The sequence below is a fragment of the Arthrobacter sp. Leaf337 genome, from assembly GCF_001423745.1.
GTDB lineage: Bacteria > Actinomycetota > Actinomycetes > Actinomycetales > Micrococcaceae > Arthrobacter.
This window is the reverse complement of the sequence record NZ_LMPC01000030.1, coordinates 110,166-167,836: the sequence shown is the minus strand read 5'-3', so window position 1 is coordinate 167,836 and position 57,671 is coordinate 110,166. Positions and strand designations below refer to the sequence as shown.

47 protein-coding genes and 1 tRNA gene (2 of these 48 cut by a window edge) are annotated in these 57,671 nt (G+C 66.3%); 30 read left to right on the top strand and 18 right to left on the bottom strand.

Features of this window, described 5'->3' with window-relative positions; genetic code table 11:
- On the top strand, window positions 1-904 hold the final stretch of the coding sequence (locus tag ASF98_RS22545; protein ID WP_055807139.1) for an NHL domain-containing thioredoxin family protein. Its footprint begins 1,115 nt before the window's first position; 904 of the gene's 2,019 nt are visible here — the last part of the coding sequence; the start codon falls outside the window, past its left edge; it ends in the stop codon at window positions 902-904.
- A 233-nt stretch (window positions 905-1,137) separates the two neighbouring features.
- Window positions 1,138-1,965 (top strand): endonuclease domain-containing protein, encoded by an 828-nt coding sequence (locus ASF98_RS22540; protein ID WP_055807136.1) that lies wholly within the window; start codon window positions 1,138-1,140, stop codon window positions 1,963-1,965.
- Window positions 1,966-2,117: 152 nt separating this feature from the next.
- Here the strand turns inward: ASF98_RS22540 and ASF98_RS22535 are convergent, their stop codons facing one another.
- The 4 genes from ASF98_RS22535 to ASF98_RS22520 form a co-directional block, all read right to left on the bottom strand.
- Complete coding sequence (locus ASF98_RS22535; protein ID WP_200939440.1) at window positions 2,118-3,110, bottom strand: hypothetical protein; 993 nt, start codon at window positions 3,108-3,110, stop codon at window positions 2,118-2,120.
- Window positions 3,111-3,254: 144 nt separating this feature from the next.
- A complete protein-coding gene (locus tag ASF98_RS22530) occupies window positions 3,255-4,976 on the bottom strand; it encodes a helicase HerA-like domain-containing protein (protein WP_055807133.1) in 1,722 nt (573 codons plus the stop codon).
- Between the two features lie 9 nt (window positions 4,977-4,985).
- Window positions 4,986-5,516 carry a GNAT family N-acetyltransferase gene (locus ASF98_RS22525; protein ID WP_055807131.1) on the bottom strand — a complete coding sequence of 177 codons (531 nt, stop codon included), beginning with the start codon at window positions 5,514-5,516 and terminating at the stop codon, window positions 4,986-4,988.
- Window positions 5,504-7,456, bottom strand: a complete 1,953-nt coding sequence (locus ASF98_RS22520; protein WP_055807128.1) for an FAD/NAD(P)-binding protein — start codon at window positions 7,454-7,456, stop codon at window positions 5,504-5,506. Before ASF98_RS22520 ends, ASF98_RS22525 begins: the two co-directional genes overlap by 13 nt.
- A gap of 269 nt (window positions 7,457-7,725) precedes the next feature.
- On the opposite strand from ASF98_RS22520, the gene ASF98_RS22515 reads away from it, so the two are divergent.
- The 7 genes from ASF98_RS22515 to ASF98_RS22485 are packed head-to-tail and all read left to right on the top strand — an operon-like array spanning window position 7,726 to window position 15,120.
- Window positions 7,726-8,793 (top strand): amino acid ABC transporter permease, encoded by a 1,068-nt coding sequence (locus tag ASF98_RS22515; protein ID WP_055807125.1) that lies wholly within the window; start codon window positions 7,726-7,728, stop codon window positions 8,791-8,793.
- Window positions 8,790-9,632, top strand: a complete 843-nt coding sequence (locus ASF98_RS22510) for an amino acid ABC transporter ATP-binding protein (RefSeq protein WP_055807122.1) — start codon at window positions 8,790-8,792, stop codon at window positions 9,630-9,632. Before ASF98_RS22515 ends, ASF98_RS22510 begins: the two co-directional genes overlap by 4 nt.
- 11 nt (window positions 9,633-9,643) lie before the next feature.
- A complete protein-coding gene (locus tag ASF98_RS22505) occupies window positions 9,644-10,681 on the top strand; it encodes a transporter substrate-binding domain-containing protein (RefSeq protein ID WP_055807119.1) in 1,038 nt (345 codons plus the stop codon).
- Window positions 10,678-11,844 (top strand): LLM class flavin-dependent oxidoreductase, encoded by a 1,167-nt coding sequence (locus ASF98_RS22500; protein WP_055807116.1) that lies wholly within the window; start codon window positions 10,678-10,680, stop codon window positions 11,842-11,844. Before ASF98_RS22505 ends, ASF98_RS22500 begins: the two co-directional genes overlap by 4 nt.
- Window positions 11,822-12,652, top strand: coding sequence for a DUF1684 domain-containing protein (locus ASF98_RS22495; RefSeq protein ID WP_055807113.1), 831 nt, complete (start codon window positions 11,822-11,824; stop codon window positions 12,650-12,652). Before ASF98_RS22500 ends, ASF98_RS22495 begins: the two co-directional genes overlap by 23 nt.
- Window positions 12,652-13,737: an LLM class flavin-dependent oxidoreductase gene (locus ASF98_RS22490; RefSeq protein ID WP_055807110.1), complete on the top strand. Its 1,086-nt coding sequence runs from the start codon at window positions 12,652-12,654 to the stop codon at window positions 13,735-13,737. The genes ASF98_RS22495 and ASF98_RS22490 overlap by 1 nt, the downstream gene beginning before the upstream one ends.
- A gap of 9 nt (window positions 13,738-13,746) precedes the next feature.
- On the top strand, window positions 13,747-15,120 hold the full coding sequence (locus ASF98_RS22485; RefSeq protein WP_055807107.1) for an NtaA/DmoA family FMN-dependent monooxygenase: 1,374 nt from the start codon (window positions 13,747-13,749) through the stop codon (window positions 15,118-15,120).
- Between the two features lie 201 nt (window positions 15,121-15,321).
- Here ASF98_RS22485 and ASF98_RS22480 read toward each other — a convergent pair whose 3' ends face one another.
- The 4 genes from ASF98_RS22480 to ASF98_RS22465 form a co-directional block, all read right to left on the bottom strand.
- Window positions 15,322-15,732, bottom strand: a complete 411-nt coding sequence (locus ASF98_RS22480) for a VOC family protein (RefSeq protein ID WP_055807104.1) — start codon at window positions 15,730-15,732, stop codon at window positions 15,322-15,324.
- Window positions 15,733-15,741: 9 nt separating this feature from the next.
- A complete protein-coding gene (locus ASF98_RS22475; RefSeq protein ID WP_055807103.1) occupies window positions 15,742-16,221 on the bottom strand; it encodes a helix-turn-helix transcriptional regulator in 480 nt (159 codons plus the stop codon).
- A gap of 134 nt (window positions 16,222-16,355) precedes the next feature.
- Window positions 16,356-17,336 (bottom strand): ABC transporter substrate-binding protein, encoded by a 981-nt coding sequence (locus ASF98_RS22470; RefSeq protein WP_055807100.1) that lies wholly within the window; start codon window positions 17,334-17,336, stop codon window positions 16,356-16,358.
- A gap of 207 nt (window positions 17,337-17,543) precedes the next feature.
- The gene (locus ASF98_RS22465; protein WP_055807097.1) at window positions 17,544-18,245 is read right to left on the bottom strand and encodes a type 1 glutamine amidotransferase domain-containing protein; all 702 of its coding nucleotides are present in this window, start codon (window positions 18,243-18,245) and stop codon (window positions 17,544-17,546) included.
- A 109-nt stretch (window positions 18,246-18,354) separates the two neighbouring features.
- On the opposite strand from ASF98_RS22465, the gene ASF98_RS22460 reads away from it, so the two are divergent.
- The 16 genes from ASF98_RS22460 to ASF98_RS22385 all read left to right on the top strand — a co-directional run bounded on the left by ASF98_RS22460 (window position 18,355) and on the right by ASF98_RS22385 (window position 40,793).
- Window positions 18,355-19,161: a hypothetical protein gene (locus ASF98_RS22460; RefSeq protein WP_055807094.1), complete on the top strand. Its 807-nt coding sequence runs from the start codon at window positions 18,355-18,357 to the stop codon at window positions 19,159-19,161.
- A 315-nt stretch (window positions 19,162-19,476) separates the two neighbouring features.
- Window positions 19,477-21,690 (top strand): PxKF domain-containing protein, encoded by a 2,214-nt coding sequence (locus tag ASF98_RS22455; RefSeq protein WP_055807091.1) that lies wholly within the window; start codon window positions 19,477-19,479, stop codon window positions 21,688-21,690.
- 193 nt (window positions 21,691-21,883) lie between these two features.
- Window positions 21,884-22,873 (top strand): LLM class flavin-dependent oxidoreductase, encoded by a 990-nt coding sequence (locus ASF98_RS22450; protein ID WP_055807194.1) that lies wholly within the window; start codon window positions 21,884-21,886, stop codon window positions 22,871-22,873.
- A 46-nt stretch (window positions 22,874-22,919) separates the two neighbouring features.
- Window positions 22,920-23,714, top strand: a complete 795-nt coding sequence (locus ASF98_RS22445) for a FadR/GntR family transcriptional regulator (RefSeq protein WP_156372509.1) — start codon at window positions 22,920-22,922, stop codon at window positions 23,712-23,714.
- Window positions 23,711-24,460, top strand: coding sequence for a PDC sensor domain-containing protein (locus tag ASF98_RS22440; RefSeq protein WP_055807086.1), 750 nt, complete (start codon window positions 23,711-23,713; stop codon window positions 24,458-24,460). Before ASF98_RS22445 ends, ASF98_RS22440 begins: the two co-directional genes overlap by 4 nt.
- A gap of 144 nt (window positions 24,461-24,604) precedes the next feature.
- Window positions 24,605-26,110, top strand: coding sequence for an aminobutyraldehyde dehydrogenase (locus ASF98_RS22435; protein ID WP_200939439.1), 1,506 nt, complete (start codon window positions 24,605-24,607; stop codon window positions 26,108-26,110).
- Between the two features lie 71 nt (window positions 26,111-26,181).
- Window positions 26,182-27,456, top strand: a complete 1,275-nt coding sequence (locus ASF98_RS22430; RefSeq protein WP_055807083.1) for a D-arabinono-1,4-lactone oxidase — start codon at window positions 26,182-26,184, stop codon at window positions 27,454-27,456.
- Window positions 27,457-27,481: 25 nt separating this feature from the next.
- The gene (locus ASF98_RS22425) at window positions 27,482-28,813 is read left to right on the top strand and encodes an ethanolamine utilization protein EutH (RefSeq protein WP_055807080.1); all 1,332 of its coding nucleotides are present in this window, start codon (window positions 27,482-27,484) and stop codon (window positions 28,811-28,813) included.
- Between the two features lie 300 nt (window positions 28,814-29,113).
- Window positions 29,114-30,133 carry a LacI family DNA-binding transcriptional regulator gene (locus ASF98_RS22420; protein WP_055807077.1) on the top strand — a complete coding sequence of 340 codons (1,020 nt, stop codon included), beginning with the start codon at window positions 29,114-29,116 and terminating at the stop codon, window positions 30,131-30,133.
- Window positions 30,134-30,238: 105 nt separating this feature from the next.
- Entirely contained in the window at window positions 30,239-31,540 is a 1,302-nt protein-coding gene (locus ASF98_RS22415; protein WP_200939438.1) for an ABC transporter substrate-binding protein, read from the top strand.
- A 13-nt stretch (window positions 31,541-31,553) separates the two neighbouring features.
- Window positions 31,554-32,564 (top strand): carbohydrate ABC transporter permease, encoded by a 1,011-nt coding sequence (locus ASF98_RS22410; protein WP_055807074.1) that lies wholly within the window; start codon window positions 31,554-31,556, stop codon window positions 32,562-32,564.
- Window position 32,565: 1 nt separating this feature from the next.
- Window positions 32,566-33,522, top strand: a complete 957-nt coding sequence (locus ASF98_RS22405; protein WP_235506132.1) for a carbohydrate ABC transporter permease — start codon at window positions 32,566-32,568, stop codon at window positions 33,520-33,522.
- 3 nt (window positions 33,523-33,525) lie between these two features.
- Window positions 33,526-34,617: a glycoside hydrolase family 130 protein gene (locus tag ASF98_RS22400; protein ID WP_055807071.1), complete on the top strand. Its 1,092-nt coding sequence runs from the start codon at window positions 33,526-33,528 to the stop codon at window positions 34,615-34,617.
- A 63-nt stretch (window positions 34,618-34,680) separates the two neighbouring features.
- The gene (locus tag ASF98_RS22395) at window positions 34,681-36,789 is read left to right on the top strand and encodes a hypothetical protein (RefSeq protein ID WP_055807068.1); all 2,109 of its coding nucleotides are present in this window, start codon (window positions 34,681-34,683) and stop codon (window positions 36,787-36,789) included.
- A gap of 121 nt (window positions 36,790-36,910) precedes the next feature.
- On the top strand, window positions 36,911-38,014 hold the full coding sequence (locus tag ASF98_RS22390) for a PP2C family protein-serine/threonine phosphatase (protein WP_055807065.1): 1,104 nt from the start codon (window positions 36,911-36,913) through the stop codon (window positions 38,012-38,014).
- A 151-nt stretch (window positions 38,015-38,165) separates the two neighbouring features.
- A complete protein-coding gene (locus ASF98_RS22385; protein WP_055807063.1) occupies window positions 38,166-40,793 on the top strand; it encodes a trehalase-like domain-containing protein in 2,628 nt (875 codons plus the stop codon).
- Here ASF98_RS22385 and ASF98_RS22380 read toward each other — a convergent pair.
- The 3 genes from ASF98_RS22380 to ASF98_RS22370 form a co-directional block, all read right to left on the bottom strand.
- Window positions 40,790-41,713 (bottom strand): AEC family transporter, encoded by a 924-nt coding sequence (locus tag ASF98_RS22380; protein ID WP_055807060.1) that lies wholly within the window; start codon window positions 41,711-41,713, stop codon window positions 40,790-40,792. The genes ASF98_RS22385 and ASF98_RS22380 overlap by 4 nt on opposite strands.
- A gap of 143 nt (window positions 41,714-41,856) precedes the next feature.
- Window positions 41,857-42,285, bottom strand: a complete 429-nt coding sequence (gene panD / locus ASF98_RS22375; RefSeq protein WP_011693710.1) for an aspartate 1-decarboxylase — start codon at window positions 42,283-42,285, stop codon at window positions 41,857-41,859.
- A 98-nt stretch (window positions 42,286-42,383) separates the two neighbouring features.
- Entirely contained in the window at window positions 42,384-43,319 is a 936-nt protein-coding gene (locus ASF98_RS22370) for a LysR family transcriptional regulator (RefSeq protein WP_055807058.1), read from the bottom strand.
- Between the two features lie 141 nt (window positions 43,320-43,460).
- Here ASF98_RS22370 and ASF98_RS22365 point away from each other — a divergent pair, with 141 nt between their 5' ends.
- Together ASF98_RS22365 and ASF98_RS22360 are read left to right on the top strand one after the other, a co-directional pair.
- Window positions 43,461-44,924, top strand: a complete 1,464-nt coding sequence (locus ASF98_RS22365; protein WP_055807055.1) for an amino acid permease — start codon at window positions 43,461-43,463, stop codon at window positions 44,922-44,924.
- A 343-nt stretch (window positions 44,925-45,267) separates the two neighbouring features.
- A complete protein-coding gene (locus ASF98_RS22360; protein WP_055807178.1) occupies window positions 45,268-48,819 on the top strand; it encodes a bifunctional proline dehydrogenase/L-glutamate gamma-semialdehyde dehydrogenase in 3,552 nt (1,183 codons plus the stop codon).
- Between the two features lie 151 nt (window positions 48,820-48,970).
- Here ASF98_RS22360 and ASF98_RS22355 read toward each other — a convergent pair whose 3' ends face one another.
- Both ASF98_RS22355 and ASF98_RS22350 read right to left on the bottom strand, forming a co-directional pair.
- Entirely contained in the window at window positions 48,971-49,279 is a 309-nt protein-coding gene (locus ASF98_RS22355) for a hypothetical protein (protein ID WP_235506131.1), read from the bottom strand.
- 317 nt (window positions 49,280-49,596) lie between these two features.
- The gene (locus ASF98_RS22350; protein ID WP_055807049.1) at window positions 49,597-50,451 is read right to left on the bottom strand and encodes a LysR substrate-binding domain-containing protein; all 855 of its coding nucleotides are present in this window, start codon (window positions 50,449-50,451) and stop codon (window positions 49,597-49,599) included.
- 136 nt (window positions 50,452-50,587) lie between these two features.
- On the opposite strand from ASF98_RS22350, the gene ASF98_RS22345 reads away from it, so the two are divergent.
- Entirely contained in the window at window positions 50,588-52,078 is a 1,491-nt protein-coding gene (locus ASF98_RS22345; protein WP_055807046.1) for an MFS transporter, read from the top strand.
- Here ASF98_RS22345 and ASF98_RS22340 read toward each other — a convergent pair.
- The 3 genes from ASF98_RS22340 to ASF98_RS22335 form a co-directional block, all read right to left on the bottom strand.
- The gene (locus ASF98_RS22340) at window positions 52,011-53,159 is read right to left on the bottom strand and encodes a N(5)-(carboxyethyl)ornithine synthase (RefSeq protein ID WP_055807175.1); all 1,149 of its coding nucleotides are present in this window, start codon (window positions 53,157-53,159) and stop codon (window positions 52,011-52,013) included. The two genes, ASF98_RS22345 and ASF98_RS22340, sit on opposite strands and share 68 nt — an antisense overlap.
- Window positions 53,160-53,167: 8 nt before the next feature.
- Window positions 53,168-53,317, bottom strand: coding sequence for a hypothetical protein (locus tag ASF98_RS24590; protein WP_197024936.1), 150 nt, complete (start codon window positions 53,315-53,317; stop codon window positions 53,168-53,170).
- A gap of 105 nt (window positions 53,318-53,422) precedes the next feature.
- Window positions 53,423-53,496 (bottom strand) — tRNA-Gly (locus ASF98_RS22335).
- Window positions 53,497-53,763: 267 nt separating this feature from the next.
- Here ASF98_RS22335 and ASF98_RS22330 point away from each other — a divergent pair.
- Window positions 53,764-54,210 (top strand): SRPBCC family protein, encoded by a 447-nt coding sequence (locus ASF98_RS22330; RefSeq protein WP_055807045.1) that lies wholly within the window; start codon window positions 53,764-53,766, stop codon window positions 54,208-54,210.
- 48 nt (window positions 54,211-54,258) lie between these two features.
- Here ASF98_RS22330 and ASF98_RS22325 read toward each other — a convergent pair whose 3' ends face one another.
- Window positions 54,259-56,052 carry a CAP domain-containing protein gene (locus tag ASF98_RS22325; protein ID WP_235506130.1) on the bottom strand — a complete coding sequence of 598 codons (1,794 nt, stop codon included), beginning with the start codon at window positions 56,050-56,052 and terminating at the stop codon, window positions 54,259-54,261.
- 155 nt (window positions 56,053-56,207) lie between these two features.
- Between ASF98_RS22325 and dcd the strand changes: the two genes are divergently transcribed.
- Window positions 56,208-56,783, top strand: a complete 576-nt coding sequence (dcd, locus tag ASF98_RS22320) for a dCTP deaminase (RefSeq protein ID WP_028270970.1) — start codon at window positions 56,208-56,210, stop codon at window positions 56,781-56,783.
- Window positions 56,784-56,822: 39 nt separating this feature from the next.
- Here the strand turns inward: dcd and ASF98_RS22315 are convergent, their stop codons facing one another.
- On the bottom strand, window positions 56,823-57,671 hold the 3' portion of the coding sequence (locus ASF98_RS22315; RefSeq protein WP_055807042.1) for a cation:proton antiporter. It continues 342 nt past the right edge of the window; 849 of the gene's 1,191 nt are visible here — the last part of the coding sequence; its start codon lies beyond the right edge, outside the window; the stop codon is at window positions 56,823-56,825.

The following is a 57,671-nucleotide window of genomic DNA, read 5'->3' as shown; positions in this document are numbered from 1 at the left end:
CTCCGGTGCCGTGTCCATCCTGGCCGGAAACGGGCTCGAAGGCCTGCTTGACGGTCCCGCCCACGAAGCCTGGTTCGCGCAGTCGTCCGGCCTGGCCGAGGACTCCGACGGCAACATCTGGGTGGCTGACTCGGAAACCTCCGCGCTCCGCAAACTGGTAATCGACGACGACGGTACAGTCACCGTGGAATCCGCCGTCGGCAAGGGCCTGTTCGACTTCGGCTTCCGTGACGGGCCGGCCGCCGACGCACGGCTGCAGCACCCGCTCGGCGTCACGGTGCTGCCGGACGGCTCAGTGGCCATCGCCGACACGTACAACGGTGCCGTGCGCCGCTACGATCCGGCCACCGGTACCGTGTCGACGCTCGCCCGCGGGCTCTCCGAGCCGTCCGACGTGATTGTGGACCACACGCACACGGCCGGCTCCGAGCCGCTGCTGGTGGTGGTGGAAGCCAACAAGCACCAGCTGATCTACGTGCCCATCCCCAAGGAAGCGCAGCAGGTGGACGAGGGTGCGGTGCAGACCCACCGGCCCAAGAGCCCCGTAGCCCCAGGAACGCTGGAACTGACCGTGCGCTTCACGGCGCCCACCGGGCAGAAGCTGGACGACCGCTGGGGCGACCCCACGCAGCTGAAGATCTCCTCCACCCCGCCCGAGCTGCTGGTTGCGGGCGGCGGGACATCAGTGGGCCTGCAGCGGACGCTGGAGCTCTCATCCCACGTTCCGGAGGGCGTCCTGCACATCACTGCCCGCGCTGCCGCTTGCGACGGCCCGGAAACGGCCGACGGCGAGATCCCCGACCACGCTGCTTGCCACCTGTACCAGCAGGACTGGGGCATCCCGGTGGTGCTGCAGGCCGACGGCGACACCGAGCTGGTCCTGGACCTCCGCGGCATGGACTGAGGTCCTACCCAAAGCACTACTGAAGGCTGCGGCCCGTGACCAAGCGTCACGCGCCGCAGCCTTTTGGCGTCCACGGGCAATTGGTCGCCGCGATTCCGGGACGAAACCGGCACGGGACGGAGGCGCCGGCCGCAAGAGCTTGCACGGGGTGACGCCGGATGTGGGCGGCGGAGATTTCCACATAACCTTGCCCGCGGATGCTTGGTGACTCCGGCCTTGTGCAGGATGGCGGCATGGATGTGGAGACAGCGCTGGCCGCTTGCGGGGGAGCGGCGCGGCGGCCCGTACTCGCCCGGCTCGGCGTTGACGATGCTGCACTGCGTCGGGCCGTGAGGGCTGGCGTGCGACAGCCTGCCCGCGGGCTCTATGCGCTCCAGACGGCCAACCCGGACACCGTGGGCCTGCTCCTGCGCCGCCAGCTCCTTACCTGTATCAGTGCCGCGCCCTTCTATGGTCTGTGGGTGCTGGACTCGTCAGGCCCGGCCCATGTGTATCACCGACGGGGCGATGCGTTCGACGGAGATGTGCCGCACGGCGGCCTGCTGCTGCCACCACACGCCAACATGCCTGTAGCGTCCCTTGGAGACGTCCTGATCCATGCCTTACGGTGTTTGCCGCTGCGGGAGTCGCTGATCATGGTCGAATGTGCCGTGGGGCGGGGAGACATGACGGTGGAGTTCCTGCGGCACAGGCTGCCAGGGCGCAGGAACGGGCGTGCCCGCGAGGTCCTGCAGTGGGTGGACCGCGGAGCGGACTCGATGTTGGAAACCCTGGCAAGGACGTGCTTCCGGCAGGCCGGGATCCAAGTCGAAGCCCAGGTCTATATCGACGGCGTCGGTTACGTGGACCTGTTGCTGGAAGGCTGGCTGGTGATCGAGTTGGATGGGCGCCAGCACGGCGAATGGACCCAGGTGAAAAAGGACCAGCGCCGAAACAACCGGTCTGTGGTGCAGGGCTACACAGTGCTTCGTTACTACTACGCGGACGTGGTCCACAGCCCGGGGCGAATGCTGGCCGAAGTTCTCGCCGTTCTTGCCGGGCGCCCTGGCGGCCGGCTCTGAGCTGCAGTCACTGGACGCATGCTTTTGAGCCGCTAAGGGATGAAGTTCCGCTGGATTTAGGGCAAGTATGCTGGGCGGCGGCGTGAAAGTCTGCATGGCGTGACGCACACACTGCGACAGAGCACGGCATCAGCCCGGCAGCCGCCGGGAGCCTAGTAGCTGAGGAGCGGGGTGACCCTGATGGTGTCGCCGTCGACGTCCAGACGGGTGGTGAAGCTGAAGTCGTGCTCGACGTCGAGGTCGGTCACGGCGCCGGTGAACAGGTCGGTCTGCTGCGCCTTCAACCGGGCTTTCCCGTCCAGCGGGGCCACCACCCAGCGGCCGCCGAAGGGTTCGATGGATACCTTCGGGTACTCGCTGATGCTCCAGTTGATGGTTCCCAGCGTGACCCGGTTGAACGTGGCGTGGTAGAACGGGCAGTCCGGCTGCAGCTTCTGCTCCTTAACGGCCTCCGCGGCGCAGGTGTCCAGGAATTCCTTGACCTTCGCGCCCACTGCGTCCTTCAGCGCGGAGGTTGCCTGGGTCAGGAGGCTCAGCGGCGCCGTGGGTACGTCCCGTCCGGACACCGTGGCGTGGCTGGCCGGAGCCGAGAAGTATTCACCGTTCAGGCTGGCCTCGTACTCGCCGGGATAAAAGACGGCGAAGGAATTGCGGCCGTTAGGCATGTTCACCGGAATACCGTTGAGGGTGGCCTGGTTGGAGTTGACCACCGTGACTTCCAGAACGGGCAATGTGGCCGGCACGAATGCCCACTTGTTGAAGAAGAGCCATTCGGTGCCGGTTCGCTCCAGCAGGAACTCGGTGCTGAGCCGGCTGCCGTCAATGGTGTATTCCATCGGAACCATGACCTGGTTCCCCGTGCGGTCCTGCGTCTCGCCGAACTTCACGTTCGTCACCCGGGAAGCGGCCGTCTGCAGCGCTGTTCCGTCCAGCATGGCGGCGTCGCTTTCCGGAACGGAGGCACGCAGGAGGCCCAGCGCTTTTTCGCCTTCGCCCTTCTGCAGTGCGTCCAAATATTCACGTACGGGCTGCTCGGGACTCGCTACCGAGGCGTTGACCAGATTCACCGCAACAACGGCTCCGGCGATGGCAAGCATCAGGCCCAGCAGCCACCCGGCTGCGATCCTCACCAACGCTTGACTCATCTGCACGCACCTTACGTTACCGGTAAGGCACGGGAAAGCAGGTGATGAGGCCTCCCCGCATGACGCTGCAGAGCGGCTGTCAGACAGTCCGACGGCGGCTGGCTGGCTCCCGCTGGGGCCCCTGCAGGCACCCCTGCGGAGGTGCTAGCGGCGGCGCCTCGAGGAGGTGCCGAAGACGCCCCGCAGCAACTCCCGGCCCAGCTGCGTACCGAGCGAACGGGCCATGCTCTTGAGACCGCCGCCGAGTGCGCCACCCAGGGCTCCGGCGAGGTCGCCCATCATTCCACCGCCTTGTTCCTGCTGTGCCGGGGGTGCCTGGCGCTCGCTGCTGCGGGGTCGTTCGGGTGCCGGGGCAGGCCTGCTGCTGGGGCGGCCGAGGATTTCCTCCTCGATGCGGCGGGCATCGGCGTCGACCGCTGCCTGGTCCATTCCCGGAACAGGGCTGCCGGGAACAAAGACGTCCCTGGCCGGAGTGGGCGGCTGGCCGGGGGCAGCCGCGCCGGTGGACGCAGCCTTCGTTCCGGAGATCTTCTCGTAAGCGGACACGTTGTCCACGGCTGTGCCGTATTTGACGAGCAGTGCGGACCCGGCCACGCTGCTCTTGACCAGCTCCTCCGTGCTGGGGCCCATGACCGATTCCGGTGCCCGTAGCCGGGTCAAGGCCACCGGGGTGGGAGCGCCCTTCTCGTTCATCACTGTCACGACGGCTTCGCCGATGCCGGCCGAGGTGAGTGTTTCTTCGAGGTCGTAGTCACTCACCGGGAACGTGGACACGGTGGCTTTCAGGGCCTTGGCGTCTTCCGGGGTGAATGCGCGGAGGGCGTGCTGGATGCGGTTGGCCAGCTGCCCCAGGACATCAGCCGGAACGTCCTTCGGCGTCTGGGTGACGAAGAAGATTCCCACGCCCTTGGACCGGATGAGCCGGACGGTGGTGGTGATGGCCTCCAGGAACGCTTTGGACGCGTCGTTGAACAGCAGGTGGGCTTCGTCGAGGAAGAAGACGAGTTTGGGTTTGTCCAGGTCTCCGGCTTCGGGAAGGTCCTCGAAGAGGTCCGCGAGCAACCACATGAGGAAGGTGGAGAACACCATGGGCTTGGTCTGCAGCGTGGGCAGTTCCAGGCAGGTGACGACGCCGCGTCCGTCCGGGGCTGTGCGCAGCAGCTCGGCGGTGTCGAATTCGGGCTCACCAAAGAAAGCCTCCATGCCCTGGGCCTCGAGGGTCACCAGTTCGCGGAGGATGACGCCGGCGGTCGCCTTGGAAAGGCCGCCCAGCGCTTCAAGTTCGTCCTTGCCCTCGTCCGAAGTGAGGAACTGGATGACCGCCCGGAGGTCCTTCAGGTCGATCAGTTCCAGGTTGTTCTTGTCCGCAAAGTGGAAGACCAGCTGCAGGCTGGATTCCTGGGTGTCGTTGAGTTCCAGGATGCGGGAAAGCAGGATCGGGCCGAAGGAAGTGATGGTGGCCCGGACCGGGATGCCGTTGCCGTCACCGCCGAGCGCCAGGAACTCCACCGGAAAAGTCTTGCCCGCCCAGGCCTGGCCTATGCCGTCCGTGCGGGCCTTCAGTTTCTCGCTGCCCGCTGCGGCGGTTGCGAGGCCCGAGAGATCACCTTTGATATCGGCAAGGAACACGGGTACGCCGGCGTTGGAGAGCTGCTCCGCCATCATGTGGAGCGTGACGGTCTTGCCGGTGCCCGTTGCGCCTGCCACCAGGCCGTGCCGGTTCATCATGGAAAGCGGCAGCCGGACGGGGGCATCCATGTGGACTTCACCGTCCACAATCGCGGCTCCCAGCTCGATGGTGGCGCCCTCCAGGGTGTAGCCCTTCTGGATGGTGGCGACTTTATCTGCAGTGGATTTGATGGCCATGCCGACAGCTTAGCCGCGCGGCTCCAAATCTTTGCTGAATGCCAAGAACTTGATGGTTTCGGGATCGGCCGCCAGGTCGAACAGCGGCTCATACCCGGAGTTGAGGTAGAGGTGTTTCGCCTCGGGCTGCCGTGGTCCCGTGGTCAGGTACACCCGGCTGTAGCCACGGCGGGCGGCGAGGGCTTCAAGCTCGGACAGCACAAACCGGGCCAGTCCGCGGCGGCGGTGGGCCGAGTGTGTCCAGATCCGTTTGAGCTCCGCAGTGTCCGGCCCGTGCCGCCGGAACGCTCCGCCGGCTACGGATTCGCCGTTTTCCTGGACGATCAGCAGGGCACCGCCCGGCGCGGTGAATTCCGCCGCAGGGTAACGGTTGAGTTCTTCGGCGGCCGCTCCCCGGCCGAACAGGTTCCCGTAGCGGGTGTCGTACTCGTGGGCGAGCTCGTCCAGCAGCGGCCGTACCCGGGCGTCGTGCATGGGCAGGCTGAGCACCGTCAGTTCGGACGCCTGCAAAGACGCCGGCGGCTCGGTTAGTTGTTCCATGGCTGAGCCTTTCCCGATACGGCCGGTACAGCCGATGCTTCATCTTCCGCCAGCACGCTAAGGATCCGCCGCGCCAGTGCATCATTCTCACGGAACGGCGCAGCGTTGGTTCCGGGGCGGGCAAAGGCGCCGGCGCCCCAGCCGGAGGTGTTGGGCCCGACGGCGAACAACCTGCGGTTCGGTTCGCCCACCGGGCTGACGAGCTCGCTGGCCGCGGACACCAGCAGCCGGCCGGTTGCATGGAGCCCGTCGGCGGTGAGGACCGTCTGCTCGCTGCCGAATCCGGAGCCGTGCAGGTACCGCAGCAGTGGATTCGCGGAGCCTGCCACTGCCGGGGCGGGCAGCCTAGCCTCGATCAGGGCCTTGGCGGATATCCGCACCCCGCCCCTGACGGACACGGCCACAAACTGCCCCGAGGCCTCATCGGCGCCGACTTCCAGCCCCGGCCCGAGGAACTGCAGCAGCCCGGCCCGGTGGAGTGCCAGCAGCTCCCGCAGCCGCTGTGGCGGAGGGCCGGAGTCCACGAAACTGAAGAATCCGTGCCACCAGCCGTGTACTTCCCGCTGTGACCGCGCGTTCAACCGTTCGGGCGGCACCAGCCGGCCCAGGTCCATGTAGACCTTGAGCAGGGCGATGAACAGCGCCAGCGTCTCCGAGTGGTCAGGGCTGGTGCGCAGCCGGAGGTCGTGCTCGATGTAGGCTGCCACGGCCTCCTGTACGTCATGGCGGCCAGCGAAGTCACGTCCGGCGAGCGGCTGGTCCAGCTTCTCGAAGTCCAGGTGGAACTCCGTGTCCGGCACCGACTCGAGCACCAGCCGCTTGCGTTCGGGGCTGTACCAGTCCAGTGCGGCGAAACGGACCGAAAATTCGTCCCAGCCGATGACCACGCGTTCCGGGTAGCCCGTGAAGAGCTCCCGGTAGTAGCCGTAGCCCGCGTCCTTGGCGATCAACGGCCAGAGGTGCGCGCGGAAATCCAGCTCCCCGTGCTGCGCCAGCAATTCCTGCACGGCGGCGGCGGTAAAGAACTGTGGGGCATCTGCCGGCTCGCCGCGGAGGGCCGAGGAAATCTTGGAATGGTACGGAACCCCGCGCCGCGAACCCGCCCAAAGCCGCGGCTCCGCGCCGGATGCAACGTACGCCAGACCGCCGTCGGGCGTTTCCTCGAACCGGCCGCCCCGGTTTTCGGTCAGCAGGACCACCAGGTCCACGAACGCCAGCCCCATGCCCGAGACGATCACGTCCTGGCCGGGGGCCAGCGCTGAATAGTCGACGTCGGTGGTGTAGCTGGGTGCGGCGTGGAACCCGCCGTGCCGGGCCGCGAAGCCGGCGAAACCCGCGGACGCATCGTCCGGCAGTGAATCGGTGTGGCCAAGGGCGGAAACCACGACGTCGGCGTCAACAGTCCCGCCGCCGGCGAGCCTGACACGGTACGCGCCGGTGCCGTCGTCGCCGTCGGAATCGATCCGTACCGCAGTGTCCCGGTGGACAGTGACTGCGACGTCGGGGCCCAGCGCGGAAACCGCCCGGCGGAAGAACCACTCAAGGTAGACGCTCTGCAGCTGGCGCGTGGGAAACGTGGCGCCGGTCAGGACGCGCAGCTGGCGTTGAAGTTCCGCGGGGAGCGGGGGAACGTCGGTGATGCTGCCGTCCAGGACGCCGGCAGCCCACCCGTCGAGTCCGGGGCCGTCGGCGGCGGGACCCTCGCACGTTACGGAGGCATCGGTGAACATGGTGATGTCCGCTGCCGCGGAGTTGAGCAGCAGGCCGGGGTGCTGGTCATAGCGCCAGATCCGGCCGGAGCCGGGAACGTGGGGCTCGATGACATGGACGGCCAGCGGGCGGGCAAACAGCTCCGGCCGGTTGGCCGCGAGGCGTTCCAGGACGCCGGCCGTCCGGGGACCGCCGCCCACAAAGGCCACGGTAGGGATGTTCGCTGGCACGGCTGGGCTCCTGTTCAGGCGGGGTGGTCCGGGACCGGGGTTTTCGCCTCATGCTAGGCAGCCCGGCAGACCGCGGTCGAGGCTCGGGTCATGGCCGTTCACGCCGCGTAACAGCGCGTAAATCCGTGCAAGAAAACGACTCATGACGCCGTGAGAACCTCCGTGAAGCAATGCAACATGCCGCCTTGCTGCCGCTTTCCGGCGTCCCTAGATTTGCAGCAATCCGAACGCGATAAACCAATCCAGCAAGACAAGAAGCGAGGTGGCGCATGAGTTCAACAGCAACCCGGGCAGCGCAGTCCGCAGCAGGGCCGGCGTCCGCCGGACCTGACGCAGGTGTTTCCAATCCCGGCCCGTCCGCGGAGCCGGGCGGACCCCAGGGACCCGAGAACCCGCAGTCCCGCGGACCCGCCACCGACTACGCCGACTACCGGCTGGTCCCGTCCCGCCACCCGTGGCGCTGGGTGGGCACTGCAGTAGTGGCGCTCGGCGTGGCCGCGGTGGCGTGGTCCCTGGCCACGAACCCGCGCTGGGAATGGGGGGTGGTGGCGCAGTGGTTCACCGCGCAGTCGGTGGTGAACGGGCTGGTGGAGACGCTCAAGCTCACCGCCATCTCCGGCGCCCTCGGGTTCGTCCTGGGCTTCATCCTCGCCCTGATGCGCCTTTCCGCCTCGCCGCTGCTGGTCTCGGTGTCCTGGACCTTCTCCTGGATCTTCCGCTCCACCCCGCTCCTGGTGCAGATGCTCCTTTGGTACAACCTGGGCTACCTCTACGAGAAGATCAGCCTGGGCATTCCCTTCACGGACGTCCGCTTCTTCGAAGTCCAGACCACCACCCTGATCAGCCAGTTCGCGGCTGCAGTCCTGGGCTTGACGCTGAACCAGGCGGCCTACTCTGCGGAGATCATCCGCGGCGGCATCCTCTCGGTGGACCAGGGCCAGCTGGAAGCAGCAGCCGCCCTCGGCATTCCGGCCTGGCGCCGCTCCACCAGGATCGTCCTGCCGCAGGCCATGCGGGCCATCCTGCCCACCGCCTTCAACGAGATCATCGGCCTGGTCAAGGGCACCTCCATCGTTTACGTCCTGGCGTACTCGGAGCTGTTCTACACCGTGCAGGTCATCTACAACCGCACCCAGCAGGTGTTGCCGCTGCTCCTCGTGGCCACGCTCTGGTACGTGGTGATCACCTCGGTGCTCAGCGTTTTCCAGTACTACATCGAACGGCACTATTCGAAGGGCGCTGTGCGGACCCTCCCGCTGACGCCGCTCCAGAAGGCCCGCAGGTTCTTCGCAACCCACGCCGCCGCTTCCGACAACCGAGCAAGGAGCACCCGATGAGCACCGCCGTCGCTGCACCAGAACATCCAACGGCACCCGCAGCAACACGCGGGCTCGTGGAAATCACCAAGGTCCGGAAATCCTTCGGTGCCACTGAAGTCCTCAAGGGCATCACGCTGACCGTTGAACCGGGCGGAGTGGCCGTCATCGTGGGCCCGTCCGGGTCCGGCAAGTCCACCCTGCTGCGCACCATCAACCACCTGGAAAAAGTGGACGGCGGCTTCATCGCCATCGACGGCGAACTGGTGGGCTACGAGGTCCGCGGAAAGCGGCTCCATGAACTGCGCGAGAAGGACATCCTTAAGCAGCGCACCGAAATCGGCATGGTGTTCCAGAACTTCAACCTGTTCCCGCACCTCACTGCGCTGGAAAATGTCACCGAGGCGCCCGTGGTGGCACCGCGTTCCGGCAAGCCGCGCCTCACCAAGGCCGAAGCCCGTGAACGAGGACTGGAACTGTTGGACAGGGTTGGCCTCAAAGACCGCGCCGGCGCCTATCCGCGCCAGCTGTCCGGCGGCCAGCAGCAGCGTGTGGCCATCGCCAGGGCCCTTGCACTGGACCCGAAGATCCTCCTGTTCGATGAGCCCACCTCCGCACTGGACCCCGAACTCGTCAACGAAGTCCTGGATGTCATCCGCGAGCTTGCCACATCCGGCACAACGCTGATCATCGTCACCCACGAAATGGGGTTCGCCCGCGACGTGGCGGACACCGTGGTCTTTATGGACCAGGGGCAGATCGTGGAACAGGGCGCACCCCAGGACATCTTCACCAACCCGCAGGAAGAACGCACCCGGAGTTTCTTCTCCAAGGTGATCGAACCCGCTTTCAACATCTAAAGGACCTCCCCATGGCACTCTCCACCTTCCGGCACAACAGCAGCGGCCGAACGCGCACGCTGGCGGCGCTTCCCGCCGTCGTCCTCCTCGGGACCCTGTCCGGCACCCTGGCGCTGAGCGGCTGCGCTGATCCGGGCGCGGCGGCCTCGGGACAGCAGCCGGCGACGACGGCGGCTCGCAACGGCGTCGTCTACAACACGTCACCGGACCAGCAGCGGATCCGGGCGGAGAAGGACGCGGCGCTCGCCGCCAAGGTCCCCGAGTTCATCGGCAAGGACGGCAAGCTCACCGTGGCCACCACGGCCGGGTCCATCCCGCTGTCCTTCCACGCCACGGACGACAAGACGCCCATCGGTTCCGAACTGGACATCGCCCAACTCGTGGCGGACAAGCTGGGACTCGAGCTCGACATCCAGGTCACGTCCTGGGAGAACTGGCCGCTGAAGACCCAGTCCGGCGACTTCGAGGCAGTGTTCTCCAACGTGGGCATCAACGCCGCCCGCGTGAAGCTGTTCGACTTCGCCAGCTACCGGGCCGCCTACATGGGCTTCGAGGCCAAGAAGAGCTCCAGCTATGACATCAAGGGCGCGGACGACATCTCCGGCCTGAAGGTCTCGGTGGGTTCCGGCACCAACCAGGAAAAGATCCTGCTGGCGTGGAACAAGGAACTGGAGGGCAAGGGCAAGGCGCCGGCGGTGCTGCAGTACTACTCCTCCGACGCCGACACCATCCTGGCGCTGTCCTCGGGCCGCACCGACCTGAACATCGCGCCCTACCCGTCCACGGCGTACCGCGAAAACACCCGGGACGACCTGAAGATCGTGGGCAAGGTCAACGCCGGCTGGCCGTCCGAAACCCTGGTGGCCGCCACATCGCTCAAGGGCAACGGGCTGGCCCCGGTCATCACCGAGGCGCTGAACTCCGCCATCAAGGACGGATCCTACGGCAAGGTCCTGGAACGCTGGGGCCTGTCCGAGGAAGCATTGCCGGAGTCCAAGACGGTCACTGAAGCCAACTTCGGGACCCCCCAGGCAGGGAAAACACAGTGAAGTTCCAGGTCCTCGACATCATCCCGCACCTGAAGAACCCGGTCACAGGGGCGATCGTCTCCACGGCTGACCGGCTCAACCAGGTGGTCCGGACCGCGCAGCGCGCCGAGGAGTTGGGCTACGACAGCTTCTCGGTGGGGGAGCGGCACGCCGGGGAGTTCATCTCGTCGTCGCCCACCACCGTGCTGGCCGCCGTCGCCGCTGTTACCAGCCGGATCCGGCTGCAAAGCGGGGTGACCGTCCTCCCCGTCCTTGACCCCGTGCGCGTTGCGGAGGACTACGCCACGATCGACCAGCTGAGCCGGGGACGGTTGGAACTGGTGATCGGCAAAGGCAACGAAGTGCTGCAGTACCCGCTTTTCGGCCTGGACCTTGACGACCAGTGGGACCTTCTGGCCGAAAAATACGGGCTGCTCCGCCGGCTGTGGACCGAGGAAAACGTCACGTGGTCCGGAACATTCCGGTCCGCGCTGACAGAACCGACCACCACCACGCCCCGGCCGTTCGCCGGCGCGCCCCGGGTGTGGCACGGCTCCGCCACCACCCTGACCTCCGCGGCGCTCGCGGCAAAGTGGGGCGATCCGCTGTTCACCGCCAATGCCATCCAGCCGCGGGAAAACTACCAGGTGCTGATCGATCACTACCGCGAAGAGTACGAACGCCACGGGCACGATCCGCGGCACCAGTTCCTCGGATCGGACAGCGGCGCCGGCGGCGTGTTCATAGCGGACACCACGCAGGAGGCCAAGAGGCAGTTCGGCCCTGTGTACGAGGCACTGACCGCCGGCCGGAATGTGCCGGGGAACAATTCGCCGTTCCGCGACATCGACCATGCGGTCGCGGAAGGGCCCGCCCTGGTGGGCAGCCCGGAGCAGGTGGTGGACAAGATCCTCAGCTACCACCGGCTGTACGGCCACGACCTCCAGTCCATCTCGCTGCCCACCACGCTGCCGTTTGAGCAGCAGCTGGAGATCCTGGAACGGTTTGCACTCGAGGTCATCCCCAAAGTCCGGGCGGCCGCGCCCACGCGCCTGTGGGAAGCGCCGGATCCATTCGGCGGCCGTCCGGAGTCTGCCGGGGCCACCGAACCGGACGCCGCCGCCACCGTCGCCGCCGACCACGACAACTACAGGAGCGATCATGCCCACGTATACGCACACTGAAACTTCGTTCGCCACGGCCTGGGCCGAGTGGCACGCCGCCCATGAGCGGCACCGCGCCGACCCCCACGGCTTCCTGGCCGTCACGCACCTGCACTGGCTCGGGGAGGAACCCGCGCGGCTTGACGGCGTTCCCGGCACCTGGAATGTGGAGAACGACGCCGTCCGCCTGGTCTTGGCGGATGGCGAGACCCTGCAACAGGACGGCAGGGAACTAAACGCCGACGGCGGCGCCACCGTGCTGTTTGGGCCCATCGCCGAACGTGGCGGGGTCAACCTCGCGGCGGGGGACACCGTCGTCGAGCTCGCCAAGCGTGGCGGTGAATACATCGTCCGGCCGCGCCACCCGGAGAACCCGCTGCTCCGGGAGTACACCGGTACGCCTGCGTACGCACCGGACCCGGCATTCGCCGTGGACGGAACATTCGTTCCGTTCGACGAACCGCGCCCCACCACGGTGGGGGCTGCCGTCGAGGGCATCCAGCATGTGTACGAAGCACCCGGCCAGGTCCGGTTCCGGCTGGGCGGGAAGGACGTGACGCTGACGGCGTTCAACGGCCACGCGCCGGGCAGCCTGTCCGTGCTGTTCACGGATGAAACGTCCGGCAAGACCACCTACGCAGCCAACCGCTCGCTGACCATTGCGGCACCCGGAGCGGATGGCACGGTCCACCTGGACTTCAACCGGGCCGTGAACCTGCCGTGCGCCTACACAGACCTGGCCACATGCCCGCTGCCGCCCGCCGAGAACCGGCTACCGGTAGCGGTCGAAGCCGGCGAGCAGACGCCCACCGAACGTCAGGAGGCATGATGGGCAACACAAACAACACCGCCGGAGGCTGGGGATTCCTGGCGCTGGAGCTCGACGGCGTTGCCGGGGGAGCTTCGGCACTCGCCGCCGCCGTGCTGGCCGCCGAGTCGGCCGGTTTCCACGCCGTGACATTCAGCGATTCCCCGGCGCAGGGACGGCTGAACGCGCTGCAGCGCGCCGCGTTCGCAGGGCCGCTGACCCGCTCCCTTGTCCTGATCCCGGAAGTGGATACGGCCTACACCGAGCCCTTCCACGCCTCCACCCAGCTCGCCAGCCTGGACTACGTCAGCGGCGGGCGTGCCGGCTGGATCGCAACCGCAGAGGACAACCCCGCGGCGGCCGCCGCCGTCGGGCGCTCGTACGTTGCCGGTGACGGCCTTGCGCAGGAAACCGCGGCGTCCATCGAGGTCAGCCGCAGGCTCTGGGACTCCTGGGAGGACGACGCCGTGATCCAAGACGTCGCCAGCGGCCGCTACCTCGACGCCGGAAAGCTGCACTACGTGGACTTCGACGGCCCCGGCTACTCGGTCAAGGGCCCGTCCATCATCCCCCGCCCACTGCAGGGACAGCTGCCGGTGCTCGTGCCGGCGTCCCTCGTGGGTTCTGGCCTGGTTGAGCCCTCCGCGGTGGACGCAGTCCTGGTCTCCGCCCCGACGGCGGAGCTCCTCGCGGAGGAAGTCCGTGACGTGCGGGATCGTCTGGGCGGCGCTTCGCCCGCCGTCGTGGTGGAGCTCGACGTCGTTCTGGACGCCCGCGGGCAGGGCGCCGCCCAGCGGCTTGGGGACGAATCGTCCGCCCTCGGGGAGCCAGGCAGCGGCGGGGTTGACGGTGCCCGGCGGGCACGCTTCGCCGGATCCGCGGCCGACTTGGCCGATCTGCTGACCGAAGTGCTGGAAGTGGCGGACGGTGTCCGGCTGCATCCGGCCAGGTTCGACATCGACTTCGAGGAACTGTCCCGGCTGGTGCTGCCGGAACTCCGGCGCAGGGGAGTGCTCGCCCCGGTGCCGCCGGACGGGACCTTCAGGGACCTGCTGGGCCTCGAACGTCCAGCCAGCCGCTATGCCGCAACCGCCGTCGGGAACTAGGGGAAAACCATGACACAGCACAGCCGTGCTAAATACCAGCCGAGCGGCAAGCTCCAGTTCGGCATCTTCTTCCAGGGCGTGAACTCGGGGACCATCTGGAAGGCAGCCGAGTCCGGCTCGCAGACGGACTTCGAATCGTTCCGGCGCATCGCCCAGACGGCGGAACGGGGACTGTTTGCCGCCTTCTTCCTGGGTGAGGGGCTCCGGCTCCGTGAGCACCTGGGCCGCCCGCATGAACTGGACGTTGCCGGACGCCCCGACGCCCAGGCGATGCTCGCAGCCCTGGCCGCGGTGACCTCCAACATCGGACTCGTTGCCACCCAGAACACCACCTACAACGATCCGGCGGACCTGGCGCACAGGCTTTCCTCGCTGGACCTGCTCTCCGGCGGACGCGCGGCGTGGAACATCGTCACCACGGACAACGCCTGGACCGGCGCCAACTTCCGCCGCGGCGGGTACCTGGACCACGCCGACCGGTACACGCATGCCGAGGCGTTCGTGGAGACCGCCAAGCGGATCTGGGATTCGCATGACCCGGCCGCCGGGCAGTGGCAGCGCGTGGTCCACGAAGGGCAGCACTACACCGTGGACGTGACCCCGCGGCTGCCCCGCAGCGCCCAGTACCGGCCCGTGCTGTTCCAGGCTGGCGACTCCCCGGAGGGCCGGAACTTCGCTGCCCGGCAGGCCGACGTTATTTTCTCCGCCCACCCCAAGCTCGACGACGCCCTGGACTTCCGGCGCGACATCGTGGAGCGGACGCTGGACGCAGGACGGGGGGCGAGCGACGTCAAAATCATGCCGGCCAGCGAGTTCATCCTTGCCGCGACGCCGGAGGAGGCCCGGGACAAGAAAGCCTGGGTCCGCAGCCTCCAGATCGGACCGCAGCAGGCCATCGCCTACCTGGAACAGTTCTGGGGACGCGAACTGGGTGAATACGATCCGGACGGGCCGCTGCCGGAGATTGATCCAGTGGTGGAGGAAACTTCCGAGACCCGCGGCAGCGGCTTCCACGGGGCCAAGGCGCGCCAGCTGGCCGACCAGTGGCGGGCGGAAGCCAAGGAGAAGGGACTGTCCATCCGCCAGTTCGTCTCGGCCAAGACCAGCCGCGTGGACGCCACCTTCAACGGCTCCTACTCCGAGGTTGCCGACCGGCTGGTGGAATACGCCCGCACCGGCGCCGTGGACGGCTTCAACATCTCGCCGTGGCTGATTCCCACCGGCCTGGACGACATCGTCAACCACTTGGTGCCCGCACTGCAGGAACGCGGCGTCTACCCCACCGAATACGCCGGCAGCACGCTGCGGGAAAACCTTGGACTGGCCACGCCGGAACGTGCGGAGTCCGCCGTCGGGGCTGCGCCTTCGGAAGCGAGGGTCTGAGCCGATGGGCGGCGACGTGTCCGGCACGGAAGTGGGAGATGCTGACCGGCAGTCGGCCGCGGATACGGTGAAGCTGCAGCTGACCATCTGGCAGCAGTACCTCTAGAGGACCGGGCCCGCCCATCAAGGGAATCCCCGCCGGACGGAGTCCGGCGGGGATTCTTTGTGCTGGTGGCCTGCGTGATCTGCGCGCCGGAGGCGTCAGTCCTTCGGGGCCTGGGCGATCCGGACCATGTTTCCGGAGGGGTCCCGGAAGGCGCAGTCGCGCGGACCCCACGGCTGGTCGATCGGCTCCTGCATGACCTCGGCCCCGGACGCCCGGACCTTCTCGAAGGTGGAGTCCAGATCGTCGGTACGGAAGACGAGCATCGGCAGGACTCCCTTGGTGAGGAGCTCCTGCATCATGTCCCCGTCCTCCTGGGAGCGGCCGGCATGCGGCTCGGAGAGCACGATCTCAAGGCCCGGCTGGGCTGCGCTGCCGAGCGTGATCCAGTGGAATCCTCCGGAGGCCACGTCGTTGCGCAGTTCGAGGCCGAGGGCATCCCGGTAGAAGGCAAGGGCCTTTTCGGTGTCATTGACGGTGATGTTGCAGTACTGGAGTGAAATGTTCATGCAACAAAGCTATTCCGCGGGCGTCAGGGCCGCTTCTCGAATCCTGCTCACTTGGGCGGCAGCTTCATTCCCGGGTCCTGCGGGCCTGGCAGCCCGCCGTGCAGGCCGTGTCCTGATCCGTGCCACGCAACCCGGCATCGCCTCCACTGCGCTGTGTTCCCGAAGCCGGTATGCGCTGGGCGGTTCCCCGACAAGTTCCGTGAAGCGCGAGCTGAAGGATCCCAGCGACGTACAGCCCACTGCCATGCAGGCATCGGTCACGCTCATGCCGCCGCGGAGCAACGCCATAGCCCGCTCGATCCGGCGGGTCATCAGGTAGCTGTAGGGGGTCTCGCCGTAGGCGGCCCGGAACTGCCGGGAGAAGTGCGCCGGTGACATCAGGGCTTTGGTCGCCATGGCGGGCACGTCCAAGGCGCGGGCGAAGTCCCTGTCGATCAGGTCCCGTGCCCGGCGCAGGTGCGCCAGGTTGGCAAGCTCTTGCGGGGTCATGCCATGAGCGTACGCCGCAGTGCCGGGGTTCGCCACGACGAAGTGCAGGGCAGTCGCCGGCCGCCCTGCACTTCGCCACGACGAAGTGCAGGGCAGTCGCCGGCCGCCCTGCACTTTCCCCGCCGAAAGCCGGACTACTTCTTGGGAAGTCCTGCCGGGTTCAGCTCGGACTTCTGCAGGGCCTCCGAACTGAGGCCCCAGCGGTCCAGGATCTTGGCGTAGCTGCCGTCTTCGATCAGGTGGTTCAGGCCCGCCTGGGCTGCGGCGGCGAAACCGTTGCCCTTCTTGGTGGTGGCCGCGATGCTGGCCTTCAGCGGCCAGCCGCCGTCCACCAGGCCAACCAGCTTGGTTTTGGCGTCAGAAGCCGCCTTGAACGCCGCCGTCGCGTTCGGCCCGAACGTCAGGTCCGCCCGTCCGGACTGGAGGGCGAGCGAGGAGGCGGAGTCGTCGTCGTAATACTGGAACTCCACCGCCGGGAGGCCGTTCTTCTTGTTCTCCTCATCCCAGCGCAGCAGGATGGACTCCTGGTTGGTCCCCGAACCCACAATCACGCGCTTGCCGGCGACATCCGGAGCGGATTCCACCTTCGCGATGGAGCTGTCGCTCTTCGCGTAGAAGCCGAGCTTGTCGTCACGGTAACTGGCGAAATCGAACTTGAGCTTCCGCTCCTCGGTCACCGTGACGTTGGACAGCACGGCCTCGTACTTTCCGGACTCGACGCCGAGGGGCCAGTCGGCCCAGGCGGTGGGAACGATGTCAGCTTCCAGACCCAGCGTCTGGGCCAGTGCGACGGCGATATCCACCTCGTTGCCCACCGGCGTCTTGTTGTCCGTGGCATAGACGGCCAACGGTGCCGCGAACGGGCTGACGGCCACCGTCAGCTTGCCGTCCTTCTTGATTGCTTCCGGGACCAAAGCCGCGGCGGCCGGATCCACTTCAGCCTTCACGCGGTCCTGCTCCGGCGAAAGGTTGAACTGCTTGACGCCCGTGGACGACGTTGCCGGGGCGGACCCCGAAGCCGCAGAAGCCCCGGGATCCGAGCACGCCGCCAGCCCCAGCAAAGTGGTGGCGGCCAGCGCTGCTGTGACGGCGGGTTTGAGTGAAAAACGGGCCATGGGTTCCCCTTGGAAGTGTGCGGATTCGGTGCTTGTGCCAGCAACTATCCGTCAGCGCGAAAACCCGGTCAAAGCGCGCTGAAACCCTGCGATACAGGGGGTAATCGGGGTTAATCCGCCGTCCGCTGGCGTCACGGAACCTGCGGCCGTGACACTGCGGCCGGAACGAAGCTGCCCGGCCGCCGCTGCCCGTCGGGGGAAGCCGGCCTACTCTCCGAGGGCCTTGATGACTTCCTTGGCCACGTCCTCGCTGGACTGCGGGTTCTGCCCGGTGATCAGGTTGCGGTCACGGACCACGTTGGAGCCCCATGCGGCGCCGTTCTCCACGATGGCACCCTTTTCCTTCAGCACATCCTCGACGAACCACGGTGTATTGGGTCCGGTGCCTCCGTTGAGTTCCTCCTCATTCGTGAACACGGTGAGGCGGCGCCCCGCGAAAGTGAACTTCCCGTCGTCGTCAACGGTGCTGAGGAGGCCCGCCGGGCCATGACAGAACGGGGCGATGACCTTACCGGCCCCGTCCGCCGCGGCCAGGATACGGCCCAGATCGGCGTCCTGGTACAGGTCCGCCATGGGGCCGTGGCCGCCCGGCATCACCACGGCGTCGTAGGCGGCGGGGTCGACGTCGGCGAGCACCAGCGGCGCGGAAAGCTCGCCGTCGATCTTGGCGAGGTACTCACGGAAGCCGTCCGCTCGATCCTGGCCGCCGGCCGACTCTGCGGCGAGGCTCACCTCGTCCACAGTGGGCTTGGCGCCGCCGGGGGTTGCGATGTGCACCGTGTGGCCGGCGTCGCGCAGTGTCTGGTGCGATACCACCAGCTCCTCCGCCCAGTAGCCTGTGGGGTGCTGGGTACCGTCCCGCATGGTGAGGGAATCGGCAGCGGATACCACCATCAGAATGTTTGCCATGATGTTGCTCCTGTCCGGCCGGCCCGTTCGGGTCGGCTCCTAAGGGCGGCAACTCGCTAAGCATGCTGAGTATTCCTGCCCGGGGGGCGCTTGGTATATAACCTTGGGTATGGCCGCATCAATGATGAAGATGGTTCTGTCCTTTGCCGCTGCGTTTGGCTTGGCGCTGATGGGCGGTGGTCCGGCCATGGCGGGCCCGCCGCGTCCGTCTGATCCTGTGGGCATTGATGTCTCATGGCCGCAATGCGGCAAGACCCTTCCCACCGGACTCGCCTTCGCGATCGTCGGCGTCAACAACGGACTCGCGAACACCACGAATCCATGCTTCCAGGAACAACTGAGCTGGGCTGAGTCCACGGTGTCTCAGCAGCAATTGACCACCCAGCCGCGCGTGGCCCTCTATGTGAACACCGCGAACCCGGGGCTGGCCGGTTCCTGGTGGCCAACGTCCAATGAGTACATGGGAACCACCGTGACCAGCTCGTACGGGAAGTGCGAGGGCAAGAACGATGCGGCCTGTGCCTACGTGTACGGCTACGCCAAAGCGTACGACGACGCAACGCTGCGTGGCGTGGACCGGCCGGAGGACTATTTCTGGTGGCTGGATGTGGAGACGGGGAACAGCTGGCAGAGCGACACGACTGCGAACCGGGCTGACCTGGAAGGAATGACCGCCTATTTCGAAAGCATCAATGCCGGCGTCGGAATCTATTCCACCGGCTCCCAGTGGAGCAAGATTGCCGGAACGGTTCCGTCCACCAGCAACCTGGCGGGGCTTCCAAGCTGGCTCGCCGGTGCCAGAACCCTCAATGGAGCCAAGTCGAACTGCTCCCTGGCCGGGCTTACGCCGGGCAGCAAGGTGGCAGTGACCCAGTACGTCTCCAGCGGACTCGACTACAACTACGCCTGCAAGTAGCTGCACTAAAGCCGTGTGACAAAAGTGCACCAGGATAACGGAAGTCAGCCTAAGTGAAAATGTGAGTACTGCGTACAAAAAACAGGTATAAAAACATCCAAAGTCGAGTGGAATGTACTGGTGTTTTCCTGAGCGCCCGCCCCTAACATCGGGACTACATTTGCGGCCAAGGACGGCCGCATTGTTGCGATGGGAGGCGCTGCAGTGAACAAATCAGGGAGAAGGGGCCCCGGGCGGGGACCGAAAAGCGGGCAAGGAACGGCCGGGGGGCCCGCGTGGTCCGCGGGCGGTGCAGGCCGGAAGCTCCTGGCCGCGGTGACGGCGGGCGGACTGCTCCTTGCCGGGGCCGGTGTGGCGCAGGCGGACATCATTTACAACAGCCTCGATGCGAGCGTTGACGCGGAGGCCGAGATCATGCCGCTGAACGTGGGCGGTCCTGCGGGGCACACGACCCTGGCTCTGCGGACGGCCAACGACGACGGAAAGAACGGCTGTAACCTGCCGGGCAGCACCACGCTGACCCTAAGCCTGGCTTCGAGCAGCTCGGCAATAGCTACCGTCAGCCCTTCATCCGTGACGTTCACAAGCTGCGGGGACACGAAGGTGTTGACCGTGACCCCGGTGGCTGCGGGCACCGCCACCGTCAGCGCCACCCAAACGTTTAACAATAGCGGCGGAACTTTCGATCTAACCCCGGCCAATTTCACCGTGAATGTGGTGGCCCCTGCCCCGGCCAACACGGCGCCGTCTGTCAGCGTGGCGGGTGTAAGCACTGGCGCCTCGTACTCCAAGGGATCCGTCCCCGCGGCCACCTGCAACATCGTGGACGCCGAAGACGGAAACAGCACGGTTGCTGCAACGCTCAGCGGCATCACCGGCACCTACGCGGCAGACGGCCTCGGCGCGCAGACGGCGAGCTGCAGCTACACGGACGGCGGCGGACTCAAAGCCACCGGATCCGCGACCTACAACATCGTGGACCCCAGCGGACCGCAGATCAGCTACACCCTGAATCCCGGAACCCCCAACGGCCTCAGCCAATGGTTCACTGTGCCGCTGGTCCTCACCTGGACCGTCACCGATGTGGATTCGCCGACCTCCCTGACCACTGAAGGCTGCGGCCAGCAGAACATTTCGGCGGACCAGGCGAAGATCGCCTACACCTGTTCCGCAACCAGCGCGGGCGGCACTGACTCCATGGAAACTGTGCCGCTGGGCCTCGATGCCACCGACCCCGACGTCAGCTACGAGGGAGCCGAAGGGCTGGCTGGTAACAACGGCTGGTTCAGAGGCCCTGTTACAGCAAGCTTCACCGGCACCGATGCAACGTCCGGCCCGGCGTCGCAAACGGCGACCGCAACTACAGCCGACGGCGTGGAAGGAGAAGACATCGAGGTGAGGAGCCCGGTGTTCAGTGACACCGCAGGCAACGAATCGGCCCTGGGTGCGGTCATCCAACGCTTCAACATCGACTGGACGGCCCCGTCGGTTGCCTACACCGAGGCCGACCGCGCGCCCAATGCCAAGGGCTGGTACAATGCCCCGGTCACTGCGACGTTCACCGGCACCGATTCCGTCTCGGGTCCGGCAGTAGCCACCGGGACCGCAACGTCCGTCGGCGAGGGAATGGCCGTCGTCGTTGACAGCCCCGCTTTCGACGACGTTGCCGGCAACACGGCGGCGGCCGGTGAGGCGTCCGTGAAGTATAAGATCGACGTCACGCCGCCGTCCGTTTCGTTCACGGGGCTCAGCGGGCTTGAGGGCTCAAACGGCTGGTACACCGGCCCGGTCACGGCCACCTTCACCGGGACGGATGGGCTGTCGGGTCCGGAATCCGCGGTCAAGGAGGCTGTCTCCAGCGGAGAAAGCATGGGGATGGTCCTGACCAGCCCGGCTTTCACGGATGACGCGGACAACACCACGGCTGCCGGCGCCGCGACCAGCGACTCTTTCAAGGTGGATCTGAACGATCCGGTTGCCACGTTTGACTCCGTCCCGGGGGATGCCTTCTTCGGCTCCGTCGGGGCCGAGCCCACCTGCACCGCCACCGACGCAGGCTCCGGACCGGCCGGCTGCAAGGTAACCGGCTACAGCGCGTTGGTTGGTCCCCACACGTTGACGGCCACGGCCACCGACAATGCGGGACGCACCTCCACAACGACGCACACCTACACGGTCAAGGCCTGGGAAACCAAGGGCTTCTACCAGCCCATCGACATGGGCGGCATCACCAACACCGTGAAGGCCGGCAGCACTGTACCCGCCAAATTCGAACTGTTCGCCGGCTCCAGGGAACTGACGGACACCAGCGTCGTGACGATGGGAATCACACAGGTGACCTGCAACCCGCTGGCGGCCCAGGACGGAGTCGAGATCACGTCCACCGGGAACACCTCCCTGCGGTACGACTCGACGGGTGGCCAGTACATCTACAACTGGAAGACGCCGAACCTCCCCGGCGCTTGCTTCAAGCTGTCGATGGTCGCGGCTGACGGCTCCCGCATCGACGCCAACTTCAAGCTGAAGTAGGCGTCGGAGAGCAAATAGCACGAGCGAGCTAAAACGGGGTGGGGCTGCCGGAAACGGCGGCCCCGCTTCCGCGTGTCCGGCACCACGGTGACCTGCAGAAATAACCCGGGCGCCGCCGTCGTTGTCGCCAGTGTGCCTGTTCCGCCACCGGAGCAGTGACCGCAACGCTCCGCTACGAAAGGCCGGCTCCTCCGTGACTGTTCCGCTTTCCATCCTTGACCTGGCCACCATCGCGAAAGGCCAGACGGCGGCCGAGAGCTTCGCCGGCAGCGTGGCGATGGCGCAGCAGGCGGAAGAGTTGGGCTACCGCCGGGTCTGGTACGCGGAGCACCACAACATGTCCTCCATTGCGTCCTCGGCCACGAGCGTGTTGATCGCCCACATCGCCGCCCGCACCAGCAGTATCCGGCTGGGCGCCGGCGGCGTGATGCTGCCCAACCACTCCCCGCTGACCATCGCCGAGCAGTTCGGCACGCTGGAGACCCTGCACCCGGGACGCATCGACCTCGGCCTGGGCCGTGCGCCCGGCAGCGACCAGAACACCATGCGCGCACTCCGCCGCGATCCGATGTCCGCCGACAGCTTCCCGCAGGACGTCCTGGAACTGCAGGGCTACCTCACCGGCCCCACGCGCATCCAGGGCGTGGAGGCGACGCCGGGCAAAGGCACCAACGTGCCGCTGTACATCCTGGGGTCCTCACTTTTCGGGGCCCGGCTGGCAGCGCAGCTTGGACTGCCCTACGCCTTCGCATCACACTTCGCGCCCGCCGCCCTGCAGGACGCCGTGGCCATCTACCGCCGGGAATTCAAGCCCTCCGCCCAGCTGGATGCCCCGCATGTGATTGCCGGCGTCAATGTCATCGCGGCAGATTCCGCCTCCGAAGCGCAGGAGATGTTCCGGGCCACCAAGCGCGCCCGTGTGTCCCTGTTCTTCGGGAACGGCAGGGTGTTCACCGACGATGAAGCGGACATGATCCTCGATTCTCCCCAGGGGCAGCACGTGGCCCAGATGATGAAGTACTCGGCGGTCGGCACCCCGGACGTCGTGATGGACTACCTGGACGAGTTCACCGCCCACGCGGACGCGGATGAACTGATCGTGGCCCACCAGAGCAACGGAACCGACGCCCGACTGCGCTCCGTGGAACTCCTCGCGAAGGCAGCGGGGCTCGTCCGCGCCTAAACCGCGCCCCCGGTGCCGCAAACCGGGGCGGTGCTAGTGTTGCCGCGTGAGTGCACATAGCCCGGACGTCGATACGGCGGTCCACGTCGGGACCATTGACATGATCGCCCAGCTGCGCGGGGTCGATGCCTCTGGTGCCGGCTTATCGGACCGGATTTCCCGGCAGCTCGAAAGTGCCATTGCGGTGGGCCTGCTCAACGACGGCGACAAGTTGCCGCCGGAAAATGTCTTGGCTGAACAGCTTGGCGTGTCTTCGATTACGTTGCGCCAGTCCCTCGCCGAGATGCGGCTCAAAGGCTTGGTCGAAACGCGCCGGGGCCGTGGGGGCGGCAGCTTCATCAGCGGAAAGGCGCTGGCCACTCCGGAACAGCTGCTATCCGAGTTCAGGCGCCGGAGCCCGGAGGATCTGCGTGACTTGGGCGATCTCGCCGCCACGGTAGCGGCCGGTGTGGGCCGGCGGGCAGCACTGCGGGCAGACGAGCAGGATCTGCGGCGCTCCCGCGAACTGGCGCGCCGTTTCGCCCGTGCCTCTACAGCGGAGGAGTTGCGGCGGACCGACAGCCGTTTCCATATCAGCCTCGGCGTGGCAGCCCAGTCGCGCCGGCTGACCAACGCCACTATCCAGGTCCACAGTGAACTGGCGCCACTGATGTGGATTGCCGGGGCCTCCGTAACATCTATCAAAACGGCCAGCGACGAGCACGACGCTATACTCGATGCCATCGAACGACGCGACGAGGAAGCAGCCGACCGCCTCTCCGCCGCGCATTTCGAGCGCGAATCCGAAACGCTGCTGGACTTCTTCCTCGAACTGGCTACCACGACCCCGGAGGAAGCATGAGCCCGGAACAGCTCTCCCGGATCATCCGCACGACGGCGGAGCTCATCGGGGCACGCTTGGACGCAGTTTTTGCGGACCTCAGTACACTGCTCCCGGATATCCTGCGCATCGCGGAATCCGCCACGGACCGGCGCCCCGCGAAGGCGGATTTCGAGCCGCTCCGCCCCCAACTACAGGCCATCATCGCCCGCCACGAAGGATTGGTGGATGGCGCCGGCATAGCCTTCGGCCAGGATGCCCTTCGCGACGCCGCATGGTGGCTGGAGTGGTGGCGCCTGGGGCAGGGCGGCGAACCCGAATTCGCCGCCCACGTTTTCAATCCGGATTCCATCCGCTACTACGACTATTCGGCGATGAGCTGGTTCCGACTGCCGACCACCACCGGGCACTCCTTGGCCATGGGGCCCTATATCGACAGTGGCGGCACGGACCTCAACATTGTTACCCTGGCCGTTCCCTTCCAGACCGCGGAGGGGAGCCCAAGCGCGCTGGGGGCGGACCTTTGCCTGCCGGTACTGGCATCGATCTTTTTGAAATCCCTGGCCACCAGGGACCGCGCCGTGGTCCTGGTGAACGACGGCGGTCGTGTGGTCACGTCCAACACCGCCCGACACTCCACCGGGACGCTCCTGAGGGCCACTGACTCGTCGGCACTCGCGGCCCTGTTCGAGGACTACGTGCCGGTGTCTTCCGCAGTGCCCGGTCGAATCCCCTGGCATGTGGGGGTCCTAAAGAGCGGCGGCTGATCGCCCCGCGGACAAAAATTTCCTTCTGCACCCTTGTCAAACCTTTAAAATTAAAGTTCAATGGAATTATCTTCCCTGAATGTGATGCGGCGCACACTTTGAGCGCCGGTCGCAACAACGCACCCGAGAAATCCGGAGTCCGCGATGACACAGATAATTTCCCATACCCTCCCCGAAGTCCGCCGCGCCGGCGGGGCAGGCCACCGCGATGATGCGCTGGCTCCCGCCGGCCACTTCATCAACGGCAGCTTTATCCCCGGCAGCAGCGGCGGCAGCATCGACGTCGTCAACCCCGCTACCGGAGAGACCATCACCGCCGTGGCGGCGGGGACCGCTGACGACGTAAACAACGCCGTGGCCGCCGCCCGGGCCGCTCAGCCGGCGTGGGGCGCCATGACCCCGCGCGAGCGATCCGAAATCCTGCACTTGATCGCGGACCGGTTGGCGGCGAACTCCGGTGACCTCATGCGGCTGGAGTCCCTCAACACCGGAAAGCCCCCGGCTGTGGCAGAGGACGATGTCAGCAGCGCCATCGACACCTTCCGATTCATGGCGGGGGCCTGCAGGACAATGACGTCCCTTGCCGCAGGTGACTACGCCGCAGGGCATACTTCCGTCATCCTGCGCGAGCCGCTCGGCGTCGTTGGTGTCATCACGCCGTGGAATTATCCGCTGCTGATGGCGGCCTGGAAGCTCGCTCCCATCCTGGCCGCCGGCAACACCGTGGTGCTCAAGCCCTCGGAACAAACACCGATGACCACGCTCAAGCTGGCCGAACTCATCGCGGACATCGTTCCGGCCGGCGTCGTCAACATCGTCACCGGGTACGGTGATCCTGTGGGGTCCCGGCTGTCCGCCCACCCCGACATCGCACTGGTGGCGCTCACCGGCAGCGTTGGCAGCGGCTCCGCTGTCGCCGCCGCCGCTGCCCCCTCGCGCAAGCGGGTGCATCTGGAACTTGGAGGCAAAGCCCCGGTCCTGGTGTTCGCCGATGCGGACCTCACCGAGGTTGCCCGGGGCATCCGGACCGCCGGCTTCTGGAATTCCGGCCAGGAATGCGGCGCGGCCTGCCGGATACTGGTGCACGAAGGCGTCGCCGAGGCCCTGACCGAAGAGCTGGTCCGCGAAGTCGGCACCCTGGTGGTCGGCGAGCCTGGCGCGGGGGCCGACGTCGAGATCGGGCCGATGGTGTCTGAAGCCCACTTCGAGCGAGTGAAGGGTTTCCTGGAACGCGCCGCCGATGAGGGGCTGCAAGCGGCGGTGGGCGGTGGTCCGCTGCCGGGGCCCGGATACTTCATCGCTCCCACCGTTTTGACCAATGCCCGCGAGGGCTCCGAGGCCACTCGCAACGAGATATTCGGGCCCGTGGTTACGGTGGAGACCTTTGCCGCAGATGAAGAAGCCGTACGCCGGGCCAACGAGACCGAGTACGGCCTGGCCGCGTCCGTGTGGACAAGCGATGCCAAACGCAGCACTACGATTCCCCGGAATCTCGATTTTGGCACTGTCTGGGTCAACTCGCACCTGGTACTCGCCAACGAGGTGCCGTGGGGCGGCTTCAAGGGTTCGGGCTACGGCCGTGACCTCTCGCTTTACGCCCTCGATGATTTCAGCCGGACCAAGCACGTCATGACCAACCACAGCGCCTAGGCCCCGGACGCCCGCGCCATTTCCTGTGCATTTTGCACCCTGCATCTTCATCGACAAGCCAAGGAAACACCATGCCTTCTAAGACCCTGACCATCGCGTTCCCCGCCGTCCCGCACGAGATCCACCGCCAATGGAGCAACTGGGGCGGCAACCAGTCAGCCACACCCGCTTATACCGTCCGCCCCCGTACAGACGAGGAAGTCCTGGAGGTGGTCCGCTACGCCATCAAAGCCGGCCTGCCCGTACGCGCCGTTGGCGCCGGACATTCCTTCACCCCGCTGGTGCAAACCGGCGGGATCCTGCTGGACCTGGCCGCTATTTCGGGGATCACCGGAACCGACTCCGAGCGACTGCGGGCGCGGGCGCGGGCCGGCACTGCCATCAGCGACTTCGGCGAACCGCTCTGGAACGCCGGACTCTCCCTGACCAACCAGGGCGACATCGATAAGCAGGCCATCGCCGGGGCACTGTCCACCGGTACCCATGGCTCCGGCGTCGAACTGGGCAGTTTCTCCTCCGCCCTGCGCTGGGCGCGGCTGATTAACGGCCACGGCGAGATTGTGGAAATCGGTGAACACGACCTGCGCGAACTTAAGGCCGCGCAGGTGGCCCTGGGCACGCTCGGAATCCTGCTGGAAGTGGAGCTGGCGGTCTCTCCGCGCTACCACTTGGCTGAGCAGATCACGTACCCCACGTGGAGTGAAACGGTGGCGAATTGGGATACTGACATTGCCAGCAACCGCCACTACTCCTTCCTCTGGTGCCAGGGCGAGGAGTCGGCGGGGCTGTATGAACTGCCCACTCCAGCGGGAGAATCCATGATCAACCGCAGCTACACCAAGCGATACAACGCCGTGGACCTCGATGAAAGCACCGACCTCTCCAGCGCTGAAGGTGCCCGGCGTGACCGGGCATACCGCATCTACGCAGGCGGTTTCATGATCCCGTTCCACGAGCTCGAATACTACGTGCCCATGGAGCGCGGCCGCGAAGCGGTGGAGGCGCTGCAGGATCTGATCCGCACCCGCCACGGGGACCAGAAGTACCCCATCGAGGTGCGCTGGGTAAAGGCTGAAGACGGTTTCCTTTCCCCCTTCCAAGGCCGGAACACCACAGTGCTTTCCGTCTCCGGCGCCCCCGGCACCAACTACTGGCCCTACCTGCGCGATGTCGACGAGATGCTCCAGGATTTCGATGCCCGCGCCCACTGGGGCAAGATCCACTTCCTGACCCGCGAACGGGTCGCAGCGCTGTACCCGGGGTATGAAGAATTCGTGGCCGTGCGTCGGGATTTCGATCCTCACGGCGTCTTCCTCAACGACCACACCCGCGCCCTGCTGGCCTGATCGACTAATCGGAACCGGACCAACCATGGAAATCATCGGCCAAGTAATCATCTACATCATGATGGCGTTCCTGCTCGTCGGGGCGGTCAGTGCCATCTTCAACGACGAAAAGGGCTTCGGAAAGGAGTTCAAAGAGGGCATCTACTCGATAGGGCCCATCTTCCTGCCGGTGGCGGGCATCATGTGCTTCATCCCGATCCTCAGCGACCTAGTTGCTCGCTATGTGGCGCCGCTTTACTCGTTGCTGCACGCCGACCCCTCGTTGGCGGCAACCACGCTGATCGCGGGCGATATGGGCGGCTACCACCTTGCCCATGAAACCGCCGGCAGCCACAGCGCCTGGATCATGGCCTTCGCAGTCAGCTTCACCGCCGGGTCCACCATCATCTTCTCCATCCCAGTGGGCTTGGCAATGCTGCAAAAGCGTGACCACAAGTACATGGCCCTCGGCGTGATGGCGGGCCTCCTGGCCATCCCCTTTGCCGTCTTCATCATCACGTTGCTGCTGCAGACAGCCCATACCCCGCTCCGCGAGGACGTCTCCACCAGTTCCCCCTCGACGGCGCCCTTTGATCTGCCTCTGGGCGAGATACTGCTAAACCTGCTGCCGCTGACGGCCTTCGTGATCCTGCTGGCACTCGGGCTGCGATTCGCTTCCCGGATCATGGTCACCGGCTTCATCTACTTCGGCCGGTTCCTGGACATCCTCATCAAGCTGGCCCTGGCGCTCTCCGTGGTGCAGTACTTCACCAACGTATTCGACGTGTTCGGGCACTGGCCGCTCGCGCCGTTTATTGCCGACGCCGATGACCAGTTCCGCGCATTGGAAGTCGCCGGCTATATCGGTGTGATGCTCGCCGGAGCCTTCCCCATGGTCTATGCCATCCGAACCTGGCTTGCGAAGCCGCTGGAAAAGGCAGGTGGGAAGCTCGGCTTTAGCGAAGAGGGGGCCACTGGCCTGCTCGCCGGGGCAGCCAACATTTTGGCGCTATTCCGTATCATCACGCTAATGCCGCCGCGGGACAAAGTGCTGACCATCGCCTTCGCGGTGTGTGCGGCGTTTACTTTCGGCGACCACCTGGCGTTCAGTGCCAATTTCCAGCCGAACATGGTCTTTGCCCTCATTATCGGCAAGCTTGCCGGCGGCGTCATCGGCATCGTGCTGGCGCTCTGGCTGGCGCTGCCCTACGCGAGGGTGCTGGAATCCGAGGACCGCGCGGCGGGTGTGATCGGCCCCGAGGAATACCGCCACTCGCACCTTCCCGCCCATGCCCGTGAGGGCGCCGTGACGCAACCTGAAGGCGGGGCGGCGAAGACTGAATCCGAGGTCGGCGCCATCCGCACCCGGGTGGACTAGCGCCGCCGCTGCGTCGGCGCGTCACTCGCCCGCCAGGGCGGGTGGCGCGGCCGTCACGCCACGCACCCTTTCGGGAAGTCCGACGGCGGGTTTCCTGGGAATCCCGCGGCGTGCATCGCCGTCGTGTTCCCAACGTGTGCCCTGCGTGACGCGGGGAGGGGACGCTGGCAGCACGGTCGGGCGCCACCCTTCTGAAAGCGCTCCCCTTGACAACTCTCAACTGAACCGGTTTAGTGGTTATCACTGAACCGGTTCAGTGAGTTGTGTCACTGGGCCGCCGATCCACAGAAGGCAGGACCCATGGCAGTCACCATCAGCGACGTCGCCCACGCGGCAGGCGTCAGCAAGGGTGCTGTCTCGTATGCCCTCAACGGCCAGCCGGGAGTCAGTGCGGGGACAAGGGAACGAATCCTCCAAGCGGCCAAGGAGCTCGGCTGGAAGCCCAGCCTGCGGGCCAAGGGACTCTCTTCGGCCAAAGCCTACGCGCTGGGCCTGGTCGTCGCCCGGGACCCGTCCCTGCTCGGAACGGACCCCTTCTTTCCGGCGTTCATCGCCGGTATCGAAACCGCCCTCGCAGAACACGACTACACGCTGGTGCTCAGCGTCGCCACAGGCGCCGGGGCGGAGGAACGGTGCTACCGCAAGCTGGCCGAGAACGGCCGTGTGGACGGTTTCCTCCTCACCGATGTCCGTCACGACGACTCGCGCATCCCGCTGCTGCAGGAACTCAAGCTACCGGCCGTCACCCTGAACCGGCCGGACGCCGATTCGCCGTTTCCTGCCGTTTCGATGGATGACTGCGCCGGGATCACCGCGGCCGTTGAACACCTTGTGGCCCTGGGCCATACCCGCATTGCGCATGTTGGCGGCGGGCAGGAATACATCCACGGCCGGAGCCGCCGCCAGGCCTGGGAAAGCGCACTCGCCGCCGCCGGCCTCCGCGCCGACCTCTTCGCGGCCGCCGATTTCACCGCCGCAGGCGGCATGGCCGCCACAGCCGAGCTGCTCCGGCGGGCCGACAGGCCCACGGCAATCGTCTACGCCAATGACCTGATGGCGACCGCAGGCCAGTCCTACGCACAAACCCAGGGGATCACTGTGCCGGGTGATTTGTCCGTCACTGGCTATGACAACGCGGACTTCACCCAATACCTCAATCCGCCCCTCACCACCGTCTCCACCGATCCCATGCTCTGGGGCCGGGTTGCCGCTCAGGTGCTCCTCAACCAGCTCAGCAACGCCCACGACGGCGAAGACACCGTCCTCCAGGCTCCGACCCTCCTGGTCAGGGCGTCCACCGGCCCGGCGCCCGCAGGCTAAGCCGCCCCAAACGCCCGTCCCACTGCGTTCCCGCCTCAACCCAACAAGCCCCACAGCACCCAGACACGCCCCCAATCCCTCTGTTTCCCCTAAATAGGAGTCGCAATGAAGCGCTTTTCAACAGCCACGCGCGTATTGTCCGTGGCCGCCCTGACCATCATGGGCGCAGGCCTCGCAGCCTGCGGCGGGGGAGGGGGAGCAAGTTCCGCCGATTCGGCCACGGCCGCCAAGGGCCCTATCAAGATCTGGTACTCCAACAACGAGTTCGAGGTGAAGTGGGGCAAGTCCATGGTGGAGTCCTGGAACGCCGCGCACCCGGACCAGAAGATCGATGCCCAGGAAATCCCGGCGGGCAAGAGCTCCGAGGAAGTCATCGGCGCAGCCATCACGGCAGGCAATGCCCCGTGCCTGGTCTTCAACACCGCCCCCGTCGCAGTGCCGCAGTTCCAGAAGCAGGGCGGGCTGGTCGCACTTGACTCCTTCCCCGACAGCGCCCAGTACATCAAGGACCGCACCGGAGACCTGGCGGACCAGTACAAGTCCACGGACGGCAAGATGTACCAGCTGCCGTGGAAGTCCAACCCCGTGGTCCTGTTCTACAACGAGGACATGTTCGCCAAGGCCGGACTGGACGCCGAAAACCCCAAGCTGGGCTCCCACGAGGAGCTCCTGGAAACCGCCCGGACGCTGGTGAAGTCCGGCGCCACGGCCAACGCCGTATGGCCGTCCCCGGCAAGCGACTTCTTCCAGTCGTGGTTCGACTTCTACCCGTTCTACGCCGCCAACACCGATGGCACCCCGCTCCTGAAGGACAGCAAGGCCACCTTCGACAGCGAGGAGGGCAAGCAGGTCGCCGCCATGTTCGAGACGCTCTACAAGGAGAAACTGGCGTCCAAGGAGGTCTTCCAGGGTGACGCGTTCGGCGAGGGCAAGGCCGCCATGGCGATGGCCGGCCCGTGGGCCATTGCCGCTTACAAGGACAAGGTCAACTGGGGTGCCGTGCCGGTGCCCGCTGCCGAGGCCAAGGCTGATACGTCCACCTTCTCGGACGCCAAGAACGTGGCCATGTACTCCGCCTGCGAGAACCAGGGAACAGCCTGGGAGGTCATGAAGTTCGCCACCAGCCAGGAGCAGGACGGCAAGCTGCTGGCCGAGACCGGCCAGATGCCCATGCGCAAGGACCTGGCCACGGCCTACGCCGACTACTTCACCAAGAACCCGCTCTACACCCAGTTCGCCGAGCAGGCCGGCCGCACCGTCGAGGTGCCCAACGTGCCCAACTCGGTCGAGGTCTGGCAGACCTTCCGCACCGCCTACGCAAAGTCAGTGATCTTCGGCAACGAAAGCATTGACTCGGCCTTCAAGGGCGCAGCGGACAAGATCAACCAACTGGCAGCCCAGAAGTAACGGGTGATCCCCAATGTCACTCCGCTCTTCTGACGGCGGCCCCGAAGCGGGCAGTCCTGCAGCGGGCAGCCCCGCAACGGGCAGTGTCGCTACGGGCGCGCCGGTTGGGCGAACGGCCGACCAGCGGCTGGCCCCCAGGAAACGCAAGAACCTCCTGGGGCGCCAGCCGCTGGGGCTGCTGTTCAGCGCTCCGTACGTCATTTACGTCCTTGCCGTCCTCGCCTACCCGCTGGGCTACGCCGTCTATATTTCCTTCCACGACTTCTTCTTCACGGCTCCGCGGGTCAAGGTGGACCGGCCGTTCGTCGGCCTGGACAACTACATCACCGTCCTGTCCGATCCCGCCGTCCAGCGTTCCTTCGCCAACATCGGCGTGTTCCTGGTCATCAACGTCCCGCTGACCGTGGGGCTGTCCCTGGTCCTGGCCAACGCCCTCAACCGCGTGACGAAGCTGCGGACGTTCTTCCGGGTCAGCTACTACGTTCCGTACGTCACCGCGAGCGTCGCCGTCGTCGGCGTCTGGCTGTTCCTGTTCCAGCAGAACGGGCTGGTCAATGCGCTGCTGGGGCCGCTGGCCCCGAACCCGTCCTGGCTGACCAACTCCTGGCTGGCCATGCCCACGGTGGCACTGTACGTGACTTGGAAGCAGCTGGGGTTCTTCATCCTGCTGTACCTGGCAGCACTGCAGAACATCCCGGATGAGCTGTACGAATCCGCCTCGGTGGACGGCGGGAACAAGTGGGTCCAGTTCTGGAACATCACGGTTCCCGGCGTGCGTTCGGCCAGCGTGCTGGTCACGCTGCTCGCCACCATCACCGGCGCCAACCTCTTCACGGAGCCCTACCTGCTCACCGGCGGAGGCGGACCCGACGGCGCATCGACCTCGCCGGTGTTCCTGATGTACCAGAAGGGCATCCTGCAGGGAAACCCCGATGTGGCTGCCGCGCTGGGCGTCGTCCTGGTGATCGGCGTCCTGCTGATCGCCCTGATCCAGAAACGCCTCGTAGGCGGAAAGGAGGACTGACATGTCGGTCATCGACGCGGCCACCGCCGCCAACAACGACAACGAAAAGAACGACGACGCCGGGCAGCCGGGTGCCTTTCCTTCCACCCGCGGAGGTTCCAGCCGCGGAGGTTCCACCGTGGAAAAGCGCAGGAACCTTGGCATCGGCAGCTCCGTGCTGCTGGCCGTGGGCGCCTTCGTGTTCCTTTTCCCCTTCTACTACATGTTCATCGGCTCGCTGCAGACGGCCCCGGACACTTCGGTGGCGGGTGCGTTCCCCAATCCGGCCAACCTCACCGGCGAGAACTATGCCAACATCAACGGTTCCATCGACCTGCTGAAGGGCCTGGTCAACTCCGGGATCTTCACCGGCGGCGTCATCCTGTTCACCGTGGTCTTCGGCCTCCTGGTGGGCTACGCCCTGGCGCAGATGCACTTCCGCGGCAAGGGCTTCGTGTTCGGCATGATGCTGCTGGTGCAGATGATTCCGTTCCAGCTGCTGCTCATTCCGCTGTACGTGATGATCGTCCGAGATTACGGCCTGGCGGACAGCTACATCGGCATGATCCTGCCGTTCGCCATCAACTCCACTGCAGTCTTCGTCTTCCGCCAATACTTCATGCAGCTGCCGTCCACGCTCTTTGAGGCAGCACGGATCGACGGCGCCTCCGAGCTGCGGATCCTGTGGCAGATCGCCATCCCGCTGGTCAGGCCCGCGATTGTCACAGCGATCCTGCTGACCTTCATCGGGCCGTGGAACGAGTTCCTGTGGCCGTTCCTGGTCACCAAGGACTCGGCCATCCAGCCTCTCGCGGTGTCCCTCGCCAACTACATTTCCAACGTTGCCGCCACGGCCTCCAACCCGTTCGGGGCAATCCTCGCCGGCGCCTGCGTCCTCGCGGCACCTGCCATCGCGCTGTTCATCTTCTTCCAGCGCCAGTTCATTTCCACCAATATCGGATCAAGCGTAAAGGGCTAATCAATGACTTCCCCCCACACTTCTGCACTCCCCACCGTCCCCTTCACCCTCACCCGCGCCGGGGTCATCATGTCCCCCGAGGAGGGCAACGACTTCGAGGCCGAAGGCGTCCTCAACCCGGCCAGCGGCCGCGGCCCGGACGGCGAGCTCTACCTGCTTCCGCGCCTCGTGGCCAAGGGCAATGTGTCCCGCGTGGGCCTTGCCAAGGTTGTCATCGAAGACGGCGTACCCATCGGAGTGGAACGCCAGGGTGTGGTGCTCGCCCCGGACGAGGGCTGGGAACGCGGCATGAACAACGCCGGCACCGAGGACCCCCGGACCACCTGGGTCCCCAGCCTGGGCAAGCACCTGATGACCTACGTCGCCTACGGGCCGCTGGGTCCGCGCCTGGCGTTCGCGCACTCGGAGGACCTCCGCAGCTGGGAACGCCTGGGCCCGTGCTTCTTCGAATACAAGGCCGAGCTCTCCATGGACCTGAACCTCTTCCCGAACAAGGACGCCGTGTTCTTCCCGGAGCCGGTGAACGACCCCGACGGCGTTCCCTCCTACGCCATGCTGCACCGCCCCATGTGGGACCTGGGCTGGATCCGCGAAGGCGAAGGCGAGCACCTGCCCGCCGGCGTCACGGACAACCGCCCCGGCATCTGGATCTCCTACGTTGCCGTGGAGGACGTGGAAAAGGACATCCGCAACCTGGTGCACATGGGTAAACACACCCTCGTTGCCCTCAGCGAGTTCCCGTTCGAGGAACTCAAGATCGGCGGCGGACCGGCGCCGATCCGCGTCGACGAAGGCTGGTTGCTGATCCACCACGGTGTGGCCGGCGCGCTGGAGAAGTCCGCCTTCGACCACCAGCAGAAGGTCAACTACACCGCGGCCGCCATGATCCTGGACGCCAATGACCCCTCCAAGGTCATTGCCCGCAGCGACAAGCCGCTGCTGGCACCGGAAACAGAAGACGAGATCTCCGGCATCGTGCCCAACGTAGTGTTCCCCACCGCCATCGAGGAAGTGGACGGCCAGCTGTTCGTGTTCTACGGCATGGCTGACTCGAAGATCGGCGTGGCCAGGCTGGACCGCGTTCCCGCCACCTAGGACCAGGCCAGCCCGCGCCCCGTCCCCGCAGTGCCCGCCTGAACACCCCCACCAGGAGTACCGATGACGCACACCGATGTCCGCTCGAAAGCACGAACCAAACCGCTGGCCATCGCTGTGGCCGCATCGATGCTCCTGGTGGGGGCCGGTACCGCTTCGGCGGCACCGGCAGGCCGCACGGGCACCGGAGCGGCGCCGTCGCTGACCGCACCTGTCCCGGCCGCCCCGGTGGAATCAGGTGCGCTGACCAACACGGCGCACCTGGACTTCCTGATGGAGACCGTCCCGCTCACCCCCGTGGCAGGCCACACCACCTACAAACTCGACGAGATGCCCTCCGCCCAGGCGCCGTGGACCTACGCAGACAAGAAAGCCGACGGGAGCTACGGACGCGTCGGCGGCGGAGACCTCGACCCCGCCACCGGGCACTGGACCCAGGGTGCCTACAACGCCGATGACATCGCACGCACCGCGGTGGTCTACCTGCGGCACTGGCAGCAGACCGGCGATACCGCCAGCAAGGAACGTGCCTTCCAGACGCTGCGCTCGCTGACGTTCCTGCAGACCACGGAAGGCCCGAACGCCGGCAACGTGGTGCTGTGGCAGCAGGAAGACGGCAGCCTGACGCCCAGCGCCAGGCCTGTGGAACTGCCGGACCCGTCCGACTCGGCAGAGTCCTACTGGCTTGCACGCACTGTCTGGGCGCTCGGCGAAGGGTATTTGGCCTTCCAAGACGAGGATCCTGAATTCGCGGGATTCCTCCAGGACCGCCTGCACCTGGCCCTGGGCTCGCTAAACCAGCAGTCCCTCGCGAAGTACGGCACCTATGACACCGCCGACGGCGTGAAGGTGCCGGCCTGGCTGATCGCCGGCGGCGCCGATGCCTCGGCCGAAGCCGTGCTGGGACTCTCCTCCTACGTGACCTCCGTCCCCGGCGATGAGCTGGCTGCGACGGCGCTGGACCGGCTCAGCGAAGGCGTGGCCGCCATGTCCTCGGGGTCCGCCGGCCAATGGCCCTTCGGCGCCATCATGCCGTGGAACAAATCCCGGACGCTTTGGCACGCCTGGGGCGGCATGGCCCCGGCCGCCGTCGCCACCGCCTCCGAGGTGCTGGACCGTCCCGGGCTGCTGCAAGCGGCAGTCAAGGACACCGCCCAGTTCACACCGCAGCTCCTCGCAGCAGGCGGACCGGACAACGCCTGGAGCCCTGCCCCCGGCGAAGCACAGATCGCCTACGGCGTGGACTCCCGGGTCCAGAGCCTTGTGGCCACCGCCAGGGCCGCTGATGCGCCGGGCCTGCTGGATCTTGCGGCGGTCGCCGCGGGATGGTTCTTCGGCGCCAACCCCAGCGGCGCCCCGGCCTACAACCCCGCTACGGGAACAGCGATCGACGGCATCGAACCGGACGGCCGGGTCAACCCCAACTCCGGCGCGGAATCCACCATCCACGCCCTGCTCACCATGCTGGCCCTGGATGCGGATCCTGCCCTGAAAGCCGCTGCCGTGGGCATCAACCGGACGGAGTCCACGCACGGGCTCAGCGTGGTGGAAGCTGAATCCGGCACCATCACCGGCGAGGGCGCGTTGGTCCGGCCGGCCTCGGCCTGGACCGGCGAAGCAAACCTCTCCGGGGGAGCCTACGTGGACCTGAAAGCCGGCGCCTCCCTGGACATTCCGCTCCCGGCCGCGGACCAGGCGCACAATATCTACCCCATCGTGAACCGCGGGATCGCTCCGTCCGGCAGCACCGCGTGGACGTCCGCCAAGGGGCCGCTGGGCACCACGGAAAATGGCGGGGCGGGGGTGCAGGGCATCACCGATGCCCCCGGCATCCTCTTCCCGTACTCCCTCAAACGTGCGCTGTCCGCCGGCCTGACCGCCGTCGTCGGCACCACGGACGGAAACGTTTCCCTAGACGCCCTGCTGCTCCAGCCGGAAATCTCCACGGTGTCAGTGTCCGGTGCCGGCGGCGACTCGACGCTCTACGTCAGCGCAGCCCGGTCCACCACGGTGCAGGACGTGGACGTACCCGAGGGCTTCTCCATGGTTCGGCGCCAGTACGATTCCGCCGGGCAACCGGTCGCAGCGGCAAAGAACGACGCCGGTGCCCGGTCCGGGCAGGTGACGGTGGCACCCGGTGGCTTCACCATGGTGACGTTCCGCGCCCGCTGAGTGTCAGGAGCTACAGGGTCCGGCACCTGCGGGGCGCCGGACCCTGCATTCGCCGGTGTTACAGAAAGACCCGGCTGGTACCGATGTGACAATAGCAGCCCGCACGGAGTCTAATGGGTGCATGACTGATGAGCCGGACGTACGCCGTGCCCTGGTCATTGAGGACGATGACGATATCCGCGGCCTGCTGGTCCACATTCTGACCAAGCAGGGCTTCCTGGTGTCAGCCGTTTCATCCGGACGTGCCGGCGTCGAGCTGATGCGGCGCGACGGCGCCGAACTGGTGACACTGGACCTGAACCTGCCGGATATTGACGGCGTTGAGGTCTGCCGCCAGCTGCGCCGGTTCTCCGACGCCTATATCCTGATGATCACCGCCCGCGGCGAGGAACTGGACCGCCTCACCGGGCTCGACACCGGCGCGGACGACTACCTCACCAAACCCTTCAGCCCCCGCGAACTCGGCTCCCGGATCACCGCCCTGTTCCGCAGGCCGCGCGCCAGTGCCGTTCACGAAGCCGCAGTGCAGGACGAGCTGCGCCGCGCCGTCGAAGTTCAGCGCAGCCTGCTTCCGGCGGAGGGCCTGTCCCTCGACGGATTCGACATCGCCGGCTCGTTCCGGCCCTCCCGCAATGTTGGCGGCGACTTCTTCGACTGGTACCCGAACGACGGCGGGCTGCAGCTGACCCTGGCCGACGCCATGGGCAAGGGCATGGGCGCGGCGCTGATTGCCGCCACTGTCCGCGCCGTCATGCGTTCGGTGGCCCACCGGACGCCGCTGAGTGCGGCCTTCAGCTCGGCCGGCCGGATCCTGGAAGCCGACCTCGAACAATCCGCCTCCTTCGTCACGCTCTTCCACGCCCGGCTCGACGCCGCCACCGGAATCCTGCAGTACCTGGACGCCGGCCATGGCCTGGCGCTGCACATCAAGGCGGACGGCAGCTGCTCCCGGCTGCTCACCGGCGGACCTCCCGTGGGTGCCTGGCCTGACCAGCAATGGGAAGCGCACCAGGTTTCGCTGGAGCCCGGCGATTGCCTGGCGGTCGTCAGCGACGGCCTGCTGGATGTCTATCCCGACGTCGACGTCCTGACGGCCGTGGTGTCCGGCACCGTCTCCGGCAGCGCCAGCGCCCAGGCCGCCTGCGACGCCGTCCTCGAGCTGGCCTCGGGCCGCGAGGTATCCGACGACGCCACAGTGGTGGTGCTGAAGCGGGCACGGGCGTAGGCTCCGCCACGTCCCTCAAATCCGGGCACGCGCACACGTTACATTCCCGCAATGACAGGGATATTCTGATGTAACGACGGCATCGGAAACTGGGGGTATGTCCCTCGCCGGACTTTTCTCATCATTGGGGATTATCCGAAGGACGTCGCCTGTGCCTACTCCGCTCAACCAGTCCGTCGCCGATTCCGCCCTCCTGACCCGTTCCCTGCCGCTGGGCCTGCTCCGGGCTTTTGTGCAGTCGGACGCCGCAGACGACGGCCTCACGCCGCACCTGCTCGCTGAACTGAAGATCCTGGCCCGCACTCCCGGGCTGCTGGTGGCCTGCAACTACGGCGGAACTCTCTGCGATGCGGAGGGTATCTCCACCGAAACGCTGCCGCTGGGCAGTGCCGCGATTGCGCTCCGTGCACTGGCTGCCTTGCCCAACACCCACGCGGCCGTCATTTCCGGCCGGTCGCTGCGTGACCTGGCAGCAGTGTCGAGGCTCCCGGCAGAGGTGCATCTGGTGGGCTCCCACGGCGCCGAATTCGACATGGGCTTCGCGCACGGTCTCTCGCTGGCCACCGAATCGGTCCTGCAGCAGGCCAGCCAGGCCCTCCTTGAAACGATCGGCGCCTATAAAGGGATCAGCATCGAGCGCAAGCCCGTGGCGGTCTCCGTGCACACCCGGCCGGCGTCGCCCGCGATCCTCGCCAAGGTGCTGGCGAAAGCGGAGGAGGTGGCCCGCGCCCACGGCCTGTTCTACATCGTGGACGGATCCGTGCTGGACCTCTCCGTGGTGGAACCGTCCAAGGCTGACGCACTGGAACACCTGCGTGCCCGCCTGGGCGTGAGCGCCGCCCTCTATGCCGGCGACGCCTCCAGCGACGAACTGGCCATGGCCACCCTCCGCGGCCCCGACATGGGAATTAAGGTAGGGGAGGGCCCTTCCGCGGCCGCCCACCGCCTCCGGGACCCCGAATCCTTCGCCCGGGTTCTGGCCATCCTGTTCGAACTGCGGCGTGCCTGGCTCTTTGGCGAGGATGCCGTTGGCCTGGAACGCCACTCCATGATCGGCAACGGCTCGTCCACGGCGCTGATCACCCCTGAAGCCAAAGTCTGCTGGATGAGCCACCCGCTGCCGGACTCCGGATCCCTGTTCGCCCATATCCTGGGCGGCGACGCTGCGGGCCACTTCTCGGTGGAACCGGTCAAGGCATCCCAGGTCCTGGGCCAGCGCTATGTGGACAGCACCATGATCGTGGAGACCCGCTGGGCTGACGTCACCGTGACCGACTACCTCGAGCCGGCCCCGGACGGGATCACGAGCCTGGTCCGCGTGCTGTCCGGCAGCGGCGCGGCCAAGATCGTCTTCGCGCCCCGGCCCGACTACGCCAACGCCCCGTTCAGCATGGAGGCGCGGGGCGAGGAACTGCACGTGGTGGGCACCTCTGATCCCATCATCCTGCTGGCACCCGGCGTCAGTTTTTCCATCACTTCGGACGGCCGCCATGCCACCGCCACCGCGGACGTCAACCTGCGGAACGGCCCCGTGGTGCTCAACCTGCGCTGCGGCGACACCGAGCCCACCCACGCCGGGGTGGGCGGCGAAACAGAGCGCCGCGCCGCCGTCGCCCATCACTCCCGTCGGTGGGTCCAGGATCTGGAACTGCCGGGGGTCAAGCCGTCGCTGGTGCGCCGTTCGGCGCTGGTGCTCCGGGCGCTGGTGCATGAACCCACCGGCGCCGTCCTGGCCGCCCCCACCACCTCGCTGCCGGAAGGAATCGGCGGCACCCGGAACTGGGACTACCGCTACTGCTGGCTGCGGGACGGCTCCATGACCGTCAACGCGCTGGTGGACCTCGGCTCCACCAGCGAAGCGTACGGGTTCCTGCGCTGGCTGGGCAGGATCCTGGAGAACGCGCCCGGACCGGAATGGCTGCACCCGCTGTACTCCGTCACAGGAGCGCCGCTGTCCACCGAGGCCATCATCGAAAGCCTGCCCGGCTATGCGGGATCACGTCCCGTGAGGATCGGCAACGCCGCTGACCACCAGGTGCAGCTCGACGTATTCGGGCCCATCGCGGAACTTATTAGCGCGGTGAGTGACCGCGAGGGCTCTTTGGAGGATTCGCACTGGGAGCTTATGGTCCAGATGGCCTCGGCCGTGATGGCCCGCTGGCATGAGGCCGACCACGGGATCTGGGAAGCGCGCCGCGCACCCCGGCACCACGTGTACACCAAGGTGATGTGCTGGGTGACGCTGGACCGGGCGCTGCGCACCGCAGCCCGGCACGGCAGGGCGCCGGAGCCCGAGTGGGCGCCCACCGCCGCCACCATCCGCGAGGAAGTCCTCCGCGAAGGCTGGGACGACGGCGCGGCGTCCTACACCGTGGCCTACGACAGCCCGGACCTGGACGCAGCGGTGCTGCACATCGGCCTGTCCGGCCTGCTGGATGTGAAAGACCAGCGGTTCCTGGACACCGTCACCGCCGTGGAACGGGAGCTTCGGGTGGGACCCACGGTTTTCCGGTACAGGTACGACGACGGCCTCCCGGGTTTGGAGGGCGGCTTCCACATCTGCACCACGTGGCTGATCGAGGCTTACGTGGCGGTGGGCCGGATCGAGGAGGCCTGGGACCTGTTCGACCAGCTGGTGAACCTGTTCGGCCCCACCGGCCTGCTGCCCGAGGAGTACGATCCCGGCACGGAAACCCACCTGGGCAACCACCCGCAGGCGTACTCCCACCTCGGCTTCATCCGCTGTGCCAGGCTCCTGGACCAGCACCAGAAGAACTAGGTCAGGAGCAGGGCCACGCCGATCATGGCCGGGACGGCGACCACCGTGGTGATGAGCACGGTGTCCTTGGCCACGGTGATGCCCGTCCGGTAGCGGCTGGCCGCGACGAAAACGTTCTGGGCGGTGGGCAGCGCCGACGTCACTACAACGGCGAACAGGGCCTGCCCTTCCATGCCGAGCATGCGGGCGAAGGCGTAGGCGATGGCCGGGTGGACCACGAGTTTGAACGCGCTGGCGAGGAGCGTGTCCATGCGGCGGCCGGCTGCTGCCTGCAGGGGCCGGGATCCGTTCAGGCTCATGCCGAAGGCGATCAGCATTGCCGGGATGGCTGCCCCGCCGATCAGGTGGATGGGCTGCATCACCAGCTCCGGTACCTGCCAGCCCGTTCCCGCCACCACCAGGCCCAGCGCGGAACCCACGATCATCGGGTTCTTGAGGATCATGAGTGCAAAGCCGGCGGGGGTGGTCCGGTGGGAACTCGTGGTGGCATCCAGGGCCATCAGGAAGAGCGGCGTGAAGAAGGCCAGCTGGAAGATCAGCAGCGGCGCCACGTAGCTTGCGTCACCGAGGACGTATACGGCGATGGGAATGCCCAGGTTGGCCGAGTTCGCCAGGGACGCGCTCATGGACGACATCAGCGATTCCGGGATCGTCCGTTTCAGCAGGAACCGGACGATCACGAAGAAGATTGCTGCCGTGACCATCGCGCCGACGGCCGTGACCAGCAGGGGAGCTGCAAAGACGTCGTGGAGCTTGGCCTTGCTGAGGGTCTCGAACAGGAGCGCCGGGCTGGCCACAAAAAACGTTAACGCGCTCAGCACCGAACGGGCGTTTTCTCCAAGCACCTTCCGGCGGCCCACGAACATGCCCACGAGGATGATGGACCACACCACGAAGAAGCCGGCGAGAACCCCTAGCACCCGAAGGTCCCTGACGGTGTCCGTGCCGGGACGGACGGGCGGGGGTTGGCGTTCACCTTCCCAGCCTAATCAGATTTATTCAGCCAGAAGCCGCACTGTGGGGAGGATCTCGATATCCGGACGGGCGTGGTCCGGGCATGCATTCAGTTCAGGGCGGAGTTGTTCAGCGCGAACGGCGGCCGCATCAGGCCGCGGGTGTGCCCCTCCGCGGGGTCGTTGCCGATCTGGACAATCTTGTTGTCCTTATCCACGTGGACCACCTTGGGCGTGTACGCCTTGGCTTCTTCGGTGGTCATCTCCGCATACGTAATGAGAATGACGATGTCATTTTCGTGCATCAGGTGCGCAGCCGCGCCGTTGATGCCGATAACGCCGGAACCGCGCTCGCCGGCGATGGTGTACGTCTCCAGCCGGGCACCGTTGGTGACGTCAACGATCGCCACGAGCTCGCCCGGGAGAATGTCCGCTGCCTCCAGCAGGTCCAGGTCAACGGTGACCGACCCCACGTAGTGAAGGTCGGCATGCGTGACAGTGGCCCGGTGGATTTTGGACTTAAACATTGTGCGATTCATAACGTGCCCAGTCTAACGCCCGGCGCACTTCCGCGCTGTGACGTAGGGAACTTCCCGCCGGACCTGCAAGGCGAGGGAGTGACTGGGGTTGCCGAAGGTCACGCGGATTTGGCCTCCGGCGGGACCGGGCCAGCGGGGGCAATCGAGTCGGCTGTGACGGCCAGTACCTCGCGGGCGGCCAGGATGGCGGGCCGCTTGGCGCTGGACCGCCGCACGGACGTGAACACGGTCCGGTGCGGATTCCCGGGCAGCAGCAGCAACTGCGCCGATGTTTCCCGTCCGGTCCAGACAAGGTCGGGCATCAGGCCGACGGCGTTGCCGGATTCGATCAGCCGGATCTGCGCCTGCAGGTCGGCCGTTTCATACCGGACGTCGGGCTCGAAACCGGCGCTGCGGCAGGCCTGCTCGGCCCAGTGCCGGGAGGCCGCGCCACGTGGTTCCATCACCCAGGCGAGATCGGCTGTGTCTTCCAGTGCGCGGATGGGCGGCAGGCCCTTGTCCGGTCCGGGGACGGCGAGCCGGATGGCGTCGCCGGTCAGGCGGACACGGTCCAACTCCGCATAGCGGGGTGCCGCGTGGCCGGGATACTGCTCGGCGATCACCAGGTCGAAGTCGCGGGCCCAGGTTTCATGCAGGGCCGTTTCCGGCTCCCGCTGCACCATCTCAATCCTGACTTCCGGGTAGGTGGCCGCCATCCGGGTGAGGGTGCCCGGCATCAGGGCGAGGGCGGCGGACTGGAAGACGGCGATCCGCACAGTGCCCGAAACGGTGGTGAGGCTTGCCGCCAGATCAGCCTCGGCCTGCTCCAGCGTTTCGAGCAGGTGGGCCGTGTGCGCCACCAGGACTTCGGCTTGCGGGGTCAGCTGGACCCGGCGGCCGGTCTTGCGCAGCAACTGAACGCCGGCCTCCTTCTCCAGCAGGGCCAGTTGCTGGGAGACCGACGACGGACTGTACTGGAGTGCCTCCGCCACCTCGGCGAGCGTTCCCCGGATTTTGAGTTCACGGAGCAGCCTCAACCGCCGGACGTCGAGCATGACTGTTCCTTCGCTAAATCTAATGAATATTAATTAGGAGAATTCACTTTATCTAATGCAATGGGGCTTGCATACTAATCAGACTGAGTTAGTCCCATCACAGGGCGGATTGATGGGTCCATATCTATGCAGGAGTCCCTGATGAGCACAAAAGATTTAGCCCAATCGATCATGCGGCGCAAGCCGATTGACGACATTGAGGAAGAAAACAAACACAGCGGGTTGATGAAAAGCCTGGGTCTTTGGCAACTGACGGCCATCGGCGTTGGCGGCATTATCGGCGTCGGCATCTTTTCCCTGGCGGGCCTCGTGGCCCACGGCAGCGAAACCGAACCCGGGGTAGGCCCGGCGGTGCTGTTTTCCTTCCTGATTGCGGGCCTTGCTTCTGCGGCCGCCGCGTTGTCCTACGCGGAATTTGCCGGCATGATTCCGCGTGCGGGCTCGGCCTACACCTACGGCTATGTGGCCCTCGGCGAAGTAATCGGCTGGTTCATCGGCTGGGACCTGCTCCTTGAATACATTGCAATTGTGGCCGTTGTGGCCATTGGTATTTCCGGATACTTTGACGCTTTCCTCTCCGGCATCGGCGTCCACATGCCCGTCTGGATGACGTCCACCCCGGATGAGGGCAAGGGCGGCATCGTCAACATTCCGGCCATCGTCGTCTGCCTCATCGTGACCTGGATCCTGTCCCGCGGCACAAGGGCGTTCGGCCGGTTCGAGCTGGTGGCGGTGGCCATCAAGGTTGTCCTGATCCTGTTCATCATCGGCCTGGGCATCTTCTACATCGACACCACCAACTACAACCCGTTTATGCCCAGCGGCTTCGGCCCGGTACTGGCGGGCTCGGCCACGGTGTTCTTCGCCGTGTTCGGCTACGACGCCATGAGTACCGCGGCCGAGGAGGCCACCGACGGCAAGAAGCACATGCCGAAGGCGATCATCCTCTCGCTCATCATCGCCATGCTGCTCTACGTGGCCGCCACCCTGGTTCTTACCGGCATGCAGAACTTCAAGGACATCGACCCGAAGGCCGGCTTCGCCTCGGCATTCACCGGCGTCGGCCTGCCTGTCATTGCCACCATCATCTCCGTGTTCGCGGTGTTGTCGATCCTCACCGTGATGCTGACCTTCCTCCTGGGCGTCACCCGCGTCTGGTTCTCCATGAGCCGCGACGGCCTGCTCCCGGGCTGGTTCTCCAAGACGGACCGGCACGGCACCCCGCAGCGCGTGACCTGGATCGCCGGCGTCGCTTCCGCCCTGCTGGCCGGAGTCTTCCCGATCAAGGCCGTCGCCGACCTGACGAATATCGGCATCCTCGCCGCGTTCGTGGTGGTCTGTTTCTCGGTCATTGTTTTCCGCTACAAGAAGCCGGATGCTCCGCGCGCCTTCCGGCTGCCCTTCATGCCGCTGGTTCCCGCGTTTGGCGTGCTGGCCTCGGCGTTCCTGATGTTCCAGTTGCACTGGGAGACCTGGGCACGCTTCGGCGTCTGGCTCGTCATCGGCCTGGCGATCTACTTCGGCTACGGCCGCAAGCACTCGCTGATGAATCCTGACAGCCCGAGGCACGAAGAGGCCGTCGAAATGCACCGCCCGCTGGCGTAGCCACCCGACGCTCTCTCACTTCCTGGCACAAACAACCGGACGCTCTCTCAGATCCGGTGACATTTTGACGGACCCTCTCTCACCCCGGTGGGAGGGGGTCCGTCGTTTCCGTGTGGACGTGCGAGAGGGTTGGCCGGAAAGGCCCGGGAAGTGCGAGAGGGTTGGCCGGAAAGGCCCGGGAAGTGAGAGAGGGTCCGGGGACGGTTTCCGAACGTTCGGGCGGGATTTTAAACCGTTGGTTTTTCTAACCTGTATTGCTCAGGAAACGTCGCTTTATCTTAAGTGAGTGGAGACTCATACTGATGGAAAGACTCCTCACCAACGGAAAGAACGAGTGTTTGCCATGACCAACATTTCGACGGAGCCCGGCGTCCTCGTCGGCAAGACGGCCACCGGAGCAGCCCCTGCACGCGGTTCGCACGTACCCGAAGCGCAGGCCCTTGCCGGGGAAGCGATCGCGCTGGTGCGCCACTGGTTGACGGAGGCCGCCAAGGTCCCCGTGGATGCTTCCGCTGAACAGCTCGCCGGCGTCCTGAAGGACCCCAACGGGCTCGACTTCACCGTCGGCTTCGTGGACGGCGTGGTCCGCCCCGAAGACCTTCACGTGGCCGCCCGCAACCTGGCAGCCCTGGCCCCCAAGGTCCCGGCCTTCCTGCCCTGGTACATGCGCAGCGCCGTCCAGCTCGGCGGCACCATGGCTCCGGTCATGCCGCAGGTGGTCATCCCGATCGCCCGCCGCGTGCTCCGCGAAATGGTGGGCCACCTGATCGTGGACGCCACGGACGCCAAGCTGGGCCCGGCCATCGCCAAGATCCGCAAGGACGGCATCAAGCTCAACGTCAACCTCCTCGGCGAAGCCGTTCTGGGCGAGCATGAGGCCTCCCGCCGGCTCGAGGGCACCCACACCCTGCTGGCCCGCCCGGACGTCGACTACGTCTCCATCAAGGTCTCCTCCACCGTCGCCCCGCACTCCGCCTGGGCCTTCGACGAGGCCGTCGAGCACGTCGTCGAAAAGCTCACGCCGCTCTTCACCCGCGCCGCCTCGTTCGCCGCCGGAGGGCAGAAGGCCAAGTTCATCAACCTGGACATGGAGGAATACAAGGACCTGGACATGACCATCGCGGTCTTCACCAGGATCCTGGACCAGCCGGAGTTCAAGAACCTCGAGGCCGGCATCGTGCTCCAGGCCTACCTGCCGGACGCCCTCGCGGCCATGATCCGCCTGCAGGACTGGGCTGCTGAACGCCGCGCCAACGGCGGCGCCGCCATCAAGGTCCGCGTGGTCAAGGGCGCCAACCTGCCCATGGAACAGGTCGAATCCTCGCTGCACGACTGGCCGCTCGCCACCTGGAACACCAAGCAGGACTCGGACACCAACTACAAGCGCGTCATCAACTACTCGCTGCACCCGGACCGGATCAAGAACATCCGGATCGGCGTCGCCGGCCACAACCTCTTCGACATCGCCTTCGCCTGGCTCCTGGCCAAGCAGCGCGGCATCGCGGATACCGCACAGCAGAGCATCGAGTTCGAGATGCTGCTCGGCATGGCGCAGGGCCAGGCGGAAGCGGTCAAGAAGGACGTCGGTTCCCTCCTGCTCTACACCCCCGTGGTGCACCCGGCCGAGTTTGACGTCGCCATCGCGTACCTGATCCGCCGCCTCGAAGAAGGTGCCAGCCAGGACAACTTCATGTCCGCCGTCTTCGAACTCAGCGAAAACGAAGCGCTCTTCGAGCGTGAGAAGCAGCGCTTCCTCGCCTCGCTGGCAGAGCTCGACGACGAAGTCCCCGGCCCCAACCGCCGGCAGAACCGCAGCCTCCCGGCCGATCCGATGCCGCGCGAATCCTTCGAGAACACCCCGGACACGGACCCCTCCCTGCCAGCCAACCGTGACTGGGGCCGCGCCATCCTGGAACGCGTTCCCTACTCCACCCTGGGCAACGCCTCCGTGGAAGCCGCCACCATCACGGACGCTGAAACGCTCAACGCGGTGATCGCCACCGCCGTCGAAAAGGGCAAGGCCTGGGGCGCCCTCAGCGGCGCCCAGCGCGCCGAAGTGCTGCACCGCGCCGGCGACATCCTGGAGGCCCGCCGCGCGGACCTGCTCGAGGTCATGGCCAGCGAAACAGGCAAGACCATCGACCAGGGTGATCCCGAAGTCAGCGAAGCCGTTGACTTCGCCCACTACTACGCCGAGTCAGCCCGCAAGCTCGACGACGTCGACGGCGCCACCTTTGTGCCCGCGAAGCTCACCGTGGTGACCCCGCCGTGGAACTTCCCGGTGGCCATCCCGGCCGGATCCACCCTCGCGGCACTCGCCGCCGGCTCCGCCGTCGTGATCAAGCCTGCCAAGCAGGCCCGCCGCAGCGGTGCCGTGATGATCGAAGCGCTCTGGGAGGCCGGTGTGCCCCGCGACGTCCTCACCATGGTCCAGCTGGGCGAGCGTGAGCTCGGCCAGCAGCTGATCTCGCACCCGGCCGTGGACCGCGTGATCCTGACCGGCGGCTACGAAACCGCCGAGCTGTTCCGTTCATTCCGCAAGGATCTGCCGCTCCTGGCCGAAACCAGCGGCAAGAACGCCATCATCGTCACGCCCAGCGCGGACCTTGACCTCGCCGCCAAAGATGTTGCGTACTCAGCATTCGGGCACGCCGGGCAGAAGTGCTCCGCCGCCTCGCTGGTGATCCTGGTGGGCTCCGTGGCCACCTCGAAGCGGTTCCACAACCAGCTGATCGACGCTGTCACATCCCTCAAGGTGGGCTACCCCGAGGACCCCACCAGCCAGATGGGCCCGATCATCGAACCCGCCAACGGCAAGCTCCTGAACGCGCTCACCACCCTGGGCGAAGGCGAAAACTGGGCCGTCGAACCGCGCAAGCTCGACGACACCGGCCGGCTCTGGAGCCCGGGCGTTCGTTACGGCGTGCGCCGCGGATCCTACTTCCACCTCACCGAGTTCTTCGGCCCGGTGCTCGGCGTCATGACGGCGGAAACCCTGGAAGACGCCATCGCCATCCAGAACCAGGTGGAGTACGGCCTCACCGCCGGGCTGCACTCGCTGAGTACCGAGGAAGTGGGGCTCTGGCTGGACACCATCCAGGCCGGCAACCTCTACGTGAACCGCGGCATCACCGGCGCGATCGTGCAGCGCCAGCCGTTCGGCGGCTGGAAGAAGTCCGCCGTCGGCGCGGGCACCAAAGCAGGCGGACCCAACTACCTCGCCGGACTCGGCGACTGGGTCAGCAAGGCCAGCACAGCCGGCGGCTCTGAAAAGAACCCCAAGGCGGCCGTGACCAACCCCGGCGTTCGCCGCCTGGCTGGTGCCGCGAAGGGCACACTGGACGCTCCCGTCTTCGAATCCCTGGAGCGGGCACTTGCCTCCGATGCCCTCGTTTGGGCCGACGAGTTCGGCACGGCCAAGGATGTTTCCGGGCTGAGCGCGGAGCGGAACATCTTCCGCTACCGTTCCCTGCCGGTCACGGTGCGCCTCTCCGAGGGCGAACCGGTCGCAGACCTCGTCAGGACAGTAGCCGCCGGCGTACTGGCCGGTTCGGCACTGACGGTGTCCACCGCCGTCGAACTTCCCGCCCCGCTGCAGGCAGCGCTCGCCGCGCTGCGCATCAGCACCACGGTGGAGGACGACGCCGCCTGGCTGGCCTCCGCTGCGAGGCTCGCTGACGCCAGGAAGCTTTCTGGCGGACGGATCCGGCTCCTCGGCGGCGACGCGGCTGCGCTGGCCGAAGCCACCGGCGGACGCCCGGACCTGGCCGTCTACTCCCACCCGGTCACCGAGGCCGGCCGCGTGGAGCTGCTGCCGTTCCTGCACGAGCAGGCCGTCAGCATCACCGCGCACCGATTCGGGACGCCCAACCACCTCTCGGACAGCCTGATCTAGCGGGCTCCGGGTAGCCCCCCGCCCTGGGGGCTATCCGGACGAGCTCCAGGCAAAAGTAATCGCCGCCGCCTGGCACCTTCGGGTGCCTGGCGGCGGCGGTTTTTACCTGGCGCGATTTCTGGTTTGCCTGACGGAACGTTCGGGATCCTGGCTAGCCCAAATACCAGCCGGGCGGCACCCAAGAGGCAGGGACCGAGTGTGCCGAAAAATCTTCACATCCGGTGCAGAAGTAGGTGACTTCTCCCGGCTTCCGGAGAGTGCCGTCGTGCCGGAACTGTGCCGGGACAAACGTCTCCAGGTAGATGAACTCATCCGTTCCGCACCGCTCGCAGTAGGGACTGCCTACGAACTCAGTGTCCACCAGGGTGGCGGCGGCATGCGGTTCGCGCTGAGTGACCAGCTCAGCGTGTGCGCTTGCTTCATGATGCACCGGCGTGTTGCGGTGCGTTCCGACGGTCATCGGGCGTAGCGTGTTGAGGGAGTGAGCTGGATTTGAGACTTTAAGATGCGGGTGGTTCGTGGTTGGCGTCATCGCGTGCCTATCCCGAACGTTGTCCGTCAGGCGCCCCCAAGGCAGCGGCGGCGGACACGGTTCGTCATCGAATCGTTGTCATCGGCTTCTGCTTAACCTTTAACAGAATTCAAGCATAATTTACGCACGTAATATCTTCAATCACTTACGTGTAATAACTACCCGTGCGGGGACGAATACGTACTCGTTTAACCAATTACCGGGCATTACCCTTTACCGGTCACTTGCGCTGCTGGCTCAAACCCCTAGGCGGAGCGCTTGATGGTGCGCCCCACAATCGCCTGCGTGAGCGCCTCGATCACTTCGGAGTTGGCCAGCGGGTTGCGGATGAGGGTGAAATCCACATCGCCCACAGGCGGCAGGTCGAAGCGGCGGGTGATGATCTTCAGGTCCTCCGGAACCAGCGAGGACGGCATCACGGCGACGCCGATTCCCGCCCGGACGGCGGCCAGGACTCCGCTGATCTGCCGTGTGGTGCAGGTGATGCGCCACGTCCGCCCCCGGGACTCGAGGGCGTCGATGGCAAGCTTCCTGCTGAGGCTGGGCGAAGGGTAGGCGATCAGCGGAACCGGATCGCCGGGTTCCAGCGCTGTCTGCTCCAGTCCCACCCACGCGAACGCGTCGTGCTGGACCACCGTGCCGTCCTTGGCCCCGGCGACCCACTTTACGAACACCAGGTCCAGCTGGCCCGCATTCAGTTTCTTGTACAGCTGGTCGCTCTGGCCCACTGTGAGTTCCAGGTTGATCTGCGGGTAGATCTGGCGGAACTCCCGGAGGATGCGGGGAAGTCCGGTGATCGCGAGATCGTCCGCGGTCCCGAAGCGCAGCCGGCCGCGCATGGCGGACCCCGAAAAGTAGCGTGAAGCTGCATCGTGCGCCGCGAGGATGGTCCGCGCGAAGCCGGCCATCGCATCGCCGTTGTCAGTCAGCCGCACGTCCCGGGTATCCCGCGCAATCAGGACCCGCTTCGCCGCTGTTTCCAGTTTGCGCACATGCTGGCTGACTGTGGGCTGGGCCAGGCCCAGGCGCTCCGCCGCCTTGGTGAAGCTGAGCGTTTCGGCCACCGCCAGAAAAGAACGGAGCTGGGCGGGTTCGAACACGGCACTCCCGGTTGCTGGTCTGCTCGGACTATTGCGGTTCGCAATGTTAGTTATAGGAACAATACGCTTCCATAATCACTTGGGGCCACCATAGCGTGGAGGTATCCCGCTCACCCGCACCTTTTGAGGATTCCCTGTGGCACCCCCTCCGCCGTCCACGGCAACCGTCAGCCAGCCCGTTATCGATTCCGCCGCCTCCGCCGATTCCCCGCCCGCGCAGCCGCACACCGCCACCCAGCCGATCGCCGTCGTGAGTGAACGGCTGCCCTGGCGCCACACCTTCATTTCCCTCCGCGTACCCAACTTCCGCATTTTCGCGATCGGACACTTCGTCGCGGTGATCGCCCTCTGGATGCAGCGGATCGCGCAGGACTGGCTCGTACTGCAGCTGTCCGGGTCCGTCACCGCCGTCGGCATCACCGTGGCGCTGCAATTCATGCCGTCGCTGGTACTGGGCCCGTGGGGCGGGATGATGGCGGACAGGTTCGCGAAACGGAAGATCCTCATCCTCTGCCAGTCCGTCGCCGCGGTGCTGGCTGCGGCGCTGGCCGTCCTGGCCCTGAGCCAGCGCATCGAAGTGTGGCACGTCTACGCCATCGCGCTGCTGCTGGGGCTGGTTACGGTCCTGGACCAGCCTGCCCGGCAGGTGTTTGTCAACGAGCTCGTGGGTCCCACGTACCTGCGCAATGCCATCAGCGTGAACTCCACAACGTTCCAGCTGGGCGGCCTGATCGGACCCGCCCTGGCCGGTCTCCTGCTCACGGCGGTCGGCGCCGGGTGGGCCTTCGCCGCGAACGCCGTGGCCTGCTGTTCCACCGTGGCCATGCTGCTGCTTTTGCGCAAGGACCAGCTGTTCATCAACGCACCCGCACCAAAGCGCAAGGGAATGCTCCGGGAGGGGCTGAAGTACGCGCTGAGCAAGCCCACCATCTACTGGCCCTGGCTGATGGCCGGTTTTGTCGCGGTTTTCGCCATGAGCCTGCCGGTGCTGCTGGCCGCTTTCGCGGACCACGTGTACGACGTCGGCGCCGGAGGCTACGGCCTGCTGAACGCGCTGGTGGCGCTCGGTGCGCTCGCCGGGGCAATCGCCTCCACCCGCCGCCGGCAGCTGCGGCTGCGGTCGGTGGTCCTGGGCGCCGGAATGTACGGGCTGATGCTCTGCCTGGCGGCCCTGGCGCCGTCCATGGTGTGGTTCGGCGCCGCTATGGTGCTGTCCGGCTTCTGGTGCCTGATGTTCCTGACCGCCTCGAACCAACTGGTCCAGATCAGCTCGAATATGGGGATCCGCGGACGCGTCATGAGCCTGTACATCATGGTGCTGATCGGCGGCCAGGCCATCGGCGGTCCCATGATCGGCTGGATTGCCGAGCACGTGGATCCGCACACCGCCATCCTGGTCTCCGGCGGTGTGCCGGCCCTGGCGGCGGTGACCGTCGCCGTCGTGCTTGCCCGGCGCGGTGAGCTGACCCTCAAGGTTGACCTCAAGGACCGGCGGCGCCTGCTCCGGATCGTGCGGCGTACGGCGGAGCGGCCGGCACAGCGGCCGGCCGCTCCGGCGGCTACGCGCCCAGAGGGGCGTGCGGGTACTCCGCCTGGCGCTGCTGGAACTGCAGCACGTCCTTGTTGAGGACCTCTCCGCCGCGGATTTCAATCGCACGGGCGATCGTCTCATTTCCGGCCCAGGCCTCGGGGCCGGAAATGACGGTCTCCAGGAAGGGGAGCAGCGCTTCGCTGATCTCCCAGCTGGAGGAGTTCCACAGATACGACGGGCTGTGGTCCACCGCGTAGTAGTCAATGTGGTCGCCCACGGTGAGCATGGGCTCGGCGAAGGTGGTGGTCTTCGCCCAGCTGAAGCCCATTCCCTCGTCGCAGGACACGTCCACGATCAGGCTGCCGGGACGGAACGCACCGAGGTCCTCTTCGCGCAGGTACGTCAGCGGAGCATTGGGATCCTGCAGGGTGCAGTTGACCACAATGTCACTCTCGGCCAGGAACGGTGCCAGCGGCACCCTGCCGCGTTCGGTGATGACCTGGCTGAGGAACGGCGCCTTGTCGTCATGGTCGAACTGCGCAATCCGCACCGAATGGATGGGAGAGCCGACGGCGGCCACACCACGGTTGGTCAGCACCTGGACGTCATGGATGCCGTGGGCGTTCAGCGCCGTGACGGCGCCGCGGGCCGTGGCACCGAAACCGATGACGACGGCGGTGAGCCGCCGGCCGTAGTCGCCCGTTGAGCCGGTGAGGGCAAGGGCATGAATGACCGAGCAGTAGCCGGCCAGTTCGTTGTTCTTGTGGAAGACGTGAAGGCCGAAGCCGCCATCACTGGCCCAGTGGTTCATGGCCTCGAAGGCGATCAGGGTGAGCTTCTTGTCGATGGCCAGCTGGGTGACGGCGCGGTCCTGGACACAGTGCGGCCAGCCCCAGAGGATCTGGCCGTCGCGGAGTTCGGCGAGGTCCTCAGGCTGCGGCTTAGGCAGCAGGATCACGTCAGCGTCGGCAATGATCTCGCCGCGGGTGGCAATCCGCCCCACGAGCGAGGCGAGGTGGAGGTCCGAGACGCCGAACCGTTCTCCGTAGCCCTGTTCGAGGATGATCTGCTGCCGCAGTTCCGGTGCGATGCGGTCCAGGTGAAGGGGGTGGAGCGGGAGCCGGCGTTCGTCGGGCTTCCGTGTGCTGGCCAGGACTCCGAGGGTGAGGTGGTTCATGGAACCGGTCACTTCTTTTTGGGGCTCGCTGCCTTGGCGTTGGCTGGCTTGTCGAGGGAGCTGGGCGGCGCTGACGCGGCCCTCTTGTCAGCTCGCTTTTCCTTGATGGATTTGCCGGATTTAGCGGATGCTGCTTGACGCGGGGACTTGTCAGCCATGATTGCTCCTGTAGCGGAACCGAAGGGGTTCCTGACTTCTGACCATACAGGTAGCCGCCTAATGCCCCGGCGGAGGAGGGCCGGCGGAGTGGGCTGTGGAAGGAGTGGAGCGGCTGACGGGAATCGAACCCGCGTATCAAGCTTGGGAAGCTAGCGCTCTACCATTGAGCTACAGCCGCATGGGGGACCAGCCAGATGTCTCGGCCAGGTCCCGGTTGCGTCAACCGGATTTACTTTACCCCAGCCGTGGGCCGTCCCCGAACAGGGACACGTCCGGCGCGGGCGGCACCCTTTCGATAACGCTTCGGTCCTTTCGATAACTCTTCGGTTAAGGCACGGCCGCAGCTGCTCCGGGCGCACTCCAGGCTGAATATCCTGTTGGTGTTAGCTGCAGTATCAGGGGAACGGGCTACGCAAGAAAGCTGTCCGACAATCAAGGGATCCCCGTGGCATTTGCAGAGTACGAGGTCGTCGTGGAACGCGATGCCATGACCGTGTACCGGTTCCTGCAGGACGGGCTCAACCTTCCCTCCTGGCGTGAAGGGGTCCGGAAGGTTGAACTGCGGTCGGGTGCTGTGGGCGCCAAGGGCGCCGTGTACCAGCAGACCCTGACAGGACCTGCGGGCCGCCCCATTGCCGCCGATTTCCAGATCACCCAGCTCCGTCCGGGCGCCGAGATCCAGTTCCAGGTGGTTGCCGGTCCGGCCCGCCCGCGCGGCGGCTATTACTTGAGCACCGAGGGAACACGCACCCGGGTCCGGTTTGCACTGGAAGTCCGGCCCAAGGGCCTGGCCGGACTGATGGACTTCATGATTCAACGGACCATGAAGGCAGAGGTCGCCCAGCTGGAGCGGCTCAAGGAAGTCCTGGAAGCCCGGCCGGCGGAGCCCTAACTGAAATGTACGCCGAGGGGCTATTGCGGGGTGCCTACTGCGCGGTGCCTACTGCGCGAGGCGCTGACCCGCCCAGGCGCCCGAGATGGACGACGGCGATGCCAGGGTTCCGGTGCTGAGGTCCCAGTACTGCACCACGTCGCCGGCCCGGCGAAGGGCCAATCCCGTCGAGTTCAGCCCCGTGACATCCCGCAGCGGCCGGATGGCTGTGACGTCCGACCATCCGCTGGCCACGATTGCCCGGGTTTCGGCGCGCGGTGCCGGCGCGCCGGAGCCGCGGTAGAGGCGGACGTTTCCGTCCGTCTGGCGGGCCAGCAGGTCCTGGAAACCGTCGGCGTCGTAATCCGCCATGGCGAGCCGGGTGGCTGACACACCGGACGCCATCAGCGTCCGCTCCACCAGATCCGCCTTCCCGCGGTTGGGGTACAGCCAGAGGTTCCCGGAGCCGTCCAGTGCCACCAGTTGCGGGAGCCGGTTGTTGGCGCACCAGCCCCCCACGGCCAGGGTCATTCCGGCCCATCCCGACTGGCCCAGGGTCACGGCGGGGAGGAATCCGCCCGCAGCGGCCCCGGACTGCAGGGTGACCCGTCCGTCGGTCCATTGCACCAGGAGGTCGAAGACGCCGTCCCGCTCCCAGTCCGTGACAAAGAGCTCCTTGGCGCCGCCATATCCGGTGCCGATGACCTGCTGTGCGCCGAATTGCCGGTTCCCGAGTGACGGGCGGTTCAGGAGGTCGCCGGACGAGTTCACGGACACCAAATCACCGGGACCCTTGATGGCGGCTGCGGTCAGGTCCGCCGTCGGCGGCATGTGCCGCACCAGCGGATCGCACACGCTGGCGGGCTGTGCGGGCATTTCACTGCTGCCGCCCGGGCTGCTGGTGGTTCCCGCGGGGAGTGTGCCGTATCCGAAAAAGTCCACCACTCCCCACATGGTGTAACGGTTCGGCGTGGTCTGCCAGTTGCCGTCCGTGAACGTGATGCCGATGCCCATCACAGTGAACCGCGGGTCCTTCAGGATCGCGTTGTGTGCGGGTGAGCCCTTCCACCATTCCACCAGTTGCGCGGCATCGCGGTCCCAGCGGACCGCGATGACCTCCCCGGCGCCGTTGGTGGGGCTGAGCGCCCGCGGATCGGTCCAGAAGCTTGAACGGTGCTCGATCACTTCCCGTGAGGCGATGCTGTCGGACCACTCCTGCGCCATCGCGGCCACGGTGGCGTGGTACTTCACGGCGGGCAGGCCGAACGATGCCCGATAGCTGTTGATGGCGTTGAACACAGCGTTAATCTGCGCCGAGGCGTCGTCCCTGACGAGTGCCTCGGTGGTGAGGGATTCGGTGCGGAGGACCCCGGTGCCTGCCGCGGGTGCGGACGTGGGGGCCGGTGGAGCCTGGGCGAGGGCAGCCAGGTCCGACTCCGTGGCGGACAGCGGCGGAATGGACGCCGGCTCGGGCGGGGAATCTTCGGCTGCCGGGTAGGCCGGCTGAGCTTCGGTGGACAGCGTCCCGGCGGCGTCCGCAGTTCCTCCGGTGCCGGCCAACGCCGCAGCGGCTCCGTTTTGGTCCCCTGCTTTTTGGTTCCCTTGAGTGATGTTGGGGTCCACGGCGGGGGCGAGCCGCCGGCCCGGTGCGCTACCTGCGGCGCCCGTGCCGCCGTCGTACGCGAACGACGGCGGGCCGAGGGCGACGCTCGGTGTCTGTTGACCCGCCGTTTGACGGCCGGCCACGGAGGAGGAGAGGCGTTCCGGGCTTGAGGAAGATCCCCCCAGCTGGCCGGCGGCAGGCGGGATGAGAGCCAGAGCGCAGATCATGGCCGCCAGTGTCCGTGCCGAAATTTTCCTCAAGCCAACCCCAGATCCTTTGGTGCCGCCCGTTCAGGGGGAGGTGCACCGTCACAGCCGCAACATCAACCTCATTCTGTATCGACGATGACATTTCGTAACAGCAGCAACAGTAACGCTGCAAAACGGGGGCGGCAATGGATGCGGTATTTTTGAGTGTGCTGATCTCTGACCGCGATATTCGTGCCGAAATTGATTCCCAACGGATTGTCCTGGACCCGTATGACCCGGTGATGGTCCAGCCGTCCTCCGTGGACGTCCGGATTGACCGGTTTTTCCGGTTGTTCGACAACCACAAGTACGCGCACATCGACCCCGCCGAGGACCAGCCTGAGCTGACGCGGCTGGTGGAAGTAGACGCGGGAGAGCCGTTCATCCTCCATCCGGGTGAGTTCGTGCTCGGCTCCACCTATGAGACCGTCACGCTGCCGGACGATATTGCGGCACGCCTTGAGGGAAAGTCTTCGCTGGGCCGGCTGGGGCTGCTGACGCACTCCACGGCAGGGTTCATCGATCCCGGGTTCTCCGGGCATGTCACGCTGGAGCTTTCCAACATGGCAACGCTGCCCATCAAGCTGTGGCCAGGCATGAAAATCGGCCAGTTGTGCTTCTTCAGGCTGAGCTCGGCCGCGGAATTCCCCTACGGCTCCGGTGAGTATGGCAACCGCTACCAGGGCCAGCGCGGCCCCACCGCCAGCCGCAGCTACCTGAACTTCCACCGCACCGAGATCTGAGAGAGCGTCGCCGGGAAGGCGGCAGGATCTGAGAGAGCGTCAGATGGGGCGGGCGGCCGGCCGCGGTTTTGCCGGGCGGCGCAGCATCTTAACCACGGGCTCCACGTAGCGTGCCGCCAGCGGTCCCATGATGGCCATGATGAGCACGTAGGCCGTGGCCAGTGCGGCGAGGTCGTGCGGCACTACGCCGGACGCTACCGCCAGGCCGGCGATGACGATGGAGAACTCGCCGCGGGCAATCAGTGCGGCCCCTGCGCGGAAACGGCCCGGCAGGGCAATTCCAGCCCGCTTGGCGGCCCAGACTCCCGTGATCATCTTGGTGCCGGCCGTGAGGACCGCCAGGATCAGAGCCCAGCCCAGAACCGGCGGGATGGACGTGGGGTCGGTATTGAGGCCAAAGACCACGAAGAAGATGGCGGCGAACAAGTCCCGCAGCGGCTCCAGGATCCGGGTTGCGCTGTGCGCCGTGGCCCCGGAGATGGCGATGCCCAGCATGAACGCCCCCACTGCGGCCGAGACCTGCATGGCAGCGGCGAGGCCGGCAACCAGGAGCGCGGCGCCGAGGAGGTTCAGCAGGAACACCTCGGAATTCTCGCTGTGCACTGCCTTGGACACATGGTGTCCGTGCCGGAGGGCCACCACCAGCACCACCGTGACCACGGCCAGTGAAATCCCCACGGTCTGGAGTCCCACCAGGAAGCTGACTCCGGCGAGGGTGGCCGTGAGGATGGGTAGGTACACGGCCATTGCCAGGTCCTCGAAGACCAGGATGGAGAGCACCACCGGGGTTTCGCGGTTACCGATCCGGCCGAGGTCCGTGATCACCTTCGCTGCGATGCCGGAGGAGGAGATGTACGTGACGCCGCCCATCACCATGGCTCCCACCAA

Coding starts and splice junctions, on each gene's coding strand:
- ASF98_RS22410 (WP_055807074.1), top strand. CDS start 31,554: ATGTCACTCCGCTCTTCTGACGGCGGCCCCGAAGCGGGCAGTCCTGCA.
- ASF98_RS22485 (WP_055807107.1), top strand. CDS start 13,747: ATGACACAGCACAGCCGTGCTAAATACCAGCCGAGCGGCAAGCTCCAG.
- ASF98_RS22480 (WP_055807104.1), bottom strand. CDS start 15,732: ATGAACATTTCACTCCAGTACTGCAACATCACCGTCAATGACACCGAA.
- ASF98_RS22425 (WP_055807080.1), top strand. CDS start 27,482: ATGGAAATCATCGGCCAAGTAATCATCTACATCATGATGGCGTTCCTG.
- ASF98_RS22420 (WP_055807077.1), top strand. CDS start 29,114: ATGGCAGTCACCATCAGCGACGTCGCCCACGCGGCAGGCGTCAGCAAG.
- ASF98_RS22340 (WP_055807175.1), bottom strand. CDS start 53,159: ATGAACCACCTCACCCTCGGAGTCCTGGCCAGCACACGGAAGCCCGAC.
- ASF98_RS22530 (WP_055807133.1), bottom strand. CDS start 4,976: ATGGCCATCAAATCCACTGCAGATAAAGTCGCCACCATCCAGAAGGGC.
- ASF98_RS22440 (WP_055807086.1), top strand. CDS start 23,711: ATGAGCCCGGAACAGCTCTCCCGGATCATCCGCACGACGGCGGAGCTC.
- ASF98_RS22460 (WP_055807094.1), top strand. CDS start 18,355: ATGGCCGCATCAATGATGAAGATGGTTCTGTCCTTTGCCGCTGCGTTT.
- ASF98_RS22525 (WP_055807131.1), bottom strand. CDS start 5,516: ATGGAACAACTAACCGAGCCGCCGGCGTCTTTGCAGGCGTCCGAACTG.
- ASF98_RS22390 (WP_055807065.1), top strand. CDS start 36,911: ATGACTGATGAGCCGGACGTACGCCGTGCCCTGGTCATTGAGGACGAT.
- ASF98_RS22355 (WP_235506131.1), bottom strand. CDS start 49,279: ATGACCGTCGGAACGCACCGCAACACGCCGGTGCATCATGAAGCAAGC.
- ASF98_RS22475 (WP_055807103.1), bottom strand. CDS start 16,221: ATGACCCCGCAAGAGCTTGCCAACCTGGCGCACCTGCGCCGGGCACGG.
- ASF98_RS22430 (WP_055807083.1), top strand. CDS start 26,182: ATGCCTTCTAAGACCCTGACCATCGCGTTCCCCGCCGTCCCGCACGAG.
- ASF98_RS22370 (WP_055807058.1), bottom strand. CDS start 43,319: ATGCTCGACGTCCGGCGGTTGAGGCTGCTCCGTGAACTCAAAATCCGG.
- ASF98_RS22490 (WP_055807110.1), top strand. CDS start 12,652: ATGGGCAACACAAACAACACCGCCGGAGGCTGGGGATTCCTGGCGCTG.
- ASF98_RS22540 (WP_055807136.1), top strand. CDS start 1,138: ATGGATGTGGAGACAGCGCTGGCCGCTTGCGGGGGAGCGGCGCGGCGG.
- ASF98_RS22395 (WP_055807068.1), top strand. CDS start 34,681: ATGACGCACACCGATGTCCGCTCGAAAGCACGAACCAAACCGCTGGCC.
- ASF98_RS22510 (WP_055807122.1), top strand. CDS start 8,790: ATGAGCACCGCCGTCGCTGCACCAGAACATCCAACGGCACCCGCAGCA.
- ASF98_RS22535 (WP_200939440.1), bottom strand. CDS start 3,110: ATGAGTCAAGCGTTGGTGAGGATCGCAGCCGGGTGGCTGCTGGGCCTG.
- ASF98_RS22515 (WP_055807125.1), top strand. CDS start 7,726: ATGAGTTCAACAGCAACCCGGGCAGCGCAGTCCGCAGCAGGGCCGGCG.
- ASF98_RS22365 (WP_055807055.1), top strand. CDS start 43,461: ATGAGCACAAAAGATTTAGCCCAATCGATCATGCGGCGCAAGCCGATT.
- ASF98_RS22505 (WP_055807119.1), top strand. CDS start 9,644: ATGGCACTCTCCACCTTCCGGCACAACAGCAGCGGCCGAACGCGCACG.
- ASF98_RS22435 (WP_200939439.1), top strand. CDS start 24,605: ATGACACAGATAATTTCCCATACCCTCCCCGAAGTCCGCCGCGCCGGC.
- ASF98_RS22360 (WP_055807178.1), top strand. CDS start 45,268: ATGACCAACATTTCGACGGAGCCCGGCGTCCTCGTCGGCAAGACGGCC.
- panD (WP_011693710.1), bottom strand. CDS start 42,285: ATGAATCGCACAATGTTTAAGTCCAAAATCCACCGGGCCACTGTCACG.
- ASF98_RS22495 (WP_055807113.1), top strand. CDS start 11,822: ATGCCCACGTATACGCACACTGAAACTTCGTTCGCCACGGCCTGGGCC.
- ASF98_RS22465 (WP_055807097.1), bottom strand. CDS start 18,245: ATGGCAAACATTCTGATGGTGGTATCCGCTGCCGATTCCCTCACCATG.
- ASF98_RS22405 (WP_235506132.1), top strand. CDS start 32,566: ATGTCGGTCATCGACGCGGCCACCGCCGCCAACAACGACAACGAAAAG.
- ASF98_RS24590 (WP_197024936.1), bottom strand. CDS start 53,317: ATGGCTGACAAGTCCCCGCGTCAAGCAGCATCCGCTAAATCCGGCAAA.
- ASF98_RS22470 (WP_055807100.1), bottom strand. CDS start 17,336: ATGGCCCGTTTTTCACTCAAACCCGCCGTCACAGCAGCGCTGGCCGCC.
- ASF98_RS22415 (WP_200939438.1), top strand. CDS start 30,239: ATGAAGCGCTTTTCAACAGCCACGCGCGTATTGTCCGTGGCCGCCCTG.
- ASF98_RS22400 (WP_055807071.1), top strand. CDS start 33,526: ATGACTTCCCCCCACACTTCTGCACTCCCCACCGTCCCCTTCACCCTC.